Consider the following 52275-nt stretch of genomic DNA (forward strand, 5'->3'; position numbering starts at 1 on the left):
GTGGGCCGCTTCGAGCGAGTGCCTGCGCCCCAGCAGGTCGGTGAAAAAGGCCTCGCCCTCCGGCTGCTGCAACATCCAGCCCAGCCAGCGTGACACCCGCTCCACCGTGCTGCTCTGCGTATACGCATCGCGCAGCAGGCCCTGAAAGTCCCCGAAGGTCAAGTCACATCGCCAGTGCCCAGAGTCCACCAGCTTTGGCACGTCCTCCTGCCCGCAGGCGGGACAACGCTGCCGCATCCCCAGGAGGTAATGGGCCAGCGGAAAGCGGGTGTGACAGTGCGGGCACTCAACGGTATCAGGCTGGGTGTGGGGTTCGGTCATGCGTTCAGGCCTACAACTCCCGAATCTTCGCCAGCACCACTTCCGGCCGTACGGTGTACTCCCCGGTCTGCGCTTCCACATGCTCGAAGCGCACCACGCCGCCCCGGTCAATCAGGAACACCGCCCGCCCGCTGATGCCGCGCTCGTCCAGGGCCACGCCGTACTGCCGGGCCACGTTCAGGTTCAGGTCGGCCAGCAGCGGCACCTCGATGCCGTACTCGGCGGCCCAGGCCTTGTGGGCGTACACACTGTCGCGGTTCACGCCCAGGATGACGGCTCCGGCCTCCGCGAAGTCGTCCTGGCGACCCGAATACTCGGGAAGCTGCATGGAGCAGACCGGGCTGAAGTCCAGCGGATAGAACACCAGCACCACATGCTGTTGCCCCCGGTAACTGCTGAGGGTCACCGGTTCCCCCAACGTGGAAGGCAGCGTGAAGTCGGGCGCGGACTGACCGAGCAGGCTCATGCGGGCAGTCTAGCGGGTGGCCGCCGGGCCTCAGTCGGCCTTTTTGAAAAGCCCCCAGGAGCAGACCGGCACAGGCTCCCGCCCCCCCAACGGTGGAGCTTTGATGGACTTGCACCGCGTCCCGGTTCATGGCCCCGTCAGGCGCGGCGCACTACGCTATGCCCATACCGTCCCCCACCCTGCACCATTTCCGGCGGGCGGCAAGGAGGCCCCTGATGGCTGACATTCTCCCCCCCAATATGCTGAACGAACGCCCGCGCACCCCCGCCGGGCTGCTGAGCAACCAGGAAAAAGACCGTCTGATCGAGCGCGGGTTTCTGGGCCTGTACCGCTGGTACACCGCCCGCAGCCAGGAAACGCGCAACTGGAACGCCGACAAGTCCTTCGACTGGCGCGCCATGAACAAGGACCTTCCCCCGGAAGTCATCACCGTGATCCAGGGCTTTTTCGCGGTGGAGCAGTACGCGCCCGACTTCACCTCCAACCTCGTGCATCTGGTGCGGCGCTCGCATGGCCGCAGCCACTTCCAGCTCCGCTGGGGCAGCGAGGAGGAAAAGCACGCCGACGCCTGGGAAAACGCCGTGCTGTTCAGCGGGCAGCGCAGCCCCGAGTGGATCGAGGAATACAAGGAACGCCTCAAGAGCCAGACCTGGGAACTGCCCTTCCCCGACGCGATTCACAACCTCGTCTACACCGTGTTTCAGGAGCGGGCCACCCAGCTCAACTACCTGAACATGATGAAGATCGCCCAGGGCAAGAGCCAGAGGCCGCACCTGGCGGGCGTGACCGACCCGGTGCTGGCGAAGGTCGCCCAGACCATCGCGGTGGACGAGGCGGCGCACTACAACTTCTTCCTCGAAGGCGTGCGGATGTACCTCTACTACTACCCCGAGCGCACGCTGGAGGCGATCAAGAACGTGATCGGGCAGTTCTCCATGCCCGCCGCGACGCTGGTCCCCAACTGGCAGGAGTTCTACGAGACGGTGTACCGCGCCGGCATCTACGGCCCACGCGACTTTTCCCGCGACGTGATGCAGGTGGCCTTCCGCAACCTCGGCATCGAGAGCCGCAAGGCGCTGGAAGAGGGCATCAAGAAGACCCGCGAGGTCCCCGACTTCGGGGGCGGCAACTTCAAGACCACCGCCATCTTCGACACCTTCGACTACGGCCAGGTCGAGGGCGACGTGCGCCGCCTCCACGTCAAGATTCAGGACTACGAGAAGGGCATCGGCTTCGACCTGTACGATCCTACCGAGTTCGTGGAGAACCCGGAAGTGCCCAAGAAGTCGGGGCAGGCCGCCGACGACTGAACGGCGGCTCGCTGGTGGCGCGTGGCCTGCGTGGGGCAATCCCCTCCGCAGGCCACGCGGCTTTTTGGTCATGGGCTGTGGGGCAAGAGCCGGGGCTGACGCGGTTCGGGAGAAAAGGTCGTGTGCTATTGACCCGTCCTGAATCCAGACCATCCGGGGGTGTCCGGATCTTCTCCCCGCCGCCCCCGTTACAGCCCCGCTTCCTCTTCCAGGCCGTAAATCTCCAGAAAGCGCCGCACCCGCGCCTCCAGGGTGGGCAGGGGCGCGACCTCGCCGCACACCCAGTCGGGTTGGTAGCCCCGGCACACGGCGGGCCGAACCGGATAGATGCCGCAGAGGCAACCCGGACCCAGATGCACGCACGGCACGCCCAACGGCTTGCCGAGTGCGTGGATGTCGGGGGCCGAGCAACAGGCCCCGCACGCCGTACAGTCGCGGACGACGGGCGTGCGGGGTGGGAAGCCGGATGGGGCGGTGAAGGGATCCATGGGAGGCGGTCAAAAGACGCTAGCGCCTGCGCTTCCTGCTCGCTGTGACCCACACCCTCAACGGCCCCCACCCGCACCTCACCGCGTCACGGCCTCCCCTACCGGAAAGCGCGGGCCGCCGCGATCAGCGCGTCATTCTCCGCCGGCGTGCCGACCGCGACCCGCAGGCAGCCTTCCAGCAGGGGCAGCCGGTCCTGACGGCGCACCACGATGCCGTGCGCGAGCAGGTGGCGGTAGGCGGCCTCGGCGTCGGGGGTGCGGATCAGGTAGAAGTTGGCCTGGCTGGGCAGCACCGTCCAGAGCGGGTGGTCTTGCAGGGCGGCCAGGATGCGCTCCCGTTCACGGCGGACCTCCTGGGCACGTTCCCGCACGTAGCCGGGATGCTCCAGCGCCACTTCCAGGGCAGCCTCCGCGAGTGTGCCGATATTGAAGGCGGGAACCAGCTTGCGCAGGTGCCCGGCCAGCAGCGGACTCGTCAGGGCGTAGCCCAGGCGGATGCCCGCCAGCCCCCACGCCTTGCTGAAGGTCCGCAGGCTGAGGCGATTTGTGCCCGCCTGCACCAGATCGCGGAAATCGGTGCCGCTGTACTGGTGATACGCCTCGTCCAGCACGACCACCCAGCCCTCGGCGGCCTCCACCAGTTCGCGCACGGCGGCCTCCGGGTCCACGAAGCCAGTCGGGGCGTGCGGCTGCGTGATGTACAGCACGCCGGGGGGGTTGTCCCGCAGGGCAGCCCTCAAACCCTCGACTGGCAGCGAGAAGTCGGGGTTGAGCGGCACCTGGACCAGGGTCGCGCCGAGCATCTGCGCCTCCAGGGTGTACACGCTGAAGGTGGGGCTGACGGTCAGGACCGTCTGGCCGATGCCGCCGAGTTCGGTCAGCAGCTTGATCAGCACGTTGCTGCCCGGCGTCAGGACCACGCCCGCCGGGTCCCAGTTCTCGAAGGCGGCGATGCGGTCGGCCAGCGTCTCGGCGTGCAGGTCGGGATAGCGGTTCCAGGGCCGCGCCAGCATCCGCTCGGTCGCCAGGCGCTTGAGGTCCGCCGGGAAATCGTAGGCGTTCTCGTTCTGGTCGAGCTTGTGGGGCACGTCGATGGGTGTGAAGGGATAGGCGGGCACCTGGCGCACCGCGCCGCGCACACCCGCCGGGTCGGTGGCCGGAGCCGCACGCCCGGACACTGGAAGCTCTGTGGTCATGCCGTCCGTTCTACCACCCCGTCTCCGCGCGCGCCCAGCCGTCCACCCATGCCAAACGGACGTTCGCTTGCCCCCGTGCTAGGCTGCCTGCACGCCCCGCGTGCCCCCGCCATGACGGACCCCGCTGCCCCCACCGACATCCCCGCCGCCGACCTGCCCGCCAAGTCGCGCCGGGAGCAGATTCACGATGTGGCCAGCCGCCTCTTTTCCGAGCGCGGGTACCATGCGACCAGCATGCGCGATCTGGCCGGGGAACTGGGGATGCAGGGCGGCAGCCTGTACGCGCACATCAGCGGCAAGGAAGACCTGTTGATCGAAATCGTGAACCGGGCCGCCCGGCAGTTCGACGCGGCCCTCTTCACGCTGCGCGACGTGCCCCTGGCCGCCGACCAGAAGCTGCGCGAGGCCATGCAGCGCCACATCCGGGTGGTGGCCGACAACATGGAGAGTGCCACCGTCTTCTTTCACGAGTGGAAGCACCTCTCGCCCGGCGCCTACGCCCAGGTGACGAACTGGCGCGACACCATCGACGCCTTTTACCGGGACCTGGTGATGCAGGGCATCCGCGAGGGCGTCTTCCGCGCCGACCTGGACGTGAAGATGGCCGCGAACCTGATCCTGTCCGCCGTGAACTGGGCCTACACCTGGTACCGCCCCGGCGGCAACCTCACCCCACGCGACGTGGCCGAGGGCTACGCGGACATGCTGCTGCTGGGCCTGCGCGCCCCGGTTCCCCAGGAGGCCTCCTCATGAGCCACCCCACCGTGACGGTCCGCATCCGCGACGCGCTGCGGTACGCGCAGGGCCGCGCCGAGAAGCTGGGGCGCACCCAGCAGCTCGAACTGGGAGAAAACCTGTTTGTCCGCATCGCACCGGGGGGACGCCGCTTCCTGCTGTTCTGCCTGGACGGTGAGCCGGACCACGCGGCGGCCCGCGCCGTGGCCGGGGCGTTGGGCCTCCGCGACCCGCAGTACGGCTGGCATCAGGGCGCGACCCTGCGTTCCCTGACGGTGGTGGAGGCCGGGGATTCCGCCTCACCGGATGAAGCTCCGGAAGGCCGCCCCGACGGACCCCCCTCTACCTGACTCCCCGATGAGGGCAACCCCGAGATTCCCTTGATGTGCCGCTGACCCACCCGCCCCGGCCAGGCCGTACGGTGACGGCGTATGAACAAGACACTCCCTTTGCTGGTGCTTCCGCTCTCGCTGGCCTCCTGCGGCATGTTCGGTCTGCCCAAGGGGGACGTGACCGGCAGCATCACCGGCACCCAGCCCCAGGCGGGCGACGTGCGTCTGGCGCTGATCGGCATGACCGGTTCGGGCTTCGAGAACAATGCGGTGGACCAGCTCGACATCGGCACCTTCAACCCCGAGAAGCGGGTCTACGCCATCTCGCTCCCCGCCAACCCCAAGGCGGGGGCCTATGAGGTGCTGGCCTATGTGGACACCAACAAGGACAACAAATACACCGCCGGTGAACCCCGGACCCGGAATCAAGGCCGCTACCTGATCTTTGCCACGCAGGATGCGGGCCTCTTCGGCTTCAATGTCAAGAAGGGCTGGAACCGGGCCGACGGCACGACCGTCACGCAGGGGCTGCCCTTCAACAACTACGACCTGAGCTGGTAAGCCCCCGGTATGACGGAGGAGCGGCCCTACTATTCGGGGCCGCTCCTCTGGTGTTGGCTGTCGACGCTTGTCTGAACTCAGGCCTGGGGGTTGGCGCCCTCGAAGGTCTTCTTGAAGTTCTGGAGGTCGTCGGCGATCTGCTGGCTGGGTTCCTCACCGAACAGCTTGGCGACCGCTGCGCCCAGCGCCCCGGCGGGCGGACGGTAGGAGAGGGCGACGTGAACGCGGGTGCCGCCGTTCGGCAGGCTCTCGAACTGCACGCTGCCCGCGTTGTCCACGGTCGCGCCGGGTAAGGAATGCCAGCCGATGCGCTCGCCGGGCTTGTCGTTCACGATCTCGGCTTCCCACTCGACGTGGGTGCCGAGCGGCGCCTTGGCGACCCAGCGGCTGCGGCGCTCGTCGAGGACCGTGACGCTCTCCAGGTGGCTCATGATGCGGGGCAGGTTTTCGAGGTTGCGCCAGTAGGCATACACCTGCTGGGCGGGACGGTCGATCACCACGCTGTGCTCCACGAAGATCGGCTTGGCCGCCGCCGCGTTGCCGCTGAGGCCCGCCGCCGCCATCACCGGATCGTTGCCGGTCGCCGCGCGGTAGGCGAGGTAGCCCCCAACCGCCGCCATGCCCAGGCCCAGCAGGCCCTTCTTCCGCAGGCCGAGCAGCATCAGGGCACCGCCTGCCGCGCCGCTGATCATGCGGCTCTGGTCCATGCTCTTGCTGTCTTCCTTGCTGTTCGCGTTGTCCATGTTTGCGCTCATAGGTCGTTCCTCCGTCGCGGGCAGTCTAGGGGCCAGACGCGTGGGGCCGGGTGAATCCTCCCCCAACCCACATTTAAGGTGAGGGCGGGCACAGCGGCGCGGGGCCGGTCAGCGCTGCTCGTTGCGGTCGTCGCCGCTCTCGCCGATGATCTCGGCCCCGTCGTCGGCCCGGGCACCCTCGCCTTTCGGGTCGAGCATCCCGCTGTTGTCCATCTGCCGCGCGGGATCACTCTGGGCGTCGAGGCCGGCCGGGAGGCCGCCCCGCTGCGTGTGCTGCTGCTCGATGGTCCGGGCGGCCTGCCGGTCGGCGCCGGTAGAGCCGCCTTGCAGATTGGGGTCAAGGTTGGTGTTCGCGTCGGGGGTCTGGCCCTCGCCGCCCATGTAGGACGCCGTTGTCTCGGGGCTGCGGGTGGGGGCGTCGCCGGGTTTGCCTTCGTCCATGCTGAAACCTCCTGTGCTGGCCCCCATGCTTCCGTGCGCGCCGGGCCGGGCGGATGTGCCCGCCTTGACCCCCTCCTCATGCAGCCGCGCCGCGCTAGGCTGGCGGGCATGTCCTGGCCTGCCTCACACGTCCCGCCCCCGGAGGAGACCGCGTGACCTCCCGCGCGCCGCAGGTGGGCCGCCTCGATCCCCTCTCGCTGGGGGCCATTCTGGTGACGGTCGTGTTCTGGGCGTCGGCGTTCGCGGGCATCCGGGCGGGGCTGGACGCCTTCACACCGGGTCACCTGACGCTGTACCGCTTTCTGGTGGCGAGCGCGGCACTGGGCGCCTACGCCGTCGCCGCCCGCATCCCTCTGCCGTCCTGGGCCGACCTGGGCCGCATCGGACTGCTGAGCCTCTTCGGGATCACGCTGTATCACGTGTGCCTCAACTACGGCGAGGTCAGTGTGCCCGCCGGCACCGCCAGCCTGATTATCGCGGCGGGGCCGGTCATCACGGCGCTGCTCGCCACCCGTTTCGGCGGCGAGCGGCTGAATGCGGCGGGGTGGCTGGGCACCCTGGTCAGCCTGGGCGGGGTCGCGCTGATCGTGCTGGGGCGCGGCGAGAGCGTGGACTTCACGCGCGGGGCGCTGCTGATTCTGGCGGCGGCCCTCTTTACCAGTCTCTATTTCGTGTTCCAGCGGCCTCTGCTGGCACGCATCAACCCGCTGCACTTCACGGTCTGGAGCCTGCTGCTGGGCACCCTGCCCCTTCTGGTGTTCCTGCCGGGCTTCGGGACCGAACTGGCCCACGCGCCGCTCGCCGCCCACCTCGCGGTGATCTACATCGGGCTGTTTCCGGCGGCGCTGGCCTACCTGACCTGGACCTTCGCGCTGGCGCGGGTGGGCGCGGGCACCACCACTTCCTTCCTGTATGTTTCGCCCGTGTTCGCCATCCTGATCGCCTGGCTCTGGCTGGGGGAGCTGCCCACGCTGCTGTCGGTGGTGGGCGGGGCCATCGCCATCGCGGGCGTCGTGCTGGTCAATACCCGGGGCAGGCCCGCCGCATGAACGGGGGTGCGGCGTGAGCGCGCCGGAGCCGGGCGAGACCGCCATCCAGCTCTCGGGCGTGACGGTCCGTCTGGGCGGCCTGACCGTGCTGGACGACGTGAGCCTCACGGTGCCGCACGGCGAGTTCCTGGCGGTGATCGGGCCGTCGGGCGGCGGCAAAAGCACCTTCCTGCGCGTGCTGGCCGGGCTGCTGCGCCCGCAGGAAGGCCGCGTCACCGTCGCCTCGCCCCCCGCGCTGATGTTTCAGGATAACCGGCTGCTGCCCTGGCGCACGGCGCTGCGGAATGTGGGGCTGCCGCGTGACCTGGGGGCCGGGGGCGGCCTGGACCCACAGGAGGCGCTGCATCTGGTGGGGCTGGACGGCTACGCGGGCTACCACCCGGCGCAGCTCTCCGGCGGGATGCGGGCGCGGGTGGCGCTGGCGCGGGCACTGGCCCAGAGCGCCGACGTGCTGCTGCTGGACGAACCGTTCGCGGCGCTCGACGCCCTGGTCCGCGAACGCTTCAACGCCGAACTCCGGCACCTGCACGACAAGACCGGGCGCACCACCGTTCTGGTCACCCACTCCATCCGCGAGGCGGCCACGCTGGCCGACCGGGTCGCGGTGCTGCGCGGGGGGCGCATCGTGGCGATTCTGGACACCCGTCAGAAGACCCACGCGCCGCCCGCCAGCCCGGTCGAGGCCCAGCTCCGCGCGCTGCTGGGGGCCGGGGACAGCACGCTGCTTCAGGTGGAGGTGCCCACCCCCCGGCGCCTGGGCTGGCTGGCCCCCACCGCCGCGCTGCTGGCCGGGCTGCTGCTGTGGACGGTCCTGGCGCACGCGCTGAACCAGCCTTTTTTGCTGCCCACGCCCGCGCGGGTCTGGGGGGAACTGGTCAAGACGCCCGGCGAGTTCCTGACCTTCACCTGGGCCACCGCGCGGGTGGCGCTGCTGGGGGCGCTGCTCGGCTCGCTGGCGGGGGCCGTGGTCGGCTACCCGCTGGGCAAGTCGCGGGCGCTGGAACGCTTCCTGAGTCCCTTCGTGGTCGCGTCGCAGAGTGCGCCCATCGTGGTGCTGGCCCCGCTGCTGATCACCTGGTTCGGCTTCGGGACGGTCCCCGCCGTGCTGGTCAGCGCCCTCTCGGCCCTCTACCCGGTGATGATCGCCACCATCGTCGGCGTGCGCGAGGTGCGGCCCACCGACCACGAACTGTTCTCCACCCTGCGGGCCACGCCCTGGCAGCGGCTCACGCGGCTGGAACTGCCCAGCGCCCTCCCGGTGATGCTGGGCGGCCTGAGGCTGGCCTTCAGTCTCGCCCTGATCGGCGCGGTCGTGTGGGAGTTCGTGAGCAACCAGCCCGGCCTGGGCTTCGCGGTCAATCAGGCCCGCGCGTACTACAACACGCCCCGGCAGTTCGCGGCCATCGTCCTGCTGATCGTGCTGGGGGTGCTGCTGTATCTGGCGGTCGCGGCGCTGGAACGGCGGGTGCTGCGCCACCGCAGAAAGTAGCGGGAAGCGGTGCGCGGAATGCGGGGAAAAGAACCACCCCCCGCGCACGGCGGCCCGCCGAGCGCGTACCCTGCTGCTCATGGACAGACCAGTCGTCTGCGTGGGGGCACTCGTATGGGGACCGGACGGACGGGTGCTGCTGGCCCGCACGACCAAGTGGCGCGGGCGGTGGGGCGTGCCGGGCGGCAAGGTGGAGGGGGGCGAGACGCTCGCGGACGCCGTGGCCCGCGAGTTCCGCGAGGAGACGGGGCTGGACCTGCGGGACGTGCGCTACGCCCAGATGCAGGAAGCGGTGCTGAGTGCCGAGTTCCACAAGCCCGCGCATATGCTGCTGGTGGACTTCTTCGCCCGGACGGACACGCACGACGTCACCCCGAACGAGGAAATCGCGGAGTGGGCCTGGGTGCCGCTGGCAGAGGCGGCGGACTATCCGCTCAATACCGTGACGCGGACACTCGTGGCGCTGGCGCTGGCAAGGGAGGAAGCGTGACGGAAGGCCGCCAGAAAGGTACGGCCCTGGTCACCGGGGCAGCACGCGGCATCGGGCGGGCGCTGGCCATCGCCCTGGCCGCCGAGGGGTATGCCGTCGCCGTGCATTACCGGGGCAGCGAGGCCGACGCGCGGGCAACGGCCCGGCTGTGTGGGGCGGCGGGCGTGCGGGCCACCACCTTGCAGGCCGACCTCACCGATCCGGCCCAGGCCCGGCGGCTGGTGCAGGACGCGCACACGGCCTTTCCCGACTCCCCGCTGGCCGTGCTGGTGAACAACGTGGGCAACTATGTCCACAAGCCGCTGCTGGACACCACCGACGCCGAGTGGGCGGACATGCTCGGCTCTAACCTCACCGCGACCTTCGCCACCTGCCAGGAGGCCGCGCCACTGATGCGGGCGGCGGGGTTCGGCCGGATCGTGAACCTGGGCTATGCGGGCGCGCGGCACCTGATCGCGCGGCCCGGCATCGTGCCCTATGCGGTTGCCAAGGCGGGGGTGCTGCACCTCTCGCACGCGCTGGGCAAGGTGCTGGCGGGCACGGGCGTCAGCGTGAACGTGGTGTCCCCCGGCGTGATCGAAACCAGCGTCAGCCAGCCGCTGCGCGACCTGCCCGCCGGCCGCGTGGGCACGGTGGCCGAACTGGTGGACGCCGCGCTGTACTTCGTGCGGGCCAGCGACTACGTGACCGGGCAGGAACTGGAGGTGGCGGGCGGCTGGAATCTGTGACCGCTTTTCCGTGAACGCGAACAGCCACCGACCCACAGCCACAGATCGGTGGCTGTTCACTCAGGCGACCAGGCTCAGCGGGCGGGCGTCACGCGCAGGTCCAGCATGGCGCTGCGGGTGCGGGGAAGTTCCTGGGCCTTGTTGCTGCTGTACAGCACGCGGCCATTGGGGCCGTTCACGCGGACGGTCACGGCATAGACGCGGCGGGGGTTCATGCGCGCCGGGTTGTACTGGAACTGGTAGGGGGTGGACAGGCGGGTGGCGGGAAAATCGACCTTCAGCAGGGTCTTGCCCGACCCGTTCAGGCGGGTCACGTCCTCCAGGCTGATCGTGACGGTGCTGCCCGACGGCAAGCGCACATTGTTGGGCGCCTGCACCCGGCCACTCACGACGCGCCAGCCCGCCGGCACGTCGGTCATGTTCGGCGTGGTGGTCTGCGTGGACGAGACGGTGGTGCGGGTAATGGTGATGCCCTGGGCGGAGACGGGGGCGGCGAACAGGGCGGCCAGCAGCAGAGCGGAAAGTCGTTTCATGCTGTCCACGCTAGGCCGACCCTCCGTCAGGTACGAGGGAAATCGGCGTATCTTTCCTTCACGTTCCCCGGCACACGGCTCATGAATCCGGGGCGGCCCCTGCGCTCCAATAGCCTCCCATGACCACCGATGCGCCCGGGCAGCCCGCCGTCTCCCCTCCCCTGACCGACCATGCGGCGGCACTGGCGTGGCTGTCGCGTGACCCGGATCTGGCCGGGGTGCTGGCCCGCCTCCCGCCCCTCCCGGTGCTGACCCCCACCGCGGACCCCTTCGGCACCCTGGTGCGGAGCGTGGTGGGGCAGCAGCTTTCCACCCGGGCGGCGGCCAGCATTCACGCGCGGGTGGCGGAGGCGCTGGGCGGCGTCTCCCCGGACACCCTGCTGCGGGCCGGGCCGGACCAGCTCCGGGCGCTGGGCCTCTCCTGGGCCAAGGTCCGCACCGTGCGGGCACTCGCGGACGCGGCCCTGACGGGTCAGGTGGACTTCGCGCAGCTGGCGACGTTGCCGGACGAGGCGGTGATCGCTGCCCTGACGCCGCTGCCGGGCATCGGACGCTGGACGGTGGAGATGTTCCTGATGTTCGGTCTGGCGCGGCCCGACGTGTTCAGCTTCGGGGACCTGGTGCTGCGTCAGGGCCTGGCACGCCTTTCTCCCGAGCTTCCGCCCGGCGCGGCGCAGCAGGAACGGGTGGAAGCGTGGTCGCCCTACCGCACGCTTGCGGCCCGTGTCCTGTGGGCGGAGGCGGCGCGGCTGCGGCTGGCCGCGAAAGGCGCGGGCGCTCCCCTACCCACCGACCCGCTCTGACCCAGCCCGCGTTATTCCTCCAGGTAGCGTTTCAGCACGTCCAGACGCACCACCAGCGGCGTACGCGCGCGGGTGATCGCCCCCTCCTGCTTGAGCTTGCCCAGAGAATGGCTGACGGTTTCGCGGGTGGCCCCCACCATCCGCGCGATGTCTTCCTGGTTGAGCTTGAGGGCCAGCTCCACACCCTGGGCATGGGGCCGGCCGAACTCGCGCGCCAGGCGGTACAGCAGGCTGGCGACGCGCTCGGGGGCGCTGTAGGCGCTGACGGTGGCGGTCCAGGCCTGGGCCTCGAAGAGCCGGGCGGCCATCAGGCGGATCAGCTTCATGGCGAGGTCGGGTTTGGTCGCCAGCAGTTTTTGCAGTTCGGCGCGGGGCAGGACGATCAGGATGGTGCGTTCCAGGGCCTCGGCCTGGGTGGGGCGGCGTTCTTCGGGTTGCAGCAGCAGTTCCCCGAAGGTATCGTGCTGGCCGATCACGCCCAGAATCGCCTCCTTGCCGTTGGGAAAGAGCTTGCTGATCTTGACCAGGCCGCTGCGGACGAAGTACAGGGCGTCCGCCGGGTCGTCCATGCGGTAGATCACCTCGCCCGGCCCGTAGGAGCGGTAGGGCGTGGTGGCGGCTACCCGCTCCAGTTCGGCCAGCTCAAGGTCCGCGAACAGCTCGGTACGCTTGAGGTGCCAGACCAGGCTTGGATAGTTCATGATCCTGATCAGAATAGCCGAAAAGGTCACGTCCCACCCGGCTCTGCCGCCCCGCGCTAAAGAGACGGTGATGAGGCACACGTGACTTTTGCCCCCAAAAGTTTTAGACTCGGTACAATCAACTGTGCCGGATGCCGTCCTCAGAGCGCATGACGCGGGGGAGCGGCCTCCCGCGAGGAGGAGACGAGACCCATGCCCCAGTACAAAGCCCCCCTGCGCGACATCAAGTTTCTGATGCACGACCTGCTCGACGCCCCTGCCCAGCTCGGCAACCTGCCCTTCTATGCGCAGAACGAGACCGCCGACGCCGACCTGATGACCCAGGTGCTGGAGGAAGCGGCCCGCTTCGTGGAGGGCGAGCTGGTGCCGCTCAACGCCGTCGGCGACCAGGAAGGCTGCACCCGCCATGAGGACGGCAGCGTGACCACGCCCACGGGCTTCAAGGCCGCCTACAAGAAGTACCGCGAGGCAGGCTGGACCGCCCTCGACGCCGACCCCGCCTACGGCGGCCAGGGCATGCCCCACCTCGTCAGCAACGTGCTGGTCGAGATGATGACTTCTGCCAACGTGGCGTGGTCGATGTACCCCGGACTCTCGCACGGCGCGTACTCGGCGCTGCACGCGGTCGGCAGCGAGGCCCTGAAGAACACCTACCTCCCCAAGATCGTCAGCGGCGAGTGGACCGGGACCATGTGCCTCACCGAGCCGCACGCGGGCACCGACCTGGGCATCATCCGCACGAAGGCAACCGACAACGGCGACGGCAGCTACAGCATCACCGGCACCAAGATCTTCATCAGCGCGGGCGAGCACGACCTGGCGGACAACATCGTCCACCTGGTGCTGGCGCGGCTGGAGGGCAGCCCGATGGGCACCAAGGGGATCAGCCTCTTCCTCGTGCCCAAGGTCCTGGTGAACGAGGACGGCTCGCTCGGTGAGCGCAACGGCGTGGTGTGCGGCTCGCTGGAGCACAAGATGGGCATTCACGGCAACGCGACCGCCGTGCTGAACTTCGACGGCGCGAAGGGCTACCTCGTCGGCGAGATCAACAAGGGCATGAACCACATGTTCATCATGATGAACGCCGCCCGCCTGGGCACCGGCCTCCAGGGCCTCGGGCTGGGGGAAGTGGCCTACCAGAACGCGCTGGCCTACGCTAAGGACCGCCTCCAGATGCGCCACGAGCCGCGCGTGGACGCCTCGCAGGCCGCCGACCCGATCATCGTCTACCCCGACGTGCGCCGCATGCTGCTGACCGGCAAGGCGTACACCGAAGCGGGCCGCGCGCTGGCGATGTGGCTGGCCCTGAGCATCGACATCGAGCATCACCACCCCGATGAGGCCAAGCGCAAGGAGGCCGCCGATCTGGTCGCGCTGCTGACGCCGATTGCCAAGGCCTTCATGACCGACAACGGCTTCAATGTGGCCGTGCAGAGCCAGCAGGTGTTCGGCGGCCACGGCTACATCCGCGAGTGGGGCATGGAGCAGTTCGTGCGCGACGCCCGCATCGGCCAGATTTATGAAGGCACCAACGGCATCCAGGCGCTCGACCTGCTGGGCCGCAAGGTGCTGATGGACGGCGGCAAAAAGCTCCAGAAGCTCGCCGGAATGCTCCAGGAGTTCGTGGAGGAGAACGCGGAGGACGAGAACCTCGCGCCCTACCTCGACCAGCTCGGCAAGGCCGCCAACCAGCTCGGTACCCTCACGATGGTGATCGGGCAGAAGGCCATGCAGGGGCCGGAAGGGGCCGACGAGGTGAACGCCGCCGCCGTGGACTACCTGCGGTACTTCGGCCACGTCGTGTACGGCTACCTGTGGGCGCGCATGGCGAAGATCGCGCAGGAGAAGATCGGCGCCGGGCAGGACAAAGACGGCTTCTACCTCGCCAAGGTGCAGACCGCGAAGTTCTACTTCACCAAGCTGTTCCCCGAAACCAAGATGCTCGCCACGACCATCAAGGCCGGAAACGAGCCGCTGGCGGTGGACGACCGCGCCGTGTTCGGGCTGGAGCAGCCGCTGGTCGGCGCGTAAAACCCCGCAGCCCCAAGGAAAGCCCCCGCCCGATGTCTGGGTGGGGGGTTCTCGTTGCTCGCCTCAGGCCGGAGGGGCACCCAGGAAGGAATTGGTATTCCGCGCGATGCCCTGGAAACTCCCGGCGTCGGCCCCCGGCACACCCTGGAAGGCCAGCAGCGCGACCGTGCAGGGCTGGCCCCCCTCGCGGACGCCCTCGGCGAAGGCCTCGTCCAGCAGGGCGCTGATCGCGTGGGCGAGCTGCTGATAGCGTTCCGGTGTCAGCCTGAGCGTGAGCCGGTCGAGGTGGGTGGGGAAGGCTTCGGCGGCGGGCATGGCCGGCAGGGGCTGGGGCCGGGCGGGGCGCTCGCGGTCGCCGAAGCCGTATACGTCCACCTCGCCCTCGTGCATCAGGTCCCAGGAACGTTCGTAGGCCTGCAGGAAGGCTTCCGACAGGTCGCGCAGGTCCGCCGTGCCGTTGCCCTCACTGTCCCCCGGCGGCAGCAGCTCCGAGGGAACGTGGAACTCACGGGCGGCGAGCTGGTAGAACACCTTCCCGCCCTCCCGCCCCGCCTCGACGAGCAGGCCCAGGTCCGCCAGCTTGCGGGCGTGGTGGTGGGCCAGGTTGGCGGCCATGCCCAGCCGCACCGCGACCTCACTGGGCGAGCGCGGCGCGAGAAACTGGGTCAGAAAGGGATGGTTCTGCCGCAGCGCACGCGCCACCGCCGGGTCGGTCACACGCTGCATCTCCTGCTGGGTCTGGGTCATGCCCTCAGCGTGGCAGACCGCGTTTCAGTGGGCGAGAGGCGGGACTGAAAGGGCGAACCTGGGCGGGCGGCTCTCTGTCTACCTCCGGTTCCCGGGTTGGGGATGACGCAGACAGCCGGGCGGCGAGCCACAGCCCGGCAAAGAACTGGGCCGGCGTCCCCATCCTCGCCCCTCACCGTGAGGCCCTTAAGGAAGCCTGAACGCGCCGGGCCGTTAGGCTATGGGTATGGCGAACCTCAGCTCCTCGACAATCATGCTCACGGGGGCGGGCGGCGCGCTGGCGACCGCTGTTGCCCAGGAACTGGAGGACGCGGGCGCGCAGCTCGTGCTGGTGGGGCGCGGCGAGGCCCTGGCCCGCGCCGCCGACCGCATCCCCGCCACCGAGGTCCTGGACCTGGACCTGACCGACCCCGCCAGTGTGGACGCGCTGCGGAAGGTGAAGGTGGACGCGCTGGTGCATACCGTGGGGGCCTACGCGGCGCAGGACGTGCAGAAAGCCACCGACGAGGACCTGCGCACCATGTTCGACGCGAACATGCTGACCCTCTTTCACGCCGTGCAGGGCGTCTTGCCCCACATGCTGCGGCAGAAAGACGGGATGATTATGGGCGTCAGCGCCGGGCAGGCCGCCCGCCTGAGTGGCCCGAAAGCGGCGCTGTACACGGCCAGCAAGGCCGCCGTCGCCGCCTACGTCCTGAGCCTGCACGACGAACTCAAGGCCCGGGGCGTGCGCGGCTGCGTGCTGTATCCCATGGGCGCGATCGACACCCCCAAAAACCGCGACGCGGGCCTGAGCTGGGATCACCTGATCGACCCGCGCGGCTTGGCCAAGAGTGTCGCCCACGCCCTGACCCGCCCCGACCGGGCACACGTGACAGAGCTGAAGGTCTACCCCGACGCCTGAACCGGCGGCCCCGGTTCGCCGGCAGACGTTCATCTGAAGTTAAGATTCCTCTCTTTTGGGGGCCACCGGTGATCCGATCCGGGGGAAGCCGCATAGAGACAGGATGAAGCGGCGCAAGGGTGGCCCAGGTGGCCCCCGCGTGACGGGTTCGCCTTGTGACGGACCTGTGGTCTTCGTCGTCCGTCCCGTTTCTTCCTTCTCGTTTCCGGAGGTTTCCACATGAGCAACGACACGCAGGGTATGAGCAGCCGCCGCAAGTTCCTGGGTATGGCCGGCATGATGGGCGCGGGCGCCGTGCTGTCGGGCTGCACCAGCGTCATCGCCACGCAGCCCAGCCAGGACAACGGCCTGGACGCCGCCATCTTCAACTTCGCCCTGAACCTGGAGTACCTGGAAGCCGCCTTCTACCTGGCCGCCGTGGGCCGCCTGGGCGAACTGACGGCGGCGGGTGGCGACGCGGGCAAGGTCACCCTCCCCGCCGGGTACGACGGCAGGACCATGACCGTCCCCGGCCTGACCGGCGATATGCTGGCAATGGCCCACGAGATCGCCGACGACGAGATCGCGCACGTCAAGGTGATCCGCAGCGTGCTGAAGGGTGCCGCTGTGGCCCAGCCACAGCTTGACCTGAGTGGCTCCTTTGTCGCGGCGGGCAAGGCGGCCTCGAATGGAGCCATCGCCAACTTCAACCCCTACGCCAACGAGCTGTTCTTCCTGCACGGCGCCTTCGTCTTCGAGGACGTGGGTGTCACCGCCTACAAGGGCGCGGCGCGGTTCCTGGACGACCAGAAGGCGGGCGGCAACCTGGAGAACGCGGCGGGCATCCTGGCCGTCGAGGCGTACCACGCCGGCTCGATCCGCACCCAGCTCTACCGCCGCCGTGGCGAGCAGGCTGCGGCTGGCCTGACGGTGGAAGCCGTCGTGCAGGCCATCAGCAACCTGCGCGACGGGGCGGACGGCGACACCGATCTGGATCAGGGCATCACCGCCACCGGCAACGCCAATCCCGGCGTGATGGCCCGCAGCGCCAATATCGTCCCCACGGACGTCAACGGCATCGCCTTCAGCCGCACGCCGCGTCAGGTGGCGAACATCGTCTTCCTCGCGGCGGGCGCGAGCAAGGGTGGGTTCTTCCCCAACGGCCTGACCGACGACGGCAACCTGGGCAAGCTGCTCGCCCTCTAACCCACTTCGGAACTGCGCGCCGGGCAGCGATGCTCCGGCGCGCGGTCTTTTACCCCTCCCCTGCCACCCGCAGCAGCCCGGCCAGGCCGCTCGCATAGCCGTCCTCCAGACGCGGCCAGGCGGGCGGGAAGGGCTGGGTTCGGGTCACGGCGTTCGGCACGACGACCACCCGCAGCCCGGCGGCGACGGCGGCGGTGGCCCCATTCAGGCTGTCCTCAACGGCCAGGCATTCTTCCGGGCGCAGGCCCAGGCGCCCGGCGGCCAGCGCGTAGAGTTCGGGGTCCGGCTTGACGCGGCGCACGTCGTCCCGGGTCGCCAGCACCTCGAACAGGTCCAGCAGGTCGTGTTGGGCCATCCAGCGCGTGACCCAGGCGCGGTCGCTGCTGGTCGCCAGGGCCAGCCGCAGGCCAGCCGCCCGCACGCCTTCCAGCACCGCGCGCACCCCGGGCCGCAGGTCCTGTTCGGCGATGTCGCTGACGATGCGCCCGTGCAGCTCCGCATGTACCCGCTCGCGGTCGGCCTGCACGTGGTCCGGCAGCCCGGCCCAGGGGTCGAAGGCGTCCCAAGTGCCGACGCCGCGCTGCCAGTCCGCGAGGGCGAGTTCGCGCCCGTGCGTGCGGTAGAGGGCCTGCCAGTGATGAAACTCGCGCGTCTCGGTGTCGAGGATGGTGCCGTCGAAGTCGAAGATCAGGGCGCGCAGGGGAAGGGGAGCCGTCATGGGGGCAGTGTAGGGTGCGGGCCGCGCCCTTCAACTTGCGCTTCAACTTTCGGGGGACGCCTCGCCCCCGCTCTGACCGTTAGGCTGAAGCAATGGCCGACTGGGTACAGACTCTGATGGACAGCCTGGGCTACCTCGGCATCCTGCTCCTGATGATCGTGGAAAACCTCTTCCCGCCGATTCCCAGCGAGCTGATCATGCCGTCGGCGGGCTTCGCGGCGTCGCGCGGGGACATGAACCTGCTGGCGGTGATCGCCGTGGGCACGCTGGGCAGCGTCCTGGGCACCCTGCCGCTGTACTACGTGGGGCGGGCTTTCGGGGAGGAGCGGCTGGTGGGGTGGGCCGACCGCTACGGCCGCTGGCTCACGCTGAGTGGCCGGGACATCCGCCGGGCCGACGACTGGTTCGACCGGCACGGCAGCGCGGCGGTGCTGTTCGGCCGCCTGGTGCCCGGCATCCGCAGCCTGCTGAGCCTCCCGGCGGGCATGAGCGAGATGCCGCTCCCAAAGTTCCTGCTCTACAGCGCTGTCGGCTCGGGCCTGTGGGCCAGCGCCCTGGCCGGGGCGGGGTACCTGCTGGGTGAGCATTACGACCGGGTCGAGCAGTACATCGGCCCCGCGTCCAAGGTCATCCTGGCGGTGGTCGTCGTGGCGGCGGTCGTGTGGTTCCTCAAGCGCAAACGCGAGCAGAACGCGCGGGCCTGAGCGGCGGGCACGGCGGGGAACAGCCGGAAAAGGGGGCAACCCAGCGGTCTCCCCTTTCCCGTGGGGCCTGTGGCGCGGCCTGCCCCCGCTAGAATGCCCCCTCCTCGAACACGCGGCGAATCTCGGTCAGACCCCGCCCCAGACTGAGCAGCACCAGCAGCAGCAAGCGGGCCTTGTGCGCGTTCAGGAAGCTGGCGGGAATGGCCCCGGCCTCGACCAGCGTCGCGCCGCCGCCCGCGTAGCCGTAGACCGGAATGACGGGACCGGCGTGGGTGCGGGTGGCGATCACGACCGGTTTTCCGGCGGCGGCGGTGCGGGCGATCAGGGGCAGCAGTTCGGCGGGCAGGTTCCCGGTGCCCAGCGCCGCGATCACCAAACCGTCCGAGCGGGCGTCGGCCTCGGCGTAGCCCTCGCCCTGCCAGCCCGCGTAGGCATACAGAATCTCGACGTGGGCGCTGAGGGCGGGCGGAGCGTAGACGGGCCGCGCCTCTGGCATCGCGAAATAGCGCAGGTGGGCCAGGTCGCCGGTCCGGTCGATCCGCCCGATAGGCCCCGGATAGCCCCCGAAGGCGTCCACCGCCGTCGTGTGGACCTTGGTCACGGTGCGCGCGTCGAAGATGTCGCCGCCGAACACCGCGAGCGGCCCGCGCCCCTCCGACTGCCGGTGCAAGGCCACCTGCGCCGCGTCCAGCAGGTTGCCGGGGCCGTCCCAGGAGGCTTCCTCGGCGTGACGCATGCTGCCGGTCAGCACGACGGGCGTGCGCGTGGCGAGGACGAGGTGCAGCAGAAAGGCCGTCTCCTCCAGCGTGTCGGTGCCGTGCGTGACCACGACGCCGTCATGCCCGGGGGCCAGTTCCCCGATCAGGTGGGCCAGCGCCAGCATGTGCGCGGGCGTGACGTGCGGGCTGGGCAGGCTGAAGGGCTGGTGATCCGTGATGGTCACGTCCAGCAGGCCCGGCACGCTGGGGGCCGACTGCGGCGTGACGCCCGGCCCGTGCGGATTCGGGCGGCTGGCGATGGTGCCGCCCGTATGAATCACCGCGAGACGCTGCATGGGCACCCCACCGTCAGCGGCGGCGCCGCAGGGCCGCCCACACCAGCGCCAGGACGAAGACCAGCACGGTCAGCGGCAGTTCCGCGACCAGCGCGTCCGCGAGGGGCAGCCCCGCCCGCGTGCGCTGTACGGTCCCGATCCCCATCCACAGCAGCGCCGCCAGAATCGCCGGGAACAGCGTGGCGGCAGAAAAGGGCTTCACCCGTGGGCCGCGTCGATCAGTTTCTGCGCGCCCTGGCCCAGCATGTCGGCGGCCAGTTCCGCGCCCAGATCGGCGCACTCGGCGGGGTCGCCGGAGGTGGTCGCGCGGATCACCTGAGAACCGTCGAGCGCCCCCACCCAGCCCTCCAGGGTCAGGACGCCGCCCTTCAGCGAGGCGTGGGCGCCGACCGGGGCCATGCAGCCCGCGCCCAGCCCCGCCAGGAACTCGCGCTCGGCGGTGATGCGGTCGTCGGTGCCGTGGTCGTTGATCGCGTAGGCCACCTCGATGTTCAGGTCGTCGTCCGAGCGGGTTTCCAGGGCCAGCGCGCCCTGGCCGGGAGCCGGAAGCAGAATGTCGGGGTCCACGAACTCGTCGATGCGGTGGCGCATCTCGGTGCGGATCAGGCCCGCCGCCGCCAGGATGATCGCGTCATAGTCGGGCGTGCCCAGCGCGGCGAGGCGGGTGTCGATGTTGCCACGCACGTCGATGATGTTCAGGTCAGGGCGGTAGGCGCGCAAGAACGCCTTGCGGCGCACGCTGCTGGTGCCCACCCGCGCGCCCGGCGGCAGGTCCGAGAGGCGCTTCATGCCCTCCTTGCCGATCAACACGTCGCGGGCGTCCACCCGTTTGGGAATCGAGGACACCTCCAGCCCCTCGGGCTGCTCGGTCGGCAGGTCCTTGAGCGAATGAACCGCGATGTCGATCCTCTTTTGCAGGAGGGCGTCCTCGATTTCCTTGACCCAGAAGCCCTTGTCACCCTTCTGGGCCAGCGACTGCAAGGCCGCGCGGTCGCGGTCCCCCTTCGTGCTGATCGTCTGGATGCGGAAGTCCGTGTCCGGCCATTCCTCCTTCAGGCGGGCCACGACCCACCGGGTCTGCGCGAGCGCGAGCGCCGAGCCGCGCGTTCCAACCGTCACCGTACGCATAACCTGGGCAGTATAGACGGTGCCCGGGGGTTGCGGGCCGGGCAGGTCACATACCGGACAGGTCATATAAAGGGAATCTCAGGGCCATCTCCCCCCGCCCCGCCCCCTACACTGCCCCCTGTGGGCAATCCCCTATTGGAATTCGGCATTCTGGTTTTGCTGCTGATCATCAACGGCTTTTTCTCCGGCTCGGAACTGGGGGTGGTCTCGGCCAAGCGGTCGCGGCTGGAGGCGGCGGCGGCGCGGGGGGAGAAGGGCGCGGCGGCGGCGGTGCGGCTGGCCGAGCGGCCCGGCGCGTTCCTGGCGACCGTGCAGATCGGCATCACCTTGATCGGCACCGTCAGCGCCGTCTTCGCGGGCGGCAGCCTGACGCGCTACGCCGAGCCGCTGCTGCGCCCCCTGTTCGGCGCGTCGGCGGGGGCGGCGGCCAGCGTCGCGGTGGTGCTGCTGGTGACGTTCCTCTCGCTGGTGCTGGGCGAACTCGCGCCCAAGGGCATCGCGCTGCGGAACCCGGAGGCGCTCGCCGCGCGCGTCGCGCCCTTCTTCACCGTGCTGTCGAAGGTGGCGCGGCCCATCGTGTGGCTGCTGGACGTGACCTCGCGCGGACTGCTGCGGCTGCTGGGCATGCGCGGTGAGGTGCCGGACATGGTCACCGAGGAGGACGTGAAGGCCCTGGTGCTGCAAGCCGCCGAGAGCGGCAGCCTGGAGGAGGCCGAAACCGAGCGCATCGCCTCCATGCTGCGCTTCAACGACCGCCGGGTGCGCGACCTGATGACGCCCCGCCTGGACGTGGTGACGCTTGACCTGACGGCCCCCACCGGGGTGCTGGTCGAGACGGTGCTGTCGTACGAACACGACCGCTACGCCGTGCGTGACCCGGGCGGCGAGGTGGTCGGGCAGGTCGCGGTGACGGACGTGCTGCGGGCGCTGCACACCGGGCAACCGCTGGCGGACTTCGTGCGGCCCGCCGTCTTCATCCCCGAGGCGGCCTGGGCCGAGGACGCGCTGGCCCGCCTGGAACGCGAAGGCCACCAGCGGCTCGCGCTGGTCGTGGACGAGTACGGCGAGTTCAGCGGCGTGCTGTCCATCAGCGACCTGCTGGTGGAACTGGCGGGCATGGACGTCACGGACGGCGAGGACCAGCTCGTGCGCCGCGACGACGGGTCCTTTCTGGTGGACGGCGGCACGCCCATGCACGAACTGCGCGAGCGGCTGCCCCTGCCCACCCTGCCCCGCGAGGAGTTCAGCACCCTGGCCGGCTACGTGCTCGACGTGCTGGGCGAGTTTCCCCAGATCGGCGCGATTGCCCGTGTGGACGACTGGGAGATCGAGGTGATGGACGTGGACGGCCCGCGCGTGGACCGCCTGCTGATCCGCCCACCCGCAGATATGCTGATTCCCCGGACCGGCGCGGAGGAGTAACTCTTTCGCCTTGCAGCGCCGCTGGCCCGGCCAGGGGACGGACGAAAGGTTCCGTGTTCTTTAGAGCATTTGTCCGAATTACACCGTTGGAGGGAAAGCGCCTCCAACGGTTCCATTCTCCCAAACGCTCTCCCTCTTTCACTCGCTCCGCTCGGTCAAAAAGAAGGTCTCTTTTTGACAAATGCTCTAGAGGTCCTTGTCCGTCCCGGAGTCGTCCGCTACCTCGTCGCCCATGCCGGGCGTGGGCTGGGGCCGGATGAAGCGCAGGTAGTCCAGCCAGGGCGGCGTGTGGCCCAGTTGCCGGATCAAGAGCGCGATCTGCGCGGTGTGGCGGACCTCGTGCGTCATCACGTTCCACAGCAGGTGATCCAGGGTGACGGTGTCGCTGGCCGGGTCGTCCTGCACCAGCTTGACCGGGCGGGAGAGGTCGGGCGCACTGTCCAGGAAGGTCCGGGTTCTGCTCCCGACGTCCTGCCCGTACTGGGTGATCCAGGCCAGGTCGTACTGCTCGGCGCGCGGCTGCACCCAGTCATGCGGGTAGCTGGACGCCACACCGTCACCGAGCGCGATGGTATGCACCCAGTGGTCTTCCACGTCCACGACATGCAGGAGCAGGTCCTTGATGTTGTGGAAGCGGTCCCCGTCGATCATGGGGCGGTCCAGATCGGCGGCGGGAAGCGCCCGCAAAAAGTTCCACAGCTGCTCACGCGCGGCAGAAAGGTAGGCGTAGTACTCGCGGACGTTCATGGGTGCCTCACAGCATACCTGCTCTGCGGCGGCGGGCCTCGAAGATCAGGGGGCGCTCAGGGCCACGTGTTCTTCATGCTCTGCGGGGGGCGGCCCGGGGCGTGGGGCCGGGTGTGGTGGGCCTTGCCACAGCGGCGCGAGTGCCCGTTCCACATCCTCCAGCGTGTTCACCTGCACCAGCGCCTCACGCAGCTCGGGGTGGTCGGGGAGGTACTGGTGCAGCACCTTCCGCAGGGGGCGCACGCTGAGCAGGCCAAAGCGGTCCGCGCCGTAAAAGGCGACGTGGAGCTGGGCGTGCCGCAGGGCCGTGCGGGCACGTTCCCGCGCGTCCGGGCGGGTGTCCTCGCCGGTGGCGAGCGCCCGGAAGAGCCAGGGGTTGCCGACCGCGCCGCGACCGATCATCACGGCGGCCACCCCGGCCTTCCGGCGGGCGCGGGCCTGGGGCGCACTCCGCACGTCCCCGCTGCCCACCACCGGCACGGCCACGCTGGCCGCGACGCGGGCGATGGCGTCCCAGTCGGCCTCGCCGGTGTACCGCTGCGCGCTGGTGCGGCCATGCACGGTGATGAGACTGACCCCGGCCGCCGCCAGCCCCTGCGCGACCTCCACGCTGCGGTCAGCGTCCCAGCCCAGGCGAATCTTGGCGCTCACGTCGAGCGGGGTCGCCGCGCGCATGGCCCGCACCAGGTCATAGGCCACCTCCGGGGTCTGGAGCAGGCAGGCTCCCCCCCGCCCCTTGACCTTGGGCACCGGGCACCCCATGTTCAGGTCGAGGGCGGCGGGCGCAAACCAGGCTTCGGCCCGGCCGACCGCCTGGGCCAGAATGTCCGGCTCCGCGCCGAACAGCTGCACCACGCGCCCCTGTTCGCCGGGGTAGGGACGGCCCAGCGTGAGTTTCTCGGATTCGCCCCCCAGCACCAGGCCGCGCGAGCTGATCATCTCGCTGACGGTCCAGAGCGCCCCCTGCTCGGCGGCGAGCTGGCGCATCGGCGCGTCGCTGTAGCCCGCCATCGGCGCGAGGACGGCCCCCGCCTGCGCGAGGCGGCGGGCGTAGAAGCCGGGACCGGGGGTCATCCCGGCAGGGTAGCGCAGCCTCACCCCCGGCGTGTGAAGTGAGCCTCAAGTCCCTGTGGTGGCCGGTTTCACGCTTGGGGACCTGGGGAGAGAGGTATGCTGCACCCAGTCCGGCCTATCTCACCCCCCACAACCCCGCCCGCCGGACGGGAGGCTCAGACCTTGAACGTCACGCCGCTGGCGCTCCACCATGCGCCGCTGCTCCACACGCTGTACGCCGCCGCTCCCGGTTACTTCGAGCTGCTCGGTACGCGCGTTCCCAGTCTCAGTGAGGTCGAGCGTGACGTGGAAATCGCGCTGCTCGACCCGCGCCGCCGCCTGGAACTCCTGTTCGGCCCCGCCGGTGATCTGATCGGTAGCCTCGACTGCAAGCGCGATTACCCGGAACCCGGCGACCTGACCATCAACCTGCTGCTGATCCGGGAAGACCGGCAGTCCCAGGGCCTCGGCCGCCAGGCGGTGCGCGAGCTGGAAGCGCGCGTGCCGCCCGGAACCACCCGGATTCTCGCCAGCGTGCTGGGGGACAACCCGCGCGGCGCACGCTTCTGGGAACGCCTGGGGTACACCTTCGCGCTCGACGCCCGGCCGGTCATGACCTGGTACGCCAAACCCGTCGTCGCACCCCCGGTTCAGGCGGGCCGCAAGACGCTGAGCCTCGCCAGCGACTGAAGGCGGCGCGAGGCCCCCGCTCCCCGCTCTACAGCTTTGTAGACTGTCCCCCGTGATCGTGAAATACGGCGGGAACGCCATGAAGAGCGTGGCGCTGCGGCGCGCCGTCGCCGGGGAGATCGCGGCGCTGCGCGGCACGCAGCCGGTCGTGGTGGTGCATGGGGGCGGCCCGGTGATCGAGCGTGAACTCGCGGCGCGCGGCCTGCCCAGCGCGTTCCGGGACGGCCTGCGCGTGACCACGCCGGACGCGATGGACGTGGTCGAGATGGCGCTGTGCCAGCTCAACAAGCAGCTCAGCCAGGAGGTGGGCGGTGCGGTGGGCCTGATGGGCCGGGACAGCGACCTGCTGGTGGCCGAGGTGCTGGACCCCGCACTGGGCCGCGTGGGCCGCGTGACCGGGGTGAATGCGGCGCTGCTCCGCACCCTGCTCGGCGCGGGAATCACGCCGGTCGTGGGCTGCGTGGCCGTGGGGCCGGATGGGGGCGCGCTGAACGTGAATGCCGACACCGCCGCCGGGGCAGTGGCCGGGGCGCTGGGCCACGGCATCGTGTTCCTGACCGATGTGGACGGCGTATACCGGGCCTACCCCGACCCGGCCAGCCTGACCCCCCACCTCACCCGCGCCGGGGCCGAGGCGGGCATCGCGGAAGGCTGGATCGCCGGGGGCATGATTCCAAAGGTACGGGCTGCGCTCGTCGCCCTGGACGCCGGGGCACCCTTCGCGGTGATCGCCAGCGGCATGACGGCGGGGGTGCTGGCCGCCGCCGCGCGGGGTGAGGCGGGCACGCGAATCACGCCCTGAAAGCGCCAGCCTCTGCTTTCCTTACCGCGTGTTTCCCTACCGCGTGACGCTGAAGACCAGCGTATCGCGCAGCTGGGACGGGTCATGCGCGGCCACGTCGTCATTCCTGAAGGTGGCGTCGAGGGTGTAGCCCAGCGCGCGGGGAATGCGGGCGCTGCGCCCGTTGCGGCTGTCGCAGCGCACCTCGATGCGGCGAAAGCCCAGCGTGTCCAGGCCCAGTTCGGTGAGTGCCCGCGTGACCTCGGTGGCGTAGCCCTGACCGGTGTGGGCGGTAGCGATCCAGTAGCCGACCTCGGCCTTCGGCACGCGCCAGTCGAGGGCGTGATAGCCGCTGCTGCCGATCAACCGCGTGCCGTCCGGGTTCCACACCAGATACCGCAGGTTCTCCCGCGCCGCGAAGCGCTGGGCCGCTTCCCGCAGGTTCTCCACGGTGCCGGGCAGGTCGAGGGGCGTCTGCGCCCACACCATCCAGGTCCGGAGTTCGGGGAGCGAGGCGTGAACCGCCGCGTGGACGGCGGGCGCGTCCCCGGGGCGCGGGGCACGCAGCAGCAGGCGCGGCGTGCGGACCTCGCCGGGCACGGGGGGCAGGGTGGGAGGCGTCATGGGGAGGACTGTAGCCCACGCCCGGGGAGGCTCAGGGAATCAGGGCCTCCAGCCGCGCGAGGCGGGCGTGCAGGGTCTCCGGGTCCGGCGCGACCAGGTTCACGTGCCCCAGCTTGCGCCCCGGGCGGGGAGCCTTGTGGTAGAGGTGCCGCCGGGTGCCGGGCAGCGTGTCGATGCCCGTCCAGTCGGGTTCCTGCCCGTCTGCCGGGCCGACGATGTTGACCATCGCGGTGGGGTGCAGGGGTGCCCAGTCGGTCAGGGGCAGGCCGAGGACGGCGCGCACCTGCGCCTCGAACTGGCTGAGGCCGCCGCCGTCCTGCGTGAGGTGGCCGCTGTTATGGACGCGCGGCGCGACCTCGTTCACCAGCAGTTCACCACCCGGCAGCTGGAAGAACTCCAGGGTCAGCAGGCCCTCCAGGCCCCAGGCTTCCGCAACGGCGCGGGCCGCCTCACGGGCGCGGGCTTCCGTCCCCTCCGGCGCGGCGGCGGGAAAGACACTCGTGCGGAGGATGCCCGCCCGGTGCGTGTTCTCGACCAGCGGCCCGAAGGCCACCTCGCCCGCCGCACTGCGGGCCACCGCCAGACTGACCTCGCGCCGGAAGGGAATCAGGCCCTCCAGCACGCAGGGGACGCGGCCCAGGCTGTCCCAGGCGGCCCTCACCTCCGCGTCACTGTTCACGCGCACCTGGCCCTTGCCGTCGTAGCCGAGTTCGCTGGTCTTGAGAAGGCCGCGCCCGCCCACCGCGTCCAGCGCCCCCGCCAGATCGGCCCCGCTCTCGATGGCGACAAAGGGCGCAGTGGCGACGCCCGCCGCCCGCAGCGCTTCTTTCTCACGCGCCCGGTGCTTGCTGCGGGCCAGAAGATGACCGCCGGGCCGCACCGGCACCCGGCCCTCCAGCGCGGCCAGCGCGGCCACCGGCACGTTCTCGAACTCCAGCGTCACGGCGTCGCACCCCGCCAGGCGGTCCAGGGAGGCGGGATCGGTGTAGGGCGCCTGAAGGTGTTCGGCGCACAGCCGCGCGGGGGCCTGGGGGTCGGGTTCCAGCACCACCGTCCGCACCCCGAGGGGCAGGGCGGCCAGGGCGAGCATCTGCGCGAGCTGACCGCCGCCCAGGATGCCGAGGGTGGGGGCGGGATCAGGGGTCATTCCGTCCCCGCTTCCGGGTGGCCCTCGAAGAACGGTTCATCCAGCACGGCCCGGGTCTGCTGCTGGCGGAAGGCGTTCAGGCGTTCGCGCACGCGTTCATCCGTCGTGGCGAGGAGGGCGGCGGCAAAGAGGGCCGCGTTTTTCGCCCCCGCCGCGCCGATGGCAAAGGTCGCCACCGGAATCCCGGCGGGCATCTGCACGATGCTCAGCAGGCTGTCCTGACCGCTCAGGGCGCGGGACTGGACCGGCACGCCCAGCACCGGCACCCGCGTGAAGGCCGCCAGCATTCCCGGCAGATGCGCCGCGCCGCCCGCCCCCGCGATGATGCAGCTCAGGTTCAGGCGCTCGGCCCGTGAGGCGTAAGTGGCGAGTAGCTGCGGCGTGCGGTGCGCCGACAGCACCCGCACCTCATACGCGACGCCCAGGTCACGCAGCACGTCCAGCGCGCCCCCCATCGTCTCGAAATCGCTCCTCGACCCCATCACCACGCCCACGCGCGGGGCGGCGGGTGGTCCTGCTGGCTGTCCGTGCGTCACGGCCCGCATCCTAGCGCGGGGTCCTGTATCCAACGCGGAGTACTGTGGCCCATGCGCGTTCAGGACATGAACTGGGAACAGGTGGAAACGTATCTGGGGCGGGACGACCGCTGCGTCCTGCCGCTGGGCTGCACCGAACAGCACGCCACGCTGAGTCTCGCCACCGACAGCCGGCTGGCCGGGCGGGTCGCGGCGGAGGCGGCCGGGCCGCTGGGCATCCCGGTCTTTCCCGTCCTCGCCTACGGCATCACGCCCGGCTTCACGGCGTATCCCGGCACGGTCAGCCTGCGGGTCAGCACTTACCTGGCCCTGCTGGACGACCTGCTGAGCGGCCTCCACGCGCAGGGCTTCCGGCGCATCCTGGTGGTGAACGGCCACGGCGGGAACACGCCCGGTCAGGGCTGGCTGGGCGAGTGGCTTTCCGGCCATCCGGAGGCGCGGGTACAGTGGCACAACTGGTGGAACGCACCGCGCACCTGGGCCGCCGTGCAGGCCACCGATCCCCTCGCCAGCCACGCGAGCTGGATGGAGAACTTCCCGTGGACACGTCTGGCTGATGTCGCGGCTCCCGAGGAACGCAAACCCCTGGTGGACCTCGCGCAGCTCCGGCAACTGCCGCCCCGGCGCGTCCGCGAGGTGCTGGGCGACGGCAACTACGGCGGCTTGCACGTGCGCCCCGACGGGGAGATGCTCGCCATCTGGCAGGAAGCCGTGCTGGAAACGCGGGCGCTGCTGGAAGGCGGGTGGGCGGACTGACCTGCGCTAGCTTTGGCCCATGACCGCTCGCCCCGATTACGACTGGCTGTACTCGCGCACGCGCGCGGGGCGCGAACGGGGACCGGGCACCGCGCGGGCGCTGCTGGACCGCCTCGGCGCCCCCGACGCGCGGTTTTCCTCCATTCGCGTGGTCGGCACGAATGGCAAGGGCAGCACCTGCGCGATGCTGGAAGCCGGGCTGCTGGCCTCGGGCGTGCGCGTGGGCCGCTTCACCAGCCCGCACCTCCAGCGCTACGAGGAACGGGTGCGGGTGAACGGCGAGGAACTGGACCCGGCCCGCACCGCCGCCTTCGTCGAGTGGGCGAAGGCGCAGACACCGGAGGCGGCCTTCTTCGACCTGACCCTGGCCCTGGCCTGTCAGGTGTTCGCGGAGGACGGTGTGGAGGTCGCCGTGATGGAGGCGGGTGTGGGCGGTGTCAGCGACGCGACCCAGGCCCTGACCCGGGTGGAGGCCGTCGCCCTGACGAATGTCGGCCTCGACCACGTGAGCACCCTGGGACCGACCCTGCGGGACATCGCCCTGGATAAGGCCCGCGCGGCGCGGCCCGGCGTGCCGTTGCTGAGTACCGCGACCGCTGCCGAGGCGCTGGAGGTGGTGCGGGGGGTGGCGGCGGAAACGCACGCGCCCCTCTTCACGCCGGGAACGCATCCGGCCCTGTTCGCCCTCTCCCGCCCCCCCGCGCTGGCGGGCACACACCAGCAGGCGAACGCGGCCCTGGCCGCCGCGACCCTCCGCACGCTGGGGTATGGGGCGGGCGTGGAGGCGGCGCTACAGGCCACCCACCCCGCCCGGCTGGAACGCTTCGAGGTCGGCGGGAAAACCGTCTGGCTGGATGGCGCACACAACCCCCACGCGACCCGTGCCCTGGCCGCCAGCGTGCCCCGGGCGGACGTGCTGCTGTTCGGCAACCTGGCCCGCAAGGACACGGCGGCCACGCTCGCGCCGCTGCTGGAGGTGGCCCCGGTGAGGGTCTTTACCGCTCCCAGCGACCTCGCCACGCCTCCGGAAGAACTCGCCGCCCAGTTCGGCGGTCAGAGCGTGCCCCCACCCGCCGAAGCCCTGGCGCGCGCCCTGGCCCTCACGCCCCCCGGCGGGACACTGCTGGTGACGGGCAGCCTGTATCTGGCCGGAACCCTACGTGACCTGTTGATGTCCCCTTGACAGCCACCGGCCTGGTCCGTATACTCCCTTTCGCTCTGGGTCGTTAGCTCAATTGGCAGAGCAGCTGACTCTTAATCAGCGGGTTGTAGGTTCGATTCCTACACGACCCACCAGAACCGAAAGCCCCGCCGCGTGCGGGGTTTTTCGTGTCGTGGGCTGCCGGGGCCTCCGGGCGGGGTAGCCTGGGCCGCATGACAGGCAAGTCCCAGGAACAGGCACATCCCAACTGGGCCGAACTCGTACCGGGCGGCGTGCAGCCGTGGAAGACGCTCTCGTCGCGGGTGCTGGTGGAGGGCTTCCGGGTGGTGCTGGAAGACCGGGTGCAGACCCCCTCGGGCGCGGAGGTGCTGTACCAGTACCGCCCACGTGGGCCACGTGCCATGTTCGTGCTGCCCGTGACCCCGGCGGGCGAGGCCGTGCTGATTCGCCAGTACCGCTATCCCCTCCAGGCGACCATCTGGGAGGTTGTGGCGGGCGGCGTCGAGCGCGGCGAGGACCTTCTGGCGGCGGCGCAGCGCGAACTGGCCGAGGAGGTGGGCGGCGCGGCGGCGGAGTGGGTGCCCCTGCCGGGCTTCTACCCGCAGCCCAGCATCAGCGGGGTGGTCTTTTACTCCCTGCTGGCCCTGGGGGTCACGCTGGGCGAGACGGCCCACGAGGACAGCGAGGTGATCGAGCGCGTGATCCTGCCGCTGCCGGAGGTCTACCGGATGCTGGAGGCGGGCGAGATAGGTGACGGTCCCAGCAGCCTGACGCTGTGGCACGCGCGGCGGCACCTCCTGGAGCGCGGCCTGCTGTGACCGACCTGCCCGCCCCCTTCATTACGCTGGCCGCGCAGCACCGTCTTGACGCCGTCATCGAGAACAGCGAATTCCTGGCCTTTGCCGAGAGGGCCGATGCGCCCGCAGAGGCCCTCGCGCAGCTCGCCGCCCTGCGAGGCCGCTACCCGGATGCCACCCACCACTGCTGGGCCTACCGCACCGGTCCCGCCTACCGCTTCAGCGACGACGGCGAGCCGGGCGGGACGGCAGGGGCACCCATCCTGCGCGCGATAGAGGGCCAGGGCGTGGATCACGTGATGGTCGTGGTCGTGCGCTACTACGGCGGCGTAAAGCTGGGCACCGGCGGGCTGGTGCGGGCCTACGGAGGCACGGCGGCGGAATGCCTGCGAACTGCGCCAAAGCTGGAGATCCGGCCCCGCCAGAGTCTGACCGTCAGCGTGCCGTTCGAGCATCTGAGCGCCCTGTATCACCTGCTGGGCACCTTCGACACGCGGCGGGGGACAGAAGGGTACACCGCGACCGGCGTGACCCTGCCCGTGGAGGTCTACCCCGAGGACACCCTCGCCTTCGCGCAGGCGCTGCGGGACGCGACGCGGGGGGCGGCGGCGGTGGAGGAGGCCACCTGAATCAGGCCACGCCGCTCTAGACTCGCACCCATGACCCTTCCCCCTCTCCCCTACCGCATCGGCTACGGAGAAGACGCGCACCGCCTCGCGGGGGGGCGGCCCTTGGTGCTGGGGGGTGTGCCGATCCCCCACGCCGAACGCGGCGCGGTGGCCCACAGCGACGGGGACGCCGTCTTGCACGCGGTCGCGGACGCGCTGCTGTCGGGGCTGGCGCTGGGGGACATCGGGCAGTATTACCCCGATACCGACCCGGCACACGCGGGACTGGACTCGCGGGTCATTCTGGAAGACAGCCTGGCGCTGGTCCGGGAGTGGAAGTACCGGCCCGCGAACGTGGCGCTGGTGGTCACGCTCGACCGCCCCAGGCTGGGGCCGCTGCGCGCCGACATCGCCCGCAACGTGGCGGCCCTGCTCGGCCTGGCCGAAACCGAGGTGGGCGTGAGCTTCAAGACCTCGGAGGGCCTCGCGCCCGACCACGTGCAGGTGCGGGTGACGGTGCTGCTGACGCGGGTGGAGGGGTGAGCGGACCCCTCCTCCACGTGGTTCTCTTCGAGCCGGAAAAGGCGGGCAACGTGGGCAACGTCGCGCGCACCTGTGCCGTCCTGGGCGCCGACCTGCACCTGATTCGCCCCTTCGGCTTCCACCTGCACGACCGCGAGTTCCGCCGCGCCGTGATGGATTACCTGGAGGGCGTGACGCTGCATGAACACGCGGGCTGGACGGCCTTCCAGTCGGCCCTGCCGCCCAGTGCGCGGGTGTGGGCCTTTTCCACCCACGCCACCACGCTGCACACGCGGGCAGGCTTCCGGCGGGGCGATTACCTGCTGTTCGGCCCCGAGTCGCGTGGCCTGCCGGTCTGGCTGCGCGAAGGGCTGCCCACGCTGAAGCTCCCGCAGCCCGGCGGGGGCCGCAGCCTGAATCTGGCGGTGGCGGCGGGCGCGGCAGCTTTCGAGGCGGGGCGGCAGATCGAGGGATGGTAGGGCAGCGGTCTGCTTTCAGCGGTCAGGTGAAGCTCTGCGCCGGTTCAGTGGCCCCGGGAACGGAGCTTCCGGCAGGGGCCGGATGAAGTCACGGCGCGGCCCGCCGTAGAGTGACGGCCATGACTTCCAACCCAGGCTTTGAAGAGAAGCTCGCCCGGTACGCCGAACTCCTCGTCCGCACGGGCGTGAACCTGCCGGAAGGCGGGAAGGTGCAGGTGAACGCCCCCGTCGAGGCGGCGGCGCTGGCCCGGCTGGTGGCGCGCGCCGCGTACCGGGCGGGCGCGGCGGACGTGCGGGTGGACTACAACGACCCGCACCTCTCGCTCGCGCTGTATGAAGACGGCACCGACGCGGCGGTGGAATTCCTGCCCGAGTGGAGCGCGCAGGAGAGTGAGCGGCTGGTGGCCGACGGGTACGCCTTCATCTCCATCGTGGGGAGCGACCCCTCCTTGCTGGCCGGCGTGAACCCCGAGCGGGTGGCCCGGCGCAGCAAACTCGCCGCGCAGATGGGCCAGCATGTGCAAAAGGCTATCGGCGGCTTCGAGGTGAACTGGACCGTGGCCGCGATGAGCACCCCCGCCTGGGCGCGCCGCGTCTACCCGGAGTTGCCGGAAGAGGAAGCGGTCGCCCGGCTGTGGGACGACATCTTCAAGGTGACCCGCGCCGACCAGCCCGACCCGGTGGCGGCCTGGGACGCGCACCTCGCGCGCCTGGAACGCCTGACCGCCTTCCTGACGGGGCGGCAGTACGCGGCCCTTCATCTCAGAAGCGGTCTCGGAACCGACCTGACGGTGGGCCTGGCCGACGGGCACATCTGGCAGGGCGGTGCAGAGACGGCCAGAAACGGCATCCGCGCCGTGCCCAACCTCCCCACCGACGAGGTGTTCACCGCCCCGCACGCAGGGCGGGTGGACGGCGTGGCGGTGGCGAGCAAGCCCCTCAGCGCGCGTGGGCAACTGATCGAGGGCATCCGCGTGCGCTTCGAGGGCGGAAAGGCCGTCGAGGTCAGCGCGGAGAAGGGTGAGGAAACCTTGCGCCAGCTGATGGAGACGGATGAGGGCGCTTCCCACCTGGGCGAGATCGCGCTGGTGCCCGCCTCGGCCCCCGTCGCGCAGACCGGGACGCTCTTTCTGAACACCCTCTTCGACGAGAACGCCGCCTCGCATATCGCCCTGGGCCGCTGCTACCCCACCAACGTGCAGCACGGCGAGAACCCCGAGGCCCTGCTCGCAGCGGGCGGCAACGACTCCCTGATTCACGTGGACTGGATGATCGGCACGCCTGACATGGACGTGGACGGCGTCACGGCGGACGGCGGGCGCGAGGCGCTGATGCGCGGCGGGGAGTGGGTGGTGGAGTGCGCCGGCAGCGCTCAGGGGTGAAAAGCTTAACTGACATCTTGCAATTTAGGTTGAGGGGGCGAGAAGTGCGTGCTGGAAGACGTCGAGCGCGGCCAGTTCCAGTTGGAGGGCTTGACGGCGCACTCCGGGGACGACCGAGAATCGCACGGTTCTCGCCAGCTCGCCCCAGTCGGGCCATGTGCCTGCTCTCTCCATGGGCAGATCGAGGTTCTGGAGGTGGCAGAGCGGAAAGGCCATTCCAGAGAGGCACCACCAACGCATCACCCCCTGTTTGCTGTGCTGGGCGAAGCGTTGGAGCCCGAATCTCCCCTTGACCGTTTTAAAGAAGGCCTCGATTCGCCAACGGCGCTTCCCTATGCGGGCAAGGTACTTGCCGCCTAAGTCGCGGTTGGACATCACAAAGCGTTGTTCCGGCTCGGTGTTGCGGTAGAGCCACACCCAGGAGAACGCACATGACCTGATCAAGCCCACCGGGCTTGACCAGGCTCCCCCGCACCCTCAGGTTACGGACCTGCCGTCCATCCTCCAGTTTCCGAGAGCAGCGCACGCCGACCACGATGTCCAGGCTACGGGCGAGGACGCCCCGAATGAACCCGGCACTCTCGAAGCCCCCGTCTGCATGCAGACGGGGCCGACGGTTCCCTTTCAGCAACGTGGCGGGGACAGTGCGGAGTAACTTCAGGGCAAGCTGGGCAGGCGTGGCGGTGCCCTTGCCCCGCCAGACCTGAAAAGCTCATGGCAGTCGGAGTTCTCCACAGCACAGGTAGAGCACAACCAGGTGGACCCCCCGGACGCCGTGGTAGATGTGGACCCAATCGGCAAGTTCGCTGAATTTGCCGGTCTTTTCCAGGCTGGTCAGGTCCACCAGCAGTTCCAGCCGGGGGCGCTGGTGGGGCTGGTGTCGCCACAGGTCCTGCAACGTCTCGTGAGCGTGCTGGCGCAACACCCGGCACAGTTGCCCGGTGTTCCAGGCCGCGTGGTTGAGAAAGCGGCTGAGGGCGGCGGGGGATTTGCCGGTGGCGCGTTCTGGAAACGGTCTGCCGGAACCATCCAGGAACAGATTGAGGATGACCTCGAAAGATTCCCGATGCTGCTTGCGGGAGAAGCAGGGCAGGATGTCAGAATAGAGCCGTCTGGAACGCTGTTCTTTGGGTTCACACCCCACTATGGGGCCAAAAGCGCGTTCCAGACGCCCTTTTCCTTATACACTATTGTCAGGAGTTGAATCAAATGTTCAGCACCAGTATAGATGTCGAAATAGGCAAGAGTCAGCTTGAAGAGTTCTTCGGGGAAGAGTTTAATAGAGTTATTATTGAGATGGCGAGCATTCTAAAAAATCTATACCCTCAGATTCAAGTTAGATTTGGTGATTATACCAGAATAGAGGGTCTTACGGGTATTCATATGACCGATGAATATGGTGATGTATCCGAAGAAATAGACAGAATATTAACCAGTATGGCCAATTCTATTTTGGCGACACAGCCTTTTAAGTTTCCCTCTTCATTCTGTGAGTATTCGTCTGGCAAGATATAGTAATCAGCTCGCCTTCTTCCTCTGTCATCTTCAAGATCCCGACTTCCCGGTGTGGGGTCAGGAACCTAGCCTGGCTGGGGCAAGCTGGCGGGAATCGTCCGGTTCTCGTTCGTCCCCGGAGTGCGCCGTCAAGCCCTCCAACTGGAGCTGGACGCACTCGATGACTTCCAGCACGTACTTCCCGCCCTTGAGGCTTAACTGCAAGATGTCAGTTAAGCCTTCGCCCCTGACGGCGGACGGCGGAAAGCCGACCCCCCCGTTACAATGCCTCCATGACTGCCAACGACACCTATCAGGCCGACGGCTTCACGCCCACCCCGGAACTCGCCAGCGAGCGCCAGACGAAGTTCTCGCAGGCCCCCGAACTGGGCGAGGGCATCGACCCCGGTAAGGCCTACCGCGCCGTGATGGAAACGAGCAAGGGCCGCATCGTGCTGGACCTCTACCCGGACGAGGCGCCCGTCACCGTGAACTCGTTCGCGTACCTGCTGCGTCACCACTACTACGACGGCATCAAGTTCCACCGCGTGATCGACGGCTTCATGGCGCAGGGCGGCGACCCCACCGGCACCGGCGCGGGCGGCCCCGGCTACAAGTTCGAGGACGAGTTCGGTTCCGAGCACCGCCACGACCGCAAGGGCACCCTGAGCATGGCGAACGCTGGCCCCGCCACCAACGGCTCGCAGTTCTTCATCACCTTCGGCCCGACCCCGCACCTCGACGGGCGGCACACCGTCTTCGGGCGCGTGGTGGAGGGCATGGACGTGCTGGACCGCCTCACCCGCATCCAGCCCGGTATGCCCGGCACGCCGGACGTGATCGAGCGGGCCTATCTGGTGGAGAAGAACGCGGAGGGCTAAGCGCCGCAGGTTCTCAGCAGGCGGAGGCGGCGGCTTCCGCCTGCTGCGTTTTCTCCCGGTGCGGCCCCCCTCTGTGGGAACGCCGTGAGAGGGCCGCGCTAGACTGGGTTCATGGACAACCGCACGAACCTCGACGACTACCTCGCGGGGCTGGGGATCAGTGACGCCGACGACCTGGCGCCGCTGCCCACCGCGCCCGAGGTCGCCGCGCCTGCCCCCGCCGCCCTGGAGGCCGCGCACGAGGACCCCCGCGCGGTGCTGGAGCGGTTTCTCAGGGGGCTGACGGCCCGCATCGACCCCACGCTGTCGGTCACCGTCCAGGAGGGCGAGGACGCGCTGGAAGCCGAGATCGGCGGGGAGAACGCCGCGCGACTGGCCGGACGCGACGGGCGCACCCTGGGGGCCATCGAGGTGATCGCCTATACCGTGCTGGCCAAGCAGGCGGGCCGCAGCGACCTGCGCGTGCGGGTGGATGTGGGCGGCTTCCGCAAACGGCAGGCCGACACCCTGTCCAAACTGGCCGAGCGGCTGGCCGTGCAGGTCGCCAAGAGCGGCGAGGCCCACGAACTCCAGCCCATGCCCGCCGCCGAGCGCCGCGTGATTCACATCGCCCTGAAAGAAAACCCGGACGTGGTCACCGAATCGGTGGGCGAGGGCGCGGCGCGGCGGCTGATCATCAAGCCCAGGAGCTATGGGCCTTGAGCCATAGAGCATTTGTCCGAATTACGCCGTTGGAGGGAAGGCGCCTCCAACAGCTCCATTCTCCCAAACGCTCTCTTGATTTCACTCGCTCCGCTCAGTCAAAAAGAAGGTCTCTTTTTGACAAATGCTTTAAAGGCTGGACGCTCAAGTCTGGGCTGTGCCAGCTCAAAGCCTGCCGGCTCAAAGCCCAGAGCGCCTAGCTCGTGGCCGCTCCTCTCACCCTCCGCGCGTGGTTGCAAGAGGCCACGCGCCTCCTGCGTCACGCGGGCGTGCCCTCGCCGGAAGCGGACGCACGGGCGCTGGCGCAGCACGGCCTGAACCTGAGCGGCGCGGCGCTGCTGCTGCGCGCGGGGGAACCGGTGAGCGGGGCGGACGCGGCGCGGCTGGACACGCTGCTCGCGCGGCGGGCGGCGCGGGTGCCGCTGCAACACCTGCTGGGCGAGGTGGAGTGGGGCGGCCTGCGCCTGCGGACCGACAGGCGGGCGCTGGTGCCCCGGCCCGAGACGGAGTGGCTGCTGCATCTGGCGCTGGAGGCCCTGTCAGGCCGCCCCGCCCCCCGCGTGCTGGATGTGGGGACCGGCACGGGCGCACTCGCACTGGGGCTGAAGGCGGGCCGCCCGGACGCGGCGGTCACCGCCACCGACCTCAGCCCCGAGGCCCTGACCCTGGCGCGGGAAAATGCCCACCTGAACGGGCTGGAGGTCCCCTTTGCGGAAGGGAGCCTGCTGGCGGGCCTGCCCGGTCCCTTCGACCTGATCGTGAGCAACCCGCCTTACCTGCCCGACACCGACCGCCTGGACGCCGACCCGGAAGTGCGCTTCGACCCCGATCTGGCGCTGTACGCGGGGCCGGACGGGCTGGGGGTGGCGCGGCCCCTCGCAGCGGAAGCGGGCGCGGCCCTCGCTCCCGGCGGCACGCTGCTGCTGGAACTCGACCCGCGCAACGCCGCCGCTTTCGCCGGGGAGCTGCGTGCAGCGGGCTGGCGGGCGGATGTGCGGCCCGACCTCACCGGGCGGGCGCGGTTTGTGCGGGCCGTGCGGTAGGGTCAGGCCCCGGTGCCCGGAAGCTGCCGCAGCAGATTGACGGTCTCGATCATCGCCAGCACCGCCTCCGCGCCCTTGTTGCCCGCCTTCGTTCCGGCGCGCTCGACCGCCTGCTCGATGGTATCGGTGGTCAGGATGCCGAAGGCCATCGGCACGCCCGTGTGCAGCATCGAATTCAGGACGCCGTTCGTCGCCGCGCCCGCCACGAAGTCGTAATGGTCGGTTGCGCCCCGGATGACGGCCCCCAGACACACCACCGCGTCGTAACGCCCGCTTTCCGCGAGGCGGCGGGCCGTGAGGGGCACCTCGAAGCTGCCGGGCACCACGTACAGGTCGAGGTCGGCGCTGTCGCCACCATGCTGCACGAAGGCGGTGTGTGCGCCTTCTATCAGCCGGTCCACGATGAAGTGGTTCCAGCGCGTGCCGACGACGGCGAACTTCAGGCCTGAGGCGAGCAGGTTGGCTTCGATCCGGTTCATGGCCTGCATTGTGCCGCGTCCGTGCCGCCTGAACGACCTCACCCCGCGGGACTTCATGGGGTGTTAAGGTGAACCACGGCAGCCTGCCGCAGGCACCCGCTGCACTTCTCCTTCTTCCACCCGCGTCCCGCGAGACGCCCCGCGCCGCCCGGCACGGTAAGCCCGCCCGAGAGGCGGCGATGGAGGCCCCAGCATGTTCAGCAACGCCCAATCCACGAGCGCCCACCCGCAGCTGCCGGGCCGGCGCTCGCCCTACTTTTTCCCCTCCTGGGAGTGCGCATGAAGCTTGAGCAACGGTACGAAGGCAAGGCGAAGAGGGTCTACGCGACCCCGAACCCGCAGGAATACGTGGTGGAGTACAAGGACGACGCGACGGCCTTCAACGGCGTGAAAAAGGCCCAGATCATGGGCAAGGGCGAGATCAACAACGCGATCACCGCGCACCTGTTTCCGTTGCTGGAGCGCGCGGGCATCCCCACGCACTTCCTCGAAAAGCTGAGTGACCGGGAGCAGCGCGTGCGGGCGGTGCAGATCATTCCGGTGGAAGTCATCGTGCGGAACGTGGCCGCCGGGAGCTTTTCCAGACGGCTCGGGATCGAGGAGGGCACGCCCCTCGCCCGGCCCGTCGTCGAGTACTGCTACAAGAGTGACGCGCTGGGCGACCCCCTGATCAACAGCGATACGGCGATCAGCCTGGGCTGGGCCACTGAAGAGGACCTCGCGCGCATCCGCGAGCTGAGCCTGAAGGTCCGCGATTTTCTGGTGCCCTACTTCGCGGCGCGCGGCGTTCGCCTGATCGACTTCAAGCTGGAATTCGGCAAGACGCATGACGGCCAGATCGTCCTGGCCGACGAGATTAGTCCCGACACCTGCCGCTTCTGGGACGCCGCGACGGGCGAGAAGCTGGACAAGGACCGCTTCCGCCGCGACCTGGGCGGGGTGGAGGACGCCTACGCGGAGATGCTGAGGCGCGTGACAAGCGAGGTCTGAACGTCTAACCGTCCAACGGTCTGAAGGTCGAACAGTCAACATTTCGCGGTCAGACGGCTCGACCTTTTGACCGCTCCAAAGGAGCGATATGCCCACCTTTAACGCCAAAGTCTTCGTCACCCTCAAACCGTCCATCCTCGACCCGCAGGGCCGCACCGTCGAGCGGGCACTGTCGCACCTCGACCACGCGAACGTGGCGGGTGTGCGCGTCGGCAAGTACATCGAACTCACGCTGAACGGCGAGCGGGCGGAAGTCGAAGCTCAACTGGCCGACATCGTGGAGAACGTGCTGAGCAATCCCGTGATGGAGGACGCGCGCTGGGAGCTTCATCCAGCATGAGCGAACTTGATGACATCCAATTCACAGAAGGTGAAATAGGATTCATCCTGCACCGCCTCCGCCTACTTAAGGCTGCCGCATCCCAAGACTTACATTCTGCCTCCCTAGATGACACCGCCATGGGGAGACTTCATGGGCTTTGCAACTCGATAGATATTGTTGGCAATGTTCTAGAGCACGGGAAAGAATACAGACTAATTAAGGATAAGGGTAGATATTTTGAGGAACCAGAAAGACAAACACTTTTGATGTCAGAAGGAAGTGAGGGGGTAAATGGTGCATATCTCTGCAATGAAGCCGAAGCCGGAGAAGTCGCCGCAGCCCTTTTGGAAAACGGAAACTTGGTAACAAGATTCTGGGTTATTTCTGACGACAGGAAATTTACCATTTACCGTCGGAGCAAAGAAGTAGGAGAATCCCGATGAAAACCGCTGTCATTCAGTTTCCCGGCTCCAACTGCGATGCCGACGCGCTGCACGCCGCACGGCTGACGCTGGACCCGGACGCCCAGTTCGTGTGGCACACCGAGGCCGGCTTGCCCGAAGGCACCGAGCTGGTGTTCCTACCGGGCGGCTTTTCCTACGGCGACCACTTGCGCTCGGGCGCGATTGCCGCCCGCAGCCCGATTATGGAAGCGGTCAAGGACCACGCGGAACGCGGCGGGTTTGTCCTGGGCGTCTGCAACGGCTTTCAGGTGCTGACCGAATCCGGCCTGCTGCCGGGTGCCCTCTCGCGTAACCGCGACCTGCACTTTCACTGCGCGCCCGTTCACCTGCGAGTGGAGAACCACCACACCGCCTTTACCGGCGCGTATGAGGCGAACCAGGTCCTCGAAATCCCCATCGCGCACGGCGAAGGCAACTACTACGCCGACCCCGAAACGATTGCCCGCCTGGAGGCCGAGGGCCGTGTGGTGTTCCGCTACGTGGACAACCCCAATGGCAGTCTCAACGACATCGCCGGGATCGTGAGCGAGGGCGGCAACGTGCTGGGCATGATGCCGCACCCCGAGCGGGCGGTGGAACTGCTGCTGGGGAGTGAGGACGGGCTGGGGATTTTTGCGTCGTTGAAAGCGGGCGTGGTGAAGTGAACGAGTTGCAGGATTTTCTGACCGAGCAGTACGCCGCCGAACTGGGGGCCTTCCGTGCGGCCCTGAATGCCGTTCCCGGGGAACGTTTCGCCCTGGCAACCGTGGGGCACAGCCCCGCGTGGCACGCCCTGCATATCGCGGAGTGGCTGCGGCTGGCCGTGCTGGGCGACCGTTCGGCCACCTACGCCCACCTGGGTTGGGAGGACCAGCCCTGGGTGAAGGACCTGAGCGGCACCCCCGCCTTGACTGAGGCCGCCGACAAGGACGCGGTGCTGGCGTATCTGGACGAGGTTTCCGGGCAGGTGCTGACGTTCCTCCAGAACATGAGCGCCGAAGAGTTGCAGGGCACGAGTTTTTCTCCCAGCGCCCCGAACGGCGAGCGCCCACGCCTTCAGGGCATCGGGCTGCACCTGCGGCACGTCGCGTACCACCGGGGCCAGGTCCGTCTCGGGATGAAGGAGCAGGCATGAGCCAGACCCAATCCCTCCGCCCCCAGGCCGCCACCTTCGGCCTCACCGAAGGGGAGTACGACCTGCTGGTGGACAACATCGGGCGCGAGCCGAACGCGCTGGAGGCGGCCATCGTCGGCGCGATGTGGTCCGAGCACTGCGGGTACAAGAACTCTCGGCCCCTCTTCCGCGCCTTCCCGACGACCGGGCCGCAGGTGCTGCAAGGCCCCGGTGAGAACGCAGGTGTGGTGGATATCGGCGAAGGCTGGGGCGTGGCCTTCAAGATGGAGAGCCACAACCACCCGTCCGCCGTGGAGCCGGTGCAGGGCGCGGCGACCGGCGTGGGCGGCATCCTGCGCGACATCTTTGCGATGGGCGCGCGGCCTTTCGCCGTGCTGGACTCCCTCCGATTCGGCAACCCCGACAGCCCCCGCACCCGCTTCCTGCTGAACGGCGTGGTGGAGGGTATCAGCCATTACGGGAACGCCATCGGCGTACCGACGGTGGGCGGTGAGGTGACGTTCCATCCCAGCTATCAGGAAAACCCACTGGTGAACGTGATGGCCCTGGGCTTGCTGCGCCACGAGGATTTGGCAAAGGGCACGATGGGCGAGGTCGGCAACACCATCGTCTACGTCGGCTCCAAGACGGGGCGCGACGGGCTGGGCGGGGCGGTATTTTCCAGTGCAGACCTCAGCGCGGCCTCGCAGGCGGACCGTCCCGCCGTGCAGGTGGGCGATCCCTTCATGGAAAAGCTGCTGCTGGAAGCCACGCTGGAGGCCATTCAGGCGGGCGTGGTGGCGGGCGTGCAGGACATGGGCGCGGCGGGGCTGGGGTCCAGCACCTGCGAGATGGCCTACCGCGCGGGCCTGGGCATCACGATGGACCTCGACCTCGTGCCCACGCGCGAGAGCGGCATGGTGCCGATGGAACTGTGCCTCAGCGAGTCGCAGGAGCGCATGATTCTGGTGCCGGTGCCCGGTAAGGAACAGGAACTGCTCGACCTCCTCGCCAAGTGGGAACTGGACGTGGTGACGATTGGCGAGGTGGAGGCGCACGACCGCTACCGTCTGACGTGGCGCGGTGAAGTCGTCTGTGACCTGCCCGTCGCCCTGCTGAACGAGGCCCCCAAGTACACCCGCGAGGGCGTGGAATCGGCGGACATCCGGGCCAAGCGCGAGCGGGACCTGGGCGGCGTGCCCGTTCCCGGCGACCTGGGGGCGGTGCTGATTGACCTGCTCTCGCACCCCACGATTGCCTCCAAACGGCCCATCTTCGAACGGTACGACCATCAGGTGATGACGAACACGGTGGTGGTGCCGGGGGCCGCCGACGCCGCCGTCCTGCGCGTGAAGGGCAGCGGCATGGGCGTGGCCGCCACCTCGGACTGCAACCCGCGCTTCGTGTACCTCGACCCGTACACCGGGGCCGCCGCCGCCGTCGCGGAAGCGGCCCGCAACCTGGCCTGCGTGGGCGCGACGCCGCTCGCCATCACCGACAACCTCAACTTCGGGAACCCGCACGAGCCGGGGGTGTACTTCCAGCTTCAGCAGGCGGTGCAGGGCATCGCGGACGCCTGCCGCGCGCTGAACACGCCGGTGACGGGCGGCAACGTCAGCCTCTACAACCAGTACACGGAAGGGGACCACAAGGTCGCCATTCACCCCACGCCCACCATCGGCATGGTCGGCGTGCTGCCCGACGTGACCGTGCGCGCGACCATGAACCTGAAGGCCGGGCCGCACACCCTCTACCTGCTGGGCAGGCACGCGACCACCCTCGGCGCGTCGCAGTACCTGGAAACGGTGCACGGGCTGGAGGCGGGCCGGGTGCCAGACCTCGATCTGGAGCTGGAAAAGCGCGTGATCGAGGGGACGCTCGCCCTGATTCGCGCCGGGCTGACCACCATCGCGCACGACCCCTCGGAGGGCGGGCTGGCAGTGGCCCTGGCGGAGATGGCGATTGCGGGCGGGCAGGGTCTGAAGGTCGAACTGAGGGCACCGGAAGGCGCGCGCCCCGACGCCGTGCTGTTCGGGGAGGCGCACAGCCGCGTCGTCGTGGCGATTCCGCTGGGCCACGAGCAGGCGGCGCAGGAGCTGCTGGACGGCCTGGGCGTCCCCTATACCGCGCTGGGCGAGAGCCTGGGCGGCAGTGACCGCGTGACCATTTCCGTGACGGGCGCAAACGTACAGTTGAGCGTGACCCTCGACGCCCTGAAGACCGCCTTCGAGACGCCGCTGCGGGAGATCCTGGCGTGATCTTCGACCCCGCCACCGACAAGCCGCAGGACGAGTGCGGGGTGTTCGGCCTCTACTCGCCCCAGCCGCAGGACCTCGCCTGGCTGACGTACCTGGGCCTCTTTGCCCTGCAACACCGCGGGCAGGAGGCGGCGGGCATGTGCGTCAGCGACGGCGAGAAGTTCCACGTGGACAAGGACCTGGGCCTGGTGACGCAGGTCTTCGACGAGCGGCGGCTGGACGGGTTGAGGTTGCCCAACGCCCGCGTGAGCATCGGCCACGTGCGCTACTCGACCACCGGCAGCAACCTGCGTTTCAACGCCCAGCCCCTCACCACCCGCACGAACAAGGGCATCCTGGGGCTGGCGCACAACGGCAACTTCGTGAACGCCCGCGAGGTGCGGGGCGAGATGCTGATGGAAGGCGCACTCTTCCAGACCACCAACGACAGCGAAGTGATGCTGAACCTGATCGCGCGCGAGTCGCACATGGACCTGATCGAGGCGACGGCGGGCGCGATGCAGCAGCTCCGGGGCGGCTACGCCTGCGTGCTGATGAGCCGCACCCAACTGATCGGCTTCCGCGACCCGCACGGCGTCCGGCCCCTGGTGATCGGGCAGCGCGAGGACGGCACGTGGGTGCTGGCCTCCGAACCCTGCGCCCTGTATGCGGTCGGCGCGCGGCTCGTCCGCGATGTGCAGCCGGGCGAACTGGTCTGGATGGACCGGGACGGCCTGCACTCGCTGATGGTGGAGCCGAAGCGGCCCACGCCCTGTTCCTTCGAGTGGATTTACTTTGCCCGCAGCGACGGCGAACTCGACGGCGTGGACATCCACGCCAGCCGCATCCGCATGGGCGAACAGCTCGCCCGCGAGAAGCCGGTGGACGCCGACATCGTGGTGCCCGTGCCCGACAGCGGCATTGGCGCGGCCATCGGCTACGCCCGCGAGAGTGGCATTCCCTTTGATTACGGCCTGTACAAGAACCCCTACGCGGGCCGCACCTTCATCGCCCCCACCCAGGAGGCGCGCGAGCTGAAGGTGAAGATGAAGCTCTCGCCCACCAGCGCCGTGCGGGGTAAGCGCGTCATTCTGGTGGACGACTCCATCGTGCGCGGCACCACCAGCCGCCAGATCGTGAACCTGCTGCGTGAGGCGGGGGCCACCGAGGTCCACTTCCGCGTGTCCAGCCCGCCCATCACGCACCCGTGCTTCTACGGCATCGACACCGCCGCCCGCAAGGAACTGGTCGCCAGTACCCACACCGTCGAGGAAATCCGCGACCTGATCGGCGCGGACACCCTCGCCTTCATCAGCGAGCCGGGGCTGAGAAAAGCCATCGGCGGCCAGGGCCTGTGCGGCGCGTGCTTTACGGGCGAGTACCCGGCGGGGACACCGCTGCTGAACGATGTGGATAAGCTGGCTTTGGAAGTGTAAAGCTACGAACGTAACAACATACGAAAGCATACACTGAGCCCCAGCCGATGAAATTCGACTGGGACTTTGCCAACTTGGAGCATATTGCCCTTCATAAGGTGGAACCGGAGGAAGCAGAAGAAGCTGTGACCGATCCAGCGGCTATCCCCGGCGAACACGTCCACCGAGGGCCGAGAGGAGAGCGCCGCTTCGGTTTGATTGGAGCTACTGAAGCCGGACGGGTGCTGTTCGTGGTGCTGGAGAAACGGGGCGAGAAGTTCCGCGTCGTCACCGCTTATACAGCCGGAGCCGAAGAACGCACCGCTTATTACACATAGGAGGAATGACCATGACCGACACCGCCGAGAACATCAAGCGCATTCCGCTGGACGTTGGCGACCCCGTTCCAGAGAACATGACCACTGAGGAAGCCGCCGCCTTCTGGGACACGCACGCCCCGACCCGTGAGCGGATTGCCGCAGCTCAGAAGGATGAAGAAGCCTGGGCCCTCCTCAACGAGATTGCCCCCCGCCAGCGCCCCAAGCAACCGCGCCAGCCCAAAGCCACCTTTGTGACCACCCTGCGCCTCGACGAGGACATGGAAAAGCGGCTCAAGCACGTCGCCGCCTTGAAAAAGGTGCCGTACCAGACGCTGCTCAAGCAGTTCGTGGGCGAACGGCTGTATGAGGAGGAGAAGCGGTTGGGGGTGGTGTGAGGACTATTTAGACGCCCTTGCTTTCGTGAAGAAGTTGCGAGTAAAGTCTAGGAGAGGTTGGTGTAGTGGTAGCATAGTCCACCTTGGCCTAGACTTGTTTAGGAGTGGAAGGTCGGACCTTCAACTAGGCACCATTAGTGGATGGCGTGGGTTCAAATCCCTCACCTTAGTATAGTGATGCATTCCAAACTGCATCACTATTTTTGTATCAATTTGTTCTCATCCATGCTCCAATACGATACCTGCATTTCTTCATAATCTAGTAACTTTCTACCAAAAGCATATCTGTTGCCTTCCAATATTATTGGCAACGGAGCGTTGTTCATATGCTGATACACTCTATAGGCTTGTATAGACCCTCCTATCCCTAGATGCTCCTCATTACTCGATTTTATTGCATCGGATATGATATACAAGGGCTCCATATCAAATAATTTCACATCCTTATTTTTTATTTGATTTCTCATTATAGTAGTGAAGTGCCTTTTGTCGTCACCAGCTATGATGAAACTTGTGTCAACGTCTCCTGGCATTGCCAGTTTTGCACGTTCTTTTACAAATTTCTTTGAGCATTCATCGAACACTATCTTGTACATCTCAAACTTCTTGTGCATCCAGCAAAATCCAGCGATTATAAACTCAACCCTCACTTTGTTAAGTTCATGGAGCGAGGGCATTGTCTCCAATTGTCTATCGGAAACAACACCAGCAAAGAATCGCATAAGGTGACCCACCAGAGAATCTATTGTAAGGGCGCGAGATTTGGATTTATAAAAATTATCAACCGATGTTTGTGCCTGAAGCATTAATGGATATCCATATACTGTGTCTCCCGCATAACACATTACGGCATCTCCCCTCGAAAGGGGTACTATCTTCGCGCATGAGTCGAATGTTACGCTCCCCCTCGTGCGGCTATCAGACGCAATTACAAGCTCCTGATAATCCGGAAGAGATCTCAACCAACAGACTGCAAGTGTCATTATGTCACTCCCATAACCTTTTTAAAAGTTTAACATTCACAGCAATCATTGTATCGATATTTTATACATACGATTATCCTCTTCTTGAGAAGGAAGGAAGATTGCGGTCATCAGAACATGTCCAATGATAACTCCTCATCCGACCTCTACTCCGCCCTCGCCCGAATCCACCCTCCCCCTGACGCCCACCTCTCCTGCATCTGGGCGGCGGAGTCCCGGCCCGACGGGTGGGAGGACGTGCCGCCCGGCGTGCGGGCATGGTGGCTGTCCCTGACCTGGGAGTTGCTGATCGGGCCAGGATGGGGCCGCGTGGTGCTGGTGCAGGACGCAGGGTATCGGTGGTTCCGAATGCGGTACGACGTGCAGGAGGCGACGCCCGAGCGGATGCTGGCAGCGGTGGAGGATCAGCATGGGGCACCTTCGTCCAGCGGGACGTTCACGCTGGCGTGGGGTGCGGCTGTCGAGCGTGGCCGTGTGTTCTGCCGGGGCGCGGCGTTCAGCGTAGGGGATCAGTTGGGGGTGTGGGTGACTGATGGGTGGTCATAGGCGCTGACAGTGAAAGAGGGCAGCGCCTCCCCAACTTTCTCTCCCCTATCCTCCCCCCATGACCCCTCCCCCCCGTTCCGCCATTCGCCCCGGCCTCACTGTGGACATCGTGCAGAAGCAGGACCAATCCAGCGGCAGGCTCACGCGCGGCGTGGTGGCGCAACTGCTCACGCGCTCGCCCTCGCATCCGCACGGCATCAAGGTGCGACTCACCAGTGGGCAGGTCGGCCGGGTGCAGGCGGTGGTGACGGCAGACGGAGGCGGCCTCACCCAGGGCTAAAGCCGCAGCCCCCGGACCCGCGTGGGAATGTGATACAGCCCGGTGCTGGCGGTGAGATACAGCTCCGTACCGTCCAGCCCGCCGAAGCAGAGGTTGGCGACTGTTTCGGGCACCTGCACGCGGCCCAGTTCCTCGCCCTCCGGGGACAGGACATGCACGCCGTCCCCGGCGCTGCTCCAGACCCGGCCCGCCTCGTCCACCTGGAAACCGTCGGGAACACCGGGACGAGGGGTGGCCCAGCGCCCCTCGGAGACAGCGGTGCCGTCCGGGGCCAGACGGTAGCGGTAGATGTGCCCCTCGCCCTCAGCCGTGTCGGACACATAGAGCAGGTCGGCGCGGGCGAAGGCGAGGCCGTTGGGCATCAGGCGGTCGCGGATGGGAGCGGCCAGGGTGCCGTCGGGCGCGAGGCAGTACACGAAGTTACCGGGCTGTTCCTTCTCGCCGCCGTAGCCCTCCTCGGGCTTGTCGAGGCCGTAGGTGGGATCGCTGAACCACAGGCTACCGCCCGGGTGCAGGGCCACGTCGTTGGGGCTGTTCAGGCGGAGGCCCCCAAAGCGGTCGGCCAGCACGGTCCATTGGTCCGTTTCTTCCTGCCGCAGCAGCGCGCGCCGGCCGTGCGAGCAGGCGATCAGGCGGCCCCGCGCGTCCAGCGTATGCCCGTTCTGGTGGTGGCTGGGGTTCATTCCGGCTTGCAGGCCGCCCGCCCGCGACCAGCGCCAGGTCCGGTTCTGGCGCACGTCGCTGAAGATCACGGCCTGCGCCTCCGGCAGATAGACTGGACCCTCTGCCCAGGTGAAGCCGCCCGCCAGCCGGGTCAGCGCCGCTCCTGGCGGGAACAGGTCGAGAAACTCGGGACGGCGCGCGGCCAGGGGCGTCATGGTGAACATGCTGCGCCGGGGCAGCAGGCAGGGCGTGAGGGCAGGGCGCAGACCGGTTCACGTGCCCGCCGCAGGCCGACCGGAATGGGGTATGGAGAAAGGGGACACCTGCCTTCCACCGAAGGCGCATCCTACTTGTGAAGGGAGTCACGAGGAATGACCGACCTTGCTCCTATCCCCCCGACCCTCCACCTCCGCACGCTGGGTGACGCGGTGGTCACCGTGAACGGCCAGCCGCTCGTCTGGCCCGCCCGCAGCGCCGAGGACCTGCTGTGGTATCTGCACGCCCATCCGGGCGGCGCTTACCGGGCGGACCTGCTGGCCGACCTGTGGGGCCTGGAAGACACGCCCGCCGCCGCCAACCGCTTCCGGGTGGCGCTGCACCGCCTGCGGGCGACCCTGGGCCGCGCCGACGCCGTGAGCGAGGTGCGTGGCCGCTACACGCTCCACCCGGACCTGCTGGCGGCGAGTGACACGGCGGCGCTGCAAACGGCGCTCCAGGCCGCCAGCCTGGCCCGCACCGACGCCGAGCGTGAGGCGGTGCTGCGGCGGGCGCTGGCCTGCGTGGAGGGCGAATACCTGCCGCAGGTGCGCTCGGACTGGGTGGAGGAGGCGCGGGCGGGCTGGCGGGTGGCGCGGGTGCGGGTGTATGTGGCGCTGGCGACCCTGCACTGTGCGCGGCGCGAGTGCCCGCTGGCGACCCAGGCGCTGACGCGGGCGGTACAGGCCGATCCGCTGATCGGGGAAGACCACCACCAGCGCCTGATGACCTGCCTGGCGCAGACGCACGGGCGTTTCGAGGCGGTCGAGCATTACCGCCGCTACCGCCGTTACCTGCGCGAGGAGGTCGGGGACACCCCCATGCCCGACACGGTGGCGATTGCCGAGCGGCTCAAGGCGGGCGAGCTGCTGTGCCGGGAAGCCGAACTGGAGCGGGGGCAGGCCAGAGGGTAAGAGGGTAGGCCGGAGCCAGCACCGGGGGCCTTTCCCGAGGCCGCCGGCGGTAATGGCCCCGTAATGGGCAGACGAGACGCTGAATCATGGAGTCTCTGCCATGAACGTCGCCGCGCTGATGACCCCTTCAGCAGTCACGGTCACCCCCGACCACAGCCTTCCTGACGCGGCCCGGCTGATGCGCGTGCGGGGCATTCGCCGCCTGCCCGTGCTGGACGGCTCCCGGCTGGTCGGCATCGTGACCGACCGCGACCTGCGGGAAGCCATGCCGGGCCACCTGACCACCCTCAGCATGTGGGAAGCGACCACGCAGCTCGCGGGCGTCAGCGTGCGCGAGGTGATGCGCCGCAGCGTGGTCACCACCACCCCGGACGCCGACGCGAGGGACGCCGCCTACACGCTGCTGCACCGGCGCATCGGCGGCATGCCGGTGGTCGACGACGCGGGCGCGGTCGTGGGCATGCTCACCGTGACCGACCTGCTGCGGGACTACGCCCGGGCGCCTGAGGCCCCGGCGGACCGGTCCGGCGTTCCAGACGCTCCAGCCCAGATGGAGGCCCACCATGAATGATCCTTCCGTTCCGCCCGCGCGCCCCCGGGACGCCGCCCCGCACAGCCCGCCCCGCAAAACGCCCAGCGTGGTGCCCCTCGGCACGCTGATGCTGATCGCGGTGCTGCTGCTCTCGATCATCTGGCTGTGGATGCTGGTGCTGGGCATCCAGCAGGGCAGGGCCTGATGACCCGTCCCCAACCACCTTCCCAGCCGGGCGACGCGGTGCCCCGGCTGGAACACCACACGCTGAAGCGCTACGAGAGCATCTGGTTCGGGATCGCGGTCGTGATCTCGCTGTTCCTGTTCGTCAGCGTGATCGTCAGCTTTATCAGCGGCACCTACTCGGCCATCGGGGGCGGGGGCGGGCACCACATCACCGGCGTCACCAACGGGCGGCTGGACCCCCGCAACATCGCCGCGACGCCCTTTGCCAAACCCGGCCTGCGCGAGAACGCCGACGGCACGCTCGAAGCCTTCGTGGTCGCCAAGGCGTTCGCCTTCGATCCCCCGGTGCTGCGGGTGCCGGCGGGCCGCCCGGTGACCATCCACGTCACCTCGCTGGACGTGATGCACGGCTACGAGGTCGAGGGCACCAACATCAACGCCAGCGTGATTCCCGGCCAGGTCGCCAGCTTCACCACCACCTTCGGGCGGCCCGGCTCCCACGGCACCATCTGCAACGAGTACTGCGGCACCGGCCACCACAACATGCTGGGCCGCGTCGTGGTGGAAGCGCCCACCCCCCAGGCCGCGCGCCCGGCAGGAGAATAACTGTGACGACCTCCCCGCTCCCCTCCCCCCCACGGGGGGCCGCCGTGCTGGACACGCACGCGGCGCGCCAGGCTCCCCCCATCACCGACGCCGCCGCCCTCGCCAGCCTGAAAAAGCTCACGCAGTACTACATCGTGACGGCCTTCCTGGCCCTCTTCGTGGGCGTGATGATCGGCCCGCTGCAAGCCCTGAACTACGGCGGCATCAACGTCTATGACCTGCCGATCATCCGCAACCTGCTCAAATCGTACTACCAGGGCCTCAGCCTGCACGGCGTGCTGAACGCGCTGGTGTTCACGCAATTTTTCATCAGCGGCTGGATGCTGTACCTGCCGGTACGTGACCTGGGCGCGCGCATCAACCTGAAGTTCGCGTGGTTCACGTACCTGCTGATGACGGCGGGCCTCCTGATGGCCGCTGTGCCGCTGCTGCTCAACCACGCCACCCTGCTCTACACCTTCTACCCGCCGATGGAGGGGGACGCCCTTTTCTATATCGGGGCGGCGATCATGGTGGGGTCGAGCCTGCTGGTGGTCGGCCAGGTCGTGCTGACCTGGTGGAACTGGAAAAAGGCGAACCCGGGCCGGGTCACGCCGCTGGTCACGTATATGAGCGTCGCCACCTGGATGATGTGGTTCGTCGCCTCGCTGGGCATCGTGATCGAGGTCGTCGGGGTGCTGATTCCCTGGTCGCTGGGCCTGACACCCGGGGTGGACCCGCTGCTGTCCAAGACGCTGTTCTGGTGGACGGGCCACGCCATCGTGTATTTCTGGGTGCTGCCCGCCTACATCTCGTGGTACGCCTTCATTCCGCGCCACGCCGGGGGCCGCACGGTCTCCGAACCGCTGACGCGGCTGGCCTTCCTCCTGTTTCTGCTCAACAGCACACCGGTCGGGCTGCACCACCAGTACTCGGACCCCAACATCTCGGTGCTGTGGAAGACGCTGCACATGTTCCTGACGTTCCTGATCGCCATTCCCAGCCTGCTGACCGCCTTCAGCGTGACGGCCTCGCTGGAGGACGCGGCGCGGGCACGCGGCGGGCGCGGCCTGTTCGGCTGGGTCACCCGACTGCCCTGGGGCAACGCGATTTTCAGCGCGCAGGTGCTGGCGATGATCTCCTTCATCCTGGGCGGGGCGGGCGGCATCGTGAACGCCAGCTCGACCTTCGCGCCGGTCGTCCACAACACGGCCTGGATTCCGGGGCACTTCCACATCACGGTGGGCACGGCCACCACCCTGACGTTCATGGGCGTGGCCCTGTGGCTGATTCCGCACCTGACGGGCAAGCGCCTGCCCAGCATGAAACTCGCCTCGGCGGCGGTCTGGACCTGGTTTCTCGGCATGATGGTCTTTGCGCTGGGGATGCACTGGCAGGGCCTGTACGGCGTGACGCGCCGCGCGCAGATCAGCGCGACCGCCCAGGACATCTACCGCGACATGCCCATCGCCCTGCCCACCGCGCTGACGGCCATCAGCGGCGTGATTCTGCTGGTCAGCGCCGTGCTGTACTTTTACGTCCTGTTCCGGATGCTGCTCTCGAAACGCGTGGACGACGGCGAAGTCGCGGCCCCCATCCCCTACAGCGAGGCGATCAGCCCCGCCGGGGAGAACCTGGGGGCGGCCAGCCGCCTGGTGCGCGCCACCGAGCCGCTGCTGGCCTACTGGGTGCTGGCGCTGGCGCTGGTGCTGCTGATGTACGGCCCGGTGCTGGGCCGCATGATCGCCAACCTGCAACTCGTTCCCGGCTGGAGGCTGTACTGATGAGCAGCGAGCGTGCCTTCACGTCCCGCGAGGTGGCGGGCATCCTGACCTTCGCCGCGCTGGCCGCCGCCACCGCCATTCTGTCCTACCGCGCCGGGATCGGCATGTCGGGCGGCGCGGGCGGCGCGGAAATGGCG

Annotated in this window: 67 protein-coding genes and 1 tRNA gene (2 of these 68 running past the window's edge); 46 read left to right on the forward strand and 22 right to left on the reverse strand. The window is 68.6% G+C overall.

Features of this window, described 5'->3' with window-relative positions:
• Nucleotides 1-321: the 5' portion of a hypothetical protein gene (locus DEIPH_RS02435; RefSeq protein ID WP_034353261.1), read on the reverse strand. Its footprint begins 69 nt before the window's first position; the window shows 321 of its 390 coding nt (coding positions 1-321); the start codon lies at nt 319-321; the stop codon falls past the left edge of the window.
• A gap of 10 nt (nt 322-331) precedes the next feature.
• Nucleotides 332-787: a peroxiredoxin gene (locus DEIPH_RS02440; RefSeq protein ID WP_034353264.1), complete on the reverse strand. Its 456-nt coding sequence runs from the start codon at nt 785-787 to the stop codon at nt 332-334.
• 215 nt (nt 788-1002) lie between these two features.
• On the opposite strand from DEIPH_RS02440, the gene DEIPH_RS02445 reads away from it, so the two are divergent.
• Nucleotides 1003-2097, forward strand: coding sequence for an acyl-ACP desaturase (locus tag DEIPH_RS02445; protein ID WP_034353267.1), 1095 nt, complete (start codon nt 1003-1005; stop codon nt 2095-2097).
• Nucleotides 2098-2285: 188 nt separating this feature from the next.
• Here the strand turns inward: DEIPH_RS02445 and DEIPH_RS02450 are convergent, their stop codons facing one another.
• Together DEIPH_RS02450 and DEIPH_RS02455 are read right to left on the reverse strand one after the other, a co-directional pair.
• Nucleotides 2286-2585 carry a YkgJ family cysteine cluster protein gene (locus DEIPH_RS02450; RefSeq protein ID WP_034353270.1) on the reverse strand — a complete coding sequence of 100 codons (300 nt, stop codon included), beginning with the start codon at nt 2583-2585 and terminating at the stop codon, nt 2286-2288.
• A gap of 98 nt (nt 2586-2683) precedes the next feature.
• Nucleotides 2684-3781, reverse strand: coding sequence for a pyridoxal phosphate-dependent aminotransferase (locus DEIPH_RS02455; RefSeq protein WP_034353273.1), 1098 nt, complete (start codon nt 3779-3781; stop codon nt 2684-2686).
• A gap of 111 nt (nt 3782-3892) precedes the next feature.
• Between DEIPH_RS02455 and DEIPH_RS02460 the strand changes: the two genes are divergently transcribed.
• The 3 genes from DEIPH_RS02460 to DEIPH_RS02470 all read left to right on the forward strand — a co-directional run bounded on the left by DEIPH_RS02460 (nt 3893) and on the right by DEIPH_RS02470 (nt 5409).
• On the forward strand, nt 3893-4534 hold the full coding sequence (locus DEIPH_RS02460; protein WP_034353275.1) for a TetR/AcrR family transcriptional regulator: 642 nt from the start codon (nt 3893-3895) through the stop codon (nt 4532-4534).
• The gene (locus DEIPH_RS02465) at nt 4531-4866 is read left to right on the forward strand and encodes a hypothetical protein (protein WP_034353278.1); all 336 of its coding nucleotides are present in this window, start codon (nt 4531-4533) and stop codon (nt 4864-4866) included. The genes DEIPH_RS02460 and DEIPH_RS02465 overlap by 4 nt, the downstream gene beginning before the upstream one ends.
• A gap of 81 nt (nt 4867-4947) precedes the next feature.
• Complete coding sequence (locus DEIPH_RS02470; protein ID WP_034353281.1) at nt 4948-5409, forward strand: hypothetical protein; 462 nt, start codon at nt 4948-4950, stop codon at nt 5407-5409.
• Nucleotides 5410-5486: 77 nt separating this feature from the next.
• On the opposite strand, the gene DEIPH_RS02475 is transcribed toward DEIPH_RS02470, so the two are convergent.
• Nucleotides 5487-6164, reverse strand: a complete 678-nt coding sequence (locus tag DEIPH_RS02475; protein WP_034353284.1) for an SRPBCC family protein — start codon at nt 6162-6164, stop codon at nt 5487-5489.
• Between the two features lie 108 nt (nt 6165-6272).
• A complete protein-coding gene (locus DEIPH_RS02480; protein WP_034353289.1) occupies nt 6273-6605 on the reverse strand; it encodes a hypothetical protein in 333 nt (110 codons plus the stop codon).
• Between the two features lie 152 nt (nt 6606-6757).
• Here DEIPH_RS02480 and DEIPH_RS02485 point away from each other — a divergent pair, with 152 nt between their 5' ends.
• The 4 genes from DEIPH_RS02485 to tmpR all read left to right on the forward strand — a co-directional run bounded on the left by DEIPH_RS02485 (nt 6758) and on the right by tmpR (nt 10361).
• Nucleotides 6758-7654 carry a DMT family transporter gene (locus DEIPH_RS02485; RefSeq protein ID WP_034353292.1) on the forward strand — a complete coding sequence of 299 codons (897 nt, stop codon included), beginning with the start codon at nt 6758-6760 and terminating at the stop codon, nt 7652-7654.
• A gap of 13 nt (nt 7655-7667) precedes the next feature.
• A complete protein-coding gene (locus tag DEIPH_RS02490) occupies nt 7668-9143 on the forward strand; it encodes an ABC transporter permease subunit (protein WP_034353296.1) in 1476 nt (491 codons plus the stop codon).
• A gap of 79 nt (nt 9144-9222) precedes the next feature.
• Nucleotides 9223-9633, forward strand: a complete 411-nt coding sequence (locus tag DEIPH_RS02495) for an NUDIX domain-containing protein (protein WP_034353298.1) — start codon at nt 9223-9225, stop codon at nt 9631-9633.
• Nucleotides 9630-10361 carry a bifunctional dihydropteridine reductase/dihydrofolate reductase TmpR gene (tmpR, locus tag DEIPH_RS02500; protein ID WP_034353301.1) on the forward strand — a complete coding sequence of 244 codons (732 nt, stop codon included), beginning with the start codon at nt 9630-9632 and terminating at the stop codon, nt 10359-10361. Before DEIPH_RS02495 ends, tmpR begins: the two co-directional genes overlap by 4 nt.
• A 74-nt stretch (nt 10362-10435) precedes the next feature.
• On the opposite strand, the gene DEIPH_RS02505 is transcribed toward tmpR, so the two are convergent.
• Nucleotides 10436-10894 (reverse strand): YbaY family lipoprotein, encoded by a 459-nt coding sequence (locus tag DEIPH_RS02505; protein ID WP_034353531.1) that lies wholly within the window; start codon nt 10892-10894, stop codon nt 10436-10438.
• A gap of 119 nt (nt 10895-11013) precedes the next feature.
• Between DEIPH_RS02505 and DEIPH_RS02510 the strand changes: the two genes are divergently transcribed.
• On the forward strand, nt 11014-11697 hold the full coding sequence (locus DEIPH_RS02510; protein WP_034353304.1) for a DNA-3-methyladenine glycosylase family protein: 684 nt from the start codon (nt 11014-11016) through the stop codon (nt 11695-11697).
• Nucleotides 11698-11708: 11 nt separating this feature from the next.
• Here DEIPH_RS02510 and DEIPH_RS02515 read toward each other — a convergent pair whose 3' ends face one another.
• On the reverse strand, nt 11709-12398 hold the full coding sequence (locus tag DEIPH_RS02515; protein ID WP_034353533.1) for a Crp/Fnr family transcriptional regulator: 690 nt from the start codon (nt 12396-12398) through the stop codon (nt 11709-11711).
• A 192-nt stretch (nt 12399-12590) separates the two neighbouring features.
• Between DEIPH_RS02515 and DEIPH_RS02520 the strand changes: the two genes are divergently transcribed.
• Complete coding sequence (locus tag DEIPH_RS02520; RefSeq protein ID WP_034353306.1) at nt 12591-14429, forward strand: acyl-CoA dehydrogenase C-terminal domain-containing protein; 1839 nt, start codon at nt 12591-12593, stop codon at nt 14427-14429.
• A gap of 63 nt (nt 14430-14492) precedes the next feature.
• On the opposite strand, the gene DEIPH_RS02525 is transcribed toward DEIPH_RS02520, so the two are convergent.
• Nucleotides 14493-15176, reverse strand: coding sequence for a winged helix-turn-helix domain-containing protein (locus DEIPH_RS02525; protein ID WP_034353309.1), 684 nt, complete (start codon nt 15174-15176; stop codon nt 14493-14495).
• Between the two features lie 226 nt (nt 15177-15402).
• Between DEIPH_RS02525 and DEIPH_RS02530 the strand changes: the two genes are divergently transcribed.
• Both DEIPH_RS02530 and DEIPH_RS02535 read left to right on the forward strand, forming a co-directional pair.
• Nucleotides 15403-16080, forward strand: a complete 678-nt coding sequence (locus DEIPH_RS02530) for an SDR family oxidoreductase (protein ID WP_034353312.1) — start codon at nt 15403-15405, stop codon at nt 16078-16080.
• 219 nt (nt 16081-16299) lie between these two features.
• Nucleotides 16300-17265: a ferritin-like domain-containing protein gene (locus tag DEIPH_RS02535; protein WP_034353315.1), complete on the forward strand. Its 966-nt coding sequence runs from the start codon at nt 16300-16302 to the stop codon at nt 17263-17265.
• Between the two features lie 49 nt (nt 17266-17314).
• Here DEIPH_RS02535 and DEIPH_RS02540 read toward each other — a convergent pair whose 3' ends face one another.
• Nucleotides 17315-17983 (reverse strand): HAD family hydrolase, encoded by a 669-nt coding sequence (locus tag DEIPH_RS02540; RefSeq protein ID WP_034353317.1) that lies wholly within the window; start codon nt 17981-17983, stop codon nt 17315-17317.
• Between the two features lie 92 nt (nt 17984-18075).
• Between DEIPH_RS02540 and DEIPH_RS02545 the strand changes: the two genes are divergently transcribed.
• Nucleotides 18076-18687 (forward strand): DedA family protein, encoded by a 612-nt coding sequence (locus DEIPH_RS02545; protein WP_034353320.1) that lies wholly within the window; start codon nt 18076-18078, stop codon nt 18685-18687.
• Nucleotides 18688-18775: 88 nt separating this feature from the next.
• On the opposite strand, the gene DEIPH_RS02550 is transcribed toward DEIPH_RS02545, so the two are convergent.
• Genes DEIPH_RS02550 through hemC form a run of 3 tightly spaced genes read right to left on the reverse strand, consistent with a single transcriptional unit; the run spans nt 18776 to nt 20869 of the window.
• Nucleotides 18776-19741 (reverse strand): asparaginase, encoded by a 966-nt coding sequence (locus tag DEIPH_RS02550; RefSeq protein WP_034353323.1) that lies wholly within the window; start codon nt 19739-19741, stop codon nt 18776-18778.
• A 13-nt stretch (nt 19742-19754) separates the two neighbouring features.
• Nucleotides 19755-19943 (reverse strand): hypothetical protein, encoded by a 189-nt coding sequence (locus tag DEIPH_RS02555; protein ID WP_034353326.1) that lies wholly within the window; start codon nt 19941-19943, stop codon nt 19755-19757.
• Nucleotides 19940-20869 carry a hydroxymethylbilane synthase gene (gene hemC, locus DEIPH_RS02560; protein ID WP_034353329.1) on the reverse strand — a complete coding sequence of 310 codons (930 nt, stop codon included), beginning with the start codon at nt 20867-20869 and terminating at the stop codon, nt 19940-19942. The genes DEIPH_RS02555 and hemC overlap by 4 nt, the downstream gene beginning before the upstream one ends.
• Nucleotides 20870-20989: 120 nt before the next feature.
• On the opposite strand from hemC, the gene DEIPH_RS02565 reads away from it, so the two are divergent.
• Nucleotides 20990-22291: a hemolysin family protein gene (locus DEIPH_RS02565; RefSeq protein ID WP_034353333.1), complete on the forward strand. Its 1302-nt coding sequence runs from the start codon at nt 20990-20992 to the stop codon at nt 22289-22291.
• 186 nt (nt 22292-22477) lie between these two features.
• Here DEIPH_RS02565 and DEIPH_RS02570 read toward each other — a convergent pair whose 3' ends face one another.
• The gene (locus DEIPH_RS02570; RefSeq protein WP_034353337.1) at nt 22478-23038 is read right to left on the reverse strand and encodes a DinB family protein; all 561 of its coding nucleotides are present in this window, start codon (nt 23036-23038) and stop codon (nt 22478-22480) included.
• A 45-nt stretch (nt 23039-23083) separates the two neighbouring features.
• A complete protein-coding gene (locus DEIPH_RS02575; RefSeq protein ID WP_081790734.1) occupies nt 23084-24112 on the reverse strand; it encodes a tRNA dihydrouridine synthase in 1029 nt (342 codons plus the stop codon).
• A gap of 162 nt (nt 24113-24274) precedes the next feature.
• Here DEIPH_RS02575 and DEIPH_RS02580 point away from each other — a divergent pair, with 162 nt between their 5' ends.
• Both DEIPH_RS02580 and argB read left to right on the forward strand, forming a co-directional pair.
• Complete coding sequence (locus tag DEIPH_RS02580; RefSeq protein WP_034353340.1) at nt 24275-24781, forward strand: GNAT family N-acetyltransferase; 507 nt, start codon at nt 24275-24277, stop codon at nt 24779-24781.
• 52 nt (nt 24782-24833) lie between these two features.
• Nucleotides 24834-25583, forward strand: a complete 750-nt coding sequence (argB, locus tag DEIPH_RS02585) for an acetylglutamate kinase (protein ID WP_034353343.1) — start codon at nt 24834-24836, stop codon at nt 25581-25583.
• A 36-nt stretch (nt 25584-25619) separates the two neighbouring features.
• Here argB and DEIPH_RS02590 read toward each other — a convergent pair whose 3' ends face one another.
• Genes DEIPH_RS02590 through purE form a run of 3 tightly spaced genes read right to left on the reverse strand, consistent with a single transcriptional unit; the run spans nt 25620 to nt 27878 of the window.
• The gene (locus DEIPH_RS02590) at nt 25620-26186 is read right to left on the reverse strand and encodes a GNAT family N-acetyltransferase (RefSeq protein WP_034353346.1); all 567 of its coding nucleotides are present in this window, start codon (nt 26184-26186) and stop codon (nt 25620-25622) included.
• 31 nt (nt 26187-26217) lie between these two features.
• Complete coding sequence (gene purK / locus DEIPH_RS02595; protein WP_034353349.1) at nt 26218-27333, reverse strand: 5-(carboxyamino)imidazole ribonucleotide synthase; 1116 nt, start codon at nt 27331-27333, stop codon at nt 26218-26220.
• Complete coding sequence (gene purE / locus DEIPH_RS02600) at nt 27330-27878, reverse strand: 5-(carboxyamino)imidazole ribonucleotide mutase (protein WP_051517091.1); 549 nt, start codon at nt 27876-27878, stop codon at nt 27330-27332. Before purE ends, purK begins: the two co-directional genes overlap by 4 nt.
• A 42-nt stretch (nt 27879-27920) precedes the next feature.
• Between purE and DEIPH_RS02605 the strand changes: the two genes are divergently transcribed.
• From DEIPH_RS02605 to DEIPH_RS02640, 8 genes are all read left to right on the forward strand, one after another.
• The gene (locus tag DEIPH_RS02605; RefSeq protein ID WP_034353355.1) at nt 27921-28625 is read left to right on the forward strand and encodes a creatininase family protein; all 705 of its coding nucleotides are present in this window, start codon (nt 27921-27923) and stop codon (nt 28623-28625) included.
• A gap of 19 nt (nt 28626-28644) precedes the next feature.
• The gene (locus DEIPH_RS02610; protein WP_034353358.1) at nt 28645-29808 is read left to right on the forward strand and encodes a glutamate ligase domain-containing protein; all 1164 of its coding nucleotides are present in this window, start codon (nt 28645-28647) and stop codon (nt 29806-29808) included.
• Nucleotides 29809-29845: 37 nt separating this feature from the next.
• A tRNA-Lys gene (locus DEIPH_RS02615) sits at nt 29846-29921 on the forward strand.
• A gap of 78 nt (nt 29922-29999) precedes the next feature.
• On the forward strand, nt 30000-30605 hold the full coding sequence (locus DEIPH_RS02620; protein WP_081790735.1) for an NUDIX domain-containing protein: 606 nt from the start codon (nt 30000-30002) through the stop codon (nt 30603-30605).
• Nucleotides 30602-31213 carry an IMPACT family protein gene (locus tag DEIPH_RS02625; RefSeq protein ID WP_034353362.1) on the forward strand — a complete coding sequence of 204 codons (612 nt, stop codon included), beginning with the start codon at nt 30602-30604 and terminating at the stop codon, nt 31211-31213. Before DEIPH_RS02620 ends, DEIPH_RS02625 begins: the two co-directional genes overlap by 4 nt.
• A gap of 30 nt (nt 31214-31243) precedes the next feature.
• Entirely contained in the window at nt 31244-31735 is a 492-nt protein-coding gene (gene ispF, locus DEIPH_RS02630; RefSeq protein WP_034353365.1) for a 2-C-methyl-D-erythritol 2,4-cyclodiphosphate synthase, read from the forward strand.
• Nucleotides 31732-32193 carry a TrmH family RNA methyltransferase gene (locus DEIPH_RS02635; protein ID WP_034353367.1) on the forward strand — a complete coding sequence of 154 codons (462 nt, stop codon included), beginning with the start codon at nt 31732-31734 and terminating at the stop codon, nt 32191-32193. The genes ispF and DEIPH_RS02635 overlap by 4 nt, the downstream gene beginning before the upstream one ends.
• Before the next feature lie 119 nt (nt 32194-32312).
• Nucleotides 32313-33575 carry an aminopeptidase gene (locus DEIPH_RS02640; protein ID WP_034353370.1) on the forward strand — a complete coding sequence of 421 codons (1263 nt, stop codon included), beginning with the start codon at nt 32313-32315 and terminating at the stop codon, nt 33573-33575.
• A 24-nt stretch (nt 33576-33599) separates the two neighbouring features.
• Here DEIPH_RS02640 and DEIPH_RS18560 read toward each other — a convergent pair whose 3' ends face one another.
• On the reverse strand, nt 33600-33992 hold the full coding sequence (locus DEIPH_RS18560; protein WP_152544743.1) for a transposase: 393 nt from the start codon (nt 33990-33992) through the stop codon (nt 33600-33602).
• 358 nt (nt 33993-34350) lie between these two features.
• On the opposite strand from DEIPH_RS18560, the gene DEIPH_RS19550 reads away from it, so the two are divergent.
• The 5 genes from DEIPH_RS19550 to prmC all read left to right on the forward strand — a co-directional run bounded on the left by DEIPH_RS19550 (nt 34351) and on the right by prmC (nt 37695).
• On the forward strand, nt 34351-34779 hold the full coding sequence (locus tag DEIPH_RS19550; protein WP_152544744.1) for a hypothetical protein: 429 nt from the start codon (nt 34351-34353) through the stop codon (nt 34777-34779).
• A complete protein-coding gene (locus DEIPH_RS19555; protein ID WP_152544745.1) occupies nt 34776-35090 on the forward strand; it encodes a hypothetical protein in 315 nt (104 codons plus the stop codon). Before DEIPH_RS19550 ends, DEIPH_RS19555 begins: the two co-directional genes overlap by 4 nt.
• A 272-nt stretch (nt 35091-35362) precedes the next feature.
• A complete protein-coding gene (locus DEIPH_RS02655) occupies nt 35363-35950 on the forward strand; it encodes a peptidylprolyl isomerase (RefSeq protein ID WP_034353374.1) in 588 nt (195 codons plus the stop codon).
• A 111-nt stretch (nt 35951-36061) separates the two neighbouring features.
• Nucleotides 36062-36652, forward strand: a complete 591-nt coding sequence (locus DEIPH_RS02660) for a Jag family protein (protein WP_034353376.1) — start codon at nt 36062-36064, stop codon at nt 36650-36652.
• A 203-nt stretch (nt 36653-36855) separates the two neighbouring features.
• The gene (gene prmC, locus DEIPH_RS02665; protein ID WP_034353378.1) at nt 36856-37695 is read left to right on the forward strand and encodes a peptide chain release factor N(5)-glutamine methyltransferase; all 840 of its coding nucleotides are present in this window, start codon (nt 36856-36858) and stop codon (nt 37693-37695) included.
• A gap of 2 nt (nt 37696-37697) precedes the next feature.
• Here prmC and ribH read toward each other — a convergent pair whose 3' ends face one another.
• Nucleotides 37698-38174, reverse strand: a complete 477-nt coding sequence (gene ribH / locus DEIPH_RS02670) for a 6,7-dimethyl-8-ribityllumazine synthase (protein WP_034353546.1) — start codon at nt 38172-38174, stop codon at nt 37698-37700.
• 279 nt (nt 38175-38453) lie between these two features.
• On the opposite strand from ribH, the gene purC reads away from it, so the two are divergent.
• The 9 genes from purC to DEIPH_RS20335 all read left to right on the forward strand — a co-directional run bounded on the left by purC (nt 38454) and on the right by DEIPH_RS20335 (nt 45410).
• The gene (gene purC, locus DEIPH_RS02675) at nt 38454-39164 is read left to right on the forward strand and encodes a phosphoribosylaminoimidazolesuccinocarboxamide synthase (RefSeq protein ID WP_034353382.1); all 711 of its coding nucleotides are present in this window, start codon (nt 38454-38456) and stop codon (nt 39162-39164) included.
• 88 nt (nt 39165-39252) lie between these two features.
• On the forward strand, nt 39253-39504 hold the full coding sequence (purS, locus tag DEIPH_RS02680) for a phosphoribosylformylglycinamidine synthase subunit PurS (protein WP_034353385.1): 252 nt from the start codon (nt 39253-39255) through the stop codon (nt 39502-39504).
• Nucleotides 39501-39929 carry a hypothetical protein gene (locus DEIPH_RS19560; RefSeq protein WP_152544746.1) on the forward strand — a complete coding sequence of 143 codons (429 nt, stop codon included), beginning with the start codon at nt 39501-39503 and terminating at the stop codon, nt 39927-39929. The genes purS and DEIPH_RS19560 overlap by 4 nt, the downstream gene beginning before the upstream one ends.
• Nucleotides 39926-40594, forward strand: coding sequence for a phosphoribosylformylglycinamidine synthase subunit PurQ (gene purQ, locus DEIPH_RS02685; protein ID WP_034353388.1), 669 nt, complete (start codon nt 39926-39928; stop codon nt 40592-40594). Before DEIPH_RS19560 ends, purQ begins: the two co-directional genes overlap by 4 nt.
• Nucleotides 40591-41064, forward strand: a complete 474-nt coding sequence (locus tag DEIPH_RS02690; protein ID WP_034353391.1) for a DinB family protein — start codon at nt 40591-40593, stop codon at nt 41062-41064. Before purQ ends, DEIPH_RS02690 begins: the two co-directional genes overlap by 4 nt.
• Nucleotides 41061-43301 (forward strand): phosphoribosylformylglycinamidine synthase subunit PurL, encoded by a 2241-nt coding sequence (gene purL, locus DEIPH_RS02695; RefSeq protein ID WP_034353395.1) that lies wholly within the window; start codon nt 41061-41063, stop codon nt 43299-43301. Before DEIPH_RS02690 ends, purL begins: the two co-directional genes overlap by 4 nt.
• Nucleotides 43298-44716 (forward strand): amidophosphoribosyltransferase, encoded by a 1419-nt coding sequence (gene purF, locus DEIPH_RS02700; protein ID WP_034353399.1) that lies wholly within the window; start codon nt 43298-43300, stop codon nt 44714-44716. Before purL ends, purF begins: the two co-directional genes overlap by 4 nt.
• Nucleotides 44717-44763: 47 nt before the next feature.
• The gene (locus DEIPH_RS19075; protein WP_081790736.1) at nt 44764-45033 is read left to right on the forward strand and encodes a BrnT family toxin; all 270 of its coding nucleotides are present in this window, start codon (nt 44764-44766) and stop codon (nt 45031-45033) included.
• Nucleotides 45034-45038: 5 nt separating this feature from the next.
• Nucleotides 45039-45410 carry a hypothetical protein gene (locus DEIPH_RS20335; RefSeq protein WP_034353401.1) on the forward strand — a complete coding sequence of 124 codons (372 nt, stop codon included), beginning with the start codon at nt 45039-45041 and terminating at the stop codon, nt 45408-45410.
• A 197-nt stretch (nt 45411-45607) separates the two neighbouring features.
• On the opposite strand, the gene DEIPH_RS19565 is transcribed toward DEIPH_RS20335, so the two are convergent.
• Nucleotides 45608-46393 carry a hypothetical protein gene (locus DEIPH_RS19565; RefSeq protein ID WP_152544747.1) on the reverse strand — a complete coding sequence of 262 codons (786 nt, stop codon included), beginning with the start codon at nt 46391-46393 and terminating at the stop codon, nt 45608-45610.
• 117 nt (nt 46394-46510) lie between these two features.
• Here DEIPH_RS19565 and DEIPH_RS02710 point away from each other — a divergent pair, with 117 nt between their 5' ends.
• Nucleotides 46511-46939 (forward strand): hypothetical protein, encoded by a 429-nt coding sequence (locus DEIPH_RS02710; RefSeq protein WP_034353404.1) that lies wholly within the window; start codon nt 46511-46513, stop codon nt 46937-46939.
• Between the two features lie 58 nt (nt 46940-46997).
• Entirely contained in the window at nt 46998-47219 is a 222-nt protein-coding gene (locus DEIPH_RS02715; protein WP_034353408.1) for a YwbE family protein, read from the forward strand.
• Here the strand turns inward: DEIPH_RS02715 and DEIPH_RS02720 are convergent.
• Complete coding sequence (locus DEIPH_RS02720; RefSeq protein ID WP_034353412.1) at nt 47216-48097, reverse strand: SMP-30/gluconolactonase/LRE family protein; 882 nt, start codon at nt 48095-48097, stop codon at nt 47216-47218. The two genes, DEIPH_RS02715 and DEIPH_RS02720, sit on opposite strands and share 4 nt — an antisense overlap.
• Nucleotides 48098-48253: 156 nt before the next feature.
• Here DEIPH_RS02720 and DEIPH_RS02725 point away from each other — a divergent pair, with 156 nt between their 5' ends.
• The 6 genes from DEIPH_RS02725 to DEIPH_RS02745 form a co-directional block, all read left to right on the forward strand.
• A complete protein-coding gene (locus DEIPH_RS02725) occupies nt 48254-49051 on the forward strand; it encodes an AfsR/SARP family transcriptional regulator (RefSeq protein WP_034353415.1) in 798 nt (265 codons plus the stop codon).
• A 100-nt stretch (nt 49052-49151) separates the two neighbouring features.
• On the forward strand, nt 49152-49622 hold the full coding sequence (locus tag DEIPH_RS02730) for a CBS domain-containing protein (protein ID WP_200868145.1): 471 nt from the start codon (nt 49152-49154) through the stop codon (nt 49620-49622).
• On the forward strand, nt 49615-49788 hold the full coding sequence (locus DEIPH_RS20070) for a hypothetical protein (RefSeq protein WP_161636022.1): 174 nt from the start codon (nt 49615-49617) through the stop codon (nt 49786-49788). The genes DEIPH_RS02730 and DEIPH_RS20070 overlap by 8 nt, the downstream gene beginning before the upstream one ends.
• Complete coding sequence (locus DEIPH_RS02735; RefSeq protein WP_051517094.1) at nt 49788-50375, forward strand: cytochrome c oxidase subunit II; 588 nt, start codon at nt 49788-49790, stop codon at nt 50373-50375. Before DEIPH_RS20070 ends, DEIPH_RS02735 begins: the two co-directional genes overlap by 1 nt.
• A 2-nt stretch (nt 50376-50377) precedes the next feature.
• Complete coding sequence (locus DEIPH_RS02740) at nt 50378-52138, forward strand: b(o/a)3-type cytochrome-c oxidase subunit 1 (protein ID WP_081790738.1); 1761 nt, start codon at nt 50378-50380, stop codon at nt 52136-52138.
• Nucleotides 52138-52275: the start of a c-type cytochrome gene (locus tag DEIPH_RS02745; protein WP_034353418.1), read on the forward strand. It continues 276 nt past the right edge of the window; the window shows 138 of its 414 coding nt (coding positions 1-138); the start codon lies at nt 52138-52140; its stop codon lies beyond the right edge, outside the window. The genes DEIPH_RS02740 and DEIPH_RS02745 overlap by 1 nt, the downstream gene beginning before the upstream one ends.

It is taken from the genome of Deinococcus phoenicis (assembly GCF_000599865.1).
Lineage (GTDB): Bacteria > Deinococcota > Deinococci > Deinococcales > Deinococcaceae > Deinococcus > Deinococcus phoenicis.

What these genes read in the sequence shown, in the direction of transcription:
- DEIPH_RS02510 (WP_034353304.1), top strand. Translation starts at nt 11,014, where the DNA reads ATGACCACCGATGCGCCCGGGCAGCCCGCCGTCTCCCCTCCCCTGACC.
- DEIPH_RS02620 (WP_081790735.1), top strand. Translation starts at nt 30,000, where the DNA reads ATGACAGGCAAGTCCCAGGAACAGGCACATCCCAACTGGGCCGAACTC.
- DEIPH_RS19075 (WP_081790736.1), top strand. Translation starts at nt 44,764, where the DNA reads ATGAAATTCGACTGGGACTTTGCCAACTTGGAGCATATTGCCCTTCAT.
- DEIPH_RS02730 (WP_200868145.1), top strand. Translation starts at nt 49,152, where the DNA reads ATGAACGTCGCCGCGCTGATGACCCCTTCAGCAGTCACGGTCACCCCC.
- DEIPH_RS02640 (WP_034353370.1), top strand. Translation starts at nt 32,313, where the DNA reads ATGACTTCCAACCCAGGCTTTGAAGAGAAGCTCGCCCGGTACGCCGAA.
- DEIPH_RS02520 (WP_034353306.1), top strand. Translation starts at nt 12,591, where the DNA reads ATGCCCCAGTACAAAGCCCCCCTGCGCGACATCAAGTTTCTGATGCAC.
- DEIPH_RS19560 (WP_152544746.1), top strand. Translation starts at nt 39,501, where the DNA reads ATGAGCGAACTTGATGACATCCAATTCACAGAAGGTGAAATAGGATTC.
- DEIPH_RS02455 (WP_034353273.1), bottom strand. Translation starts at nt 3,781, where the DNA reads ATGACCACAGAGCTTCCAGTGTCCGGGCGTGCGGCTCCGGCCACCGAC.
- purE (WP_051517091.1), bottom strand. Translation starts at nt 27,878, where the DNA reads ATGCGGGCCGTGACGCACGGACAGCCAGCAGGACCACCCGCCGCCCCG.
- DEIPH_RS02575 (WP_081790734.1), bottom strand. Translation starts at nt 24,112, where the DNA reads ATGACCCCCGGTCCCGGCTTCTACGCCCGCCGCCTCGCGCAGGCGGGG.
- DEIPH_RS02525 (WP_034353309.1), bottom strand. Translation starts at nt 15,176, where the DNA reads ATGACCCAGACCCAGCAGGAGATGCAGCGTGTGACCGACCCGGCGGTG.
- purL (WP_034353395.1), top strand. Translation starts at nt 41,061, where the DNA reads ATGAGCCAGACCCAATCCCTCCGCCCCCAGGCCGCCACCTTCGGCCTC.
- ribH (WP_034353546.1), bottom strand. Translation starts at nt 38,174, where the DNA reads ATGAACCGGATCGAAGCCAACCTGCTCGCCTCAGGCCTGAAGTTCGCC.
- DEIPH_RS02470 (WP_034353281.1), top strand. Translation starts at nt 4,948, where the DNA reads ATGAACAAGACACTCCCTTTGCTGGTGCTTCCGCTCTCGCTGGCCTCC.
- DEIPH_RS02495 (WP_034353298.1), top strand. Translation starts at nt 9,223, where the DNA reads ATGGACAGACCAGTCGTCTGCGTGGGGGCACTCGTATGGGGACCGGAC.
- DEIPH_RS02530 (WP_034353312.1), top strand. Translation starts at nt 15,403, where the DNA reads ATGGCGAACCTCAGCTCCTCGACAATCATGCTCACGGGGGCGGGCGGC.
- DEIPH_RS02715 (WP_034353408.1), top strand. Translation starts at nt 46,998, where the DNA reads ATGACCCCTCCCCCCCGTTCCGCCATTCGCCCCGGCCTCACTGTGGAC.
- purS (WP_034353385.1), top strand. Translation starts at nt 39,253, where the DNA reads ATGCCCACCTTTAACGCCAAAGTCTTCGTCACCCTCAAACCGTCCATC.
- DEIPH_RS20335 (WP_034353401.1), top strand. Translation starts at nt 45,039, where the DNA reads ATGACCATGACCGACACCGCCGAGAACATCAAGCGCATTCCGCTGGAC.
- purK (WP_034353349.1), bottom strand. Translation starts at nt 27,333, where the DNA reads ATGACCCCTGATCCCGCCCCCACCCTCGGCATCCTGGGCGGCGGTCAG.
- DEIPH_RS02460 (WP_034353275.1), top strand. Translation starts at nt 3,893, where the DNA reads ATGACGGACCCCGCTGCCCCCACCGACATCCCCGCCGCCGACCTGCCC.
- DEIPH_RS02570 (WP_034353337.1), bottom strand. Translation starts at nt 23,038, where the DNA reads ATGAACGTCCGCGAGTACTACGCCTACCTTTCTGCCGCGCGTGAGCAG.
- DEIPH_RS02590 (WP_034353346.1), bottom strand. Translation starts at nt 26,186, where the DNA reads ATGACGCCTCCCACCCTGCCCCCCGTGCCCGGCGAGGTCCGCACGCCG.
- DEIPH_RS19565 (WP_152544747.1), bottom strand. Translation starts at nt 46,393, where the DNA reads ATGACACTTGCAGTCTGTTGGTTGAGATCTCTTCCGGATTATCAGGAG.
- purC (WP_034353382.1), top strand. Translation starts at nt 38,454, where the DNA reads ATGAAGCTTGAGCAACGGTACGAAGGCAAGGCGAAGAGGGTCTACGCG.
- DEIPH_RS02655 (WP_034353374.1), top strand. Translation starts at nt 35,363, where the DNA reads ATGACTGCCAACGACACCTATCAGGCCGACGGCTTCACGCCCACCCCG.
- DEIPH_RS02480 (WP_034353289.1), bottom strand. Translation starts at nt 6,605, where the DNA reads ATGGACGAAGGCAAACCCGGCGACGCCCCCACCCGCAGCCCCGAGACA.
- DEIPH_RS02445 (WP_034353267.1), top strand. Translation starts at nt 1,003, where the DNA reads ATGGCTGACATTCTCCCCCCCAATATGCTGAACGAACGCCCGCGCACC.
- DEIPH_RS02515 (WP_034353533.1), bottom strand. Translation starts at nt 12,398, where the DNA reads ATGAACTATCCAAGCCTGGTCTGGCACCTCAAGCGTACCGAGCTGTTC.
- DEIPH_RS02725 (WP_034353415.1), top strand. Translation starts at nt 48,254, where the DNA reads ATGACCGACCTTGCTCCTATCCCCCCGACCCTCCACCTCCGCACGCTG.
- DEIPH_RS02450 (WP_034353270.1), bottom strand. Translation starts at nt 2,585, where the DNA reads ATGGATCCCTTCACCGCCCCATCCGGCTTCCCACCCCGCACGCCCGTC.
- DEIPH_RS02545 (WP_034353320.1), top strand. Translation starts at nt 18,076, where the DNA reads ATGGCCGACTGGGTACAGACTCTGATGGACAGCCTGGGCTACCTCGGC.
- DEIPH_RS02735 (WP_051517094.1), top strand. Translation starts at nt 49,788, where the DNA reads ATGACCCGTCCCCAACCACCTTCCCAGCCGGGCGACGCGGTGCCCCGG.
- DEIPH_RS02720 (WP_034353412.1), bottom strand. Translation starts at nt 48,097, where the DNA reads ATGACGCCCCTGGCCGCGCGCCGTCCCGAGTTTCTCGACCTGTTCCCG.
- DEIPH_RS02505 (WP_034353531.1), bottom strand. Translation starts at nt 10,894, where the DNA reads ATGAAACGACTTTCCGCTCTGCTGCTGGCCGCCCTGTTCGCCGCCCCC.
- DEIPH_RS02605 (WP_034353355.1), top strand. Translation starts at nt 27,921, where the DNA reads ATGCGCGTTCAGGACATGAACTGGGAACAGGTGGAAACGTATCTGGGG.
- DEIPH_RS02440 (WP_034353264.1), bottom strand. Translation starts at nt 787, where the DNA reads ATGAGCCTGCTCGGTCAGTCCGCGCCCGACTTCACGCTGCCTTCCACG.
- DEIPH_RS02535 (WP_034353315.1), top strand. Translation starts at nt 16,300, where the DNA reads ATGAGCAACGACACGCAGGGTATGAGCAGCCGCCGCAAGTTCCTGGGT.
- DEIPH_RS02465 (WP_034353278.1), top strand. Translation starts at nt 4,531, where the DNA reads ATGAGCCACCCCACCGTGACGGTCCGCATCCGCGACGCGCTGCGGTAC.
- purQ (WP_034353388.1), top strand. Translation starts at nt 39,926, where the DNA reads ATGAAAACCGCTGTCATTCAGTTTCCCGGCTCCAACTGCGATGCCGAC.
- DEIPH_RS02710 (WP_034353404.1), top strand. Translation starts at nt 46,511, where the DNA reads ATGTCCAATGATAACTCCTCATCCGACCTCTACTCCGCCCTCGCCCGA.
- DEIPH_RS02610 (WP_034353358.1), top strand. Translation starts at nt 28,645, where the DNA reads ATGACCGCTCGCCCCGATTACGACTGGCTGTACTCGCGCACGCGCGCG.
- DEIPH_RS02475 (WP_034353284.1), bottom strand. Translation starts at nt 6,164, where the DNA reads ATGAGCGCAAACATGGACAACGCGAACAGCAAGGAAGACAGCAAGAGC.
- DEIPH_RS02660 (WP_034353376.1), top strand. Translation starts at nt 36,062, where the DNA reads ATGGACAACCGCACGAACCTCGACGACTACCTCGCGGGGCTGGGGATC.
- ispF (WP_034353365.1), top strand. Translation starts at nt 31,244, where the DNA reads ATGACCCTTCCCCCTCTCCCCTACCGCATCGGCTACGGAGAAGACGCG.
- DEIPH_RS02550 (WP_034353323.1), bottom strand. Translation starts at nt 19,741, where the DNA reads ATGCAGCGTCTCGCGGTGATTCATACGGGCGGCACCATCGCCAGCCGC.
- DEIPH_RS20070 (WP_161636022.1), top strand. Translation starts at nt 49,615, where the DNA reads ATGAATGATCCTTCCGTTCCGCCCGCGCGCCCCCGGGACGCCGCCCCG.
- DEIPH_RS02540 (WP_034353317.1), bottom strand. Translation starts at nt 17,983, where the DNA reads ATGACGGCTCCCCTTCCCCTGCGCGCCCTGATCTTCGACTTCGACGGC.
- hemC (WP_034353329.1), bottom strand. Translation starts at nt 20,869, where the DNA reads ATGCGTACGGTGACGGTTGGAACGCGCGGCTCGGCGCTCGCGCTCGCG.